Source organism: Gemmatimonadota bacterium, assembly GCA_022560615.1.
In the GTDB taxonomy this organism is placed as follows: Bacteria; Gemmatimonadota; Gemmatimonadetes; order Longimicrobiales; family Gaopeijiaceae; genus UBA1138.
On record JADFSR010000009.1, the window covers coordinates 1 to 57,671 of the forward strand.

A 57,671-nucleotide genomic window follows, 5' to 3' on the forward strand; every position below is an offset into this window, starting at 1 on the left:
CGGTCCACGCTGGTCCGTCGGGCGGGGAGGTCACGAGGCGGGGCGGCTGATCACGCAAGACCGGGTTGTCGCCCAGGCCCACTGCGGCGACCACCGAAGATGCTGCCGAGTATTCGTGACGGCGGAGGAGTTGCGCGTCGTGAATCGTCAGCGCCTCGAGAGACTCGCGCGTGCCGCGCGCGGGCCGGGCCCATGGGCTGGAAGCCGACGCCACGAGCTGCACCGACCTCCGCTCGGAGTCCAGCGCCGGGGATCCTCTCTGGAAAAGCAGCTGTCTGGACAGCGTAGACCGCTCCCGCTCGAACGCGGCCGAGTCGACTGTCGCTTCGAAGAGAGTCTGCTCGAAGGTCGCCCACGCGACCTGCCACGCGCTGGGCAGCACGGTCAGGATGAACAGCGTCGTCGACCTGCCGACATCGACCGTGACCTCAGCCTCCGCACCCAGCGTCGCGTTCGTCTGGGCGGCCAGAGTCTTGCCGAGCAGCCACGCGGTTCCTTCGAGGCCCGCCGCATCGTGCCGCGAACCGATCGGCAGACGGGTGCCAATGACGACGAGCGGGGCCCGGTTTCCGTCGTCGACGCTCACCGCGGCGTAGGCGGTGGATTGGCCTGGAAGGGGCGAAACGCAGGCGCCGATCAGCGCGGCGAGCAACGCTCCCGATGTGGCTGACGAGTGACGTGCCTTCATGGCAGAAGCTCCACCACGACGGGCGTCCCCAGGCCGTCGAGGTAGGCGGTGAGACTTGCGGCGGTCACGCGAGCCAACCTGGCGAGATACCGCGACGCGTCCGACGGGTCACCCGTGCCGTCGGCCATGCGGCCTACCTGCTCGACGAGACCTCCCGGCGTGCGAGCGCGAGTCCGGTACTCGCGGCCCACACGATCCACTGCGTCTTCGACCTCGCGCGCGTCGAGCGAAGCCGCAACGTCACCGAGCGCCGCCTGCACTGCCTCTCTGAGGGAAGCGGCGGCTCGCCGGCTCCGGGCCGCGCCCGCGACCACGAGCAAAGTCCTGTCGCGGAGCTGCCAGAGACGGACGCCGATCTCGACCCCTGGACCCACGTCTGCGAGGCTCTGCGAGATGAGGCGCGCGGCGACCGCCGCGTGCGGATCCGCCACCGCGTGATCGACTCGGGCCTCGCCGTACCAGCTTCGCAGGGGGGGCGGACCGGTGCTCGTCCCTCCCGGGTCCGGAGCGTCCAGCGGAGCCGCCACTTCGCCCGCTGGGAGACCGATCGCTTCGAGCATGGCAAGAAGCGCCGCGGGACTCGCGGACGTCATCGCCACGAGCGACATCGACGGAGCTCGATGGGTCCTCCGCCATACCGCCCGTAGCCGTGCTTCGTTGAGGAGACGAACCGAGCCACGCGATCCCCCCAAAGGCGTGAGCTCCGGCGCCGCGGCGCGGCGAAGGTCAGCGAGCAGGCGATCGCCCGGGGAGTCAGCCTGACGCTCCAGATCCACGATGAGCTCAGCCCGGATGGCCTCCAACACACCGCTTTCCGGGCGAGGCTCTGCGGTTGCGAGCCGGAGCAAGTACGTCAGGTAGTCGAGATCGACTTCGGCGCCTTCCACCGAATACGCCAGGCCCCACGGCGTCCGGCTGGCGGAGACGCGGGCGCCAATCTGACGCGCCGGTCCCAGCATGCGGTGCTCCGCCAGCGCGGCGAGCATCCGGCCGGCGCCCGCCTCCGCAGCACTCTCGATGAGCGGTACGGAGAGTCTGAGCGCGGCGACCCCGCCGGGGTCGGAGCGTAGCAGGACGACACGGGGACCGCCCGGCATCTGCACGATCGTGTCCGGGGCGAAGGCCGCGTCACTTGCCTGTGCGTGCGCGGCGAGCGGAGGGGCTAGAAGCAGAAGTAGGCCCGGGGCAACCCGCATGAACAGTCTTCTAGTGGCAACAGAAAGGGCGCCCGAGAGCGCCCTGGGAACTTTGGGACCTGTCGAGCGGCTCAGTATCGTACCGGTTCAGGCAGGATGAACTTCGCGGGGTTTTGCGCCACTCCGTTCACACGCACCTCGTAGTGCAAATGCGGAGAGGTCGCGAAACCGGTGCTCCCGACCTGCGCGATCACGTCGCCGCGCGTCACTTCTTGGCCCTGCTGTGCGATGAGCTTGGCAGCGTGGCCATAGAGCGTCGAGTATCCGAAGCCGTGGTCGATCTCGATGGTGAGCCCGTACCCGACGACCCAGCCGGAGCGGACCACTCGACCCTTGGCTGCCGCGAAAATCGACGTGCCCTTGATCGCCGAGATGTCGATGCCGGGGTGCGGAAGTGGGCGGTTGTGGATGGGATGCATGCGGGACGTCGAGAACGAGCTGCTCGTCCACCCGGCTGTGGGGAGGATCGATGGAGTCGACTCGAGCAGGTCGCGATGCGCGAGCACCGAATCCGTTGCTTCCGCGAGGCTCGCCGAGAGCAGCCGCGCCCGGCGCTCGAGCGTGTTGAGGTCGTACGAGACCGCGAACGCGGTCTTCGAGACGACCGGGTCTACGGACCAGAGCACGTAACTTTCGGGGGAACCGAGCCCCGGGCCGCCGACACCTGCCTGCAGGACTTCGGGATCGATCGATTCGAGTCCGGCGATGGCACGGAACCGGGCGTCGTTCGCCGCCACCTCATCGAGCGTGCCCTCGAGAAGATCGATCCGGCGTTGAAACTGCTCGAACTCGATGCGAAGAGCTTCGTTTTGGGCCTCGAGGCGGCTGGTCTGGACACGCGAATAGCCGTCGAGACCGACGGTCAGCGCAGACGCCACGAGCAGTAGGGCACCGGTGGCGACCCCTCCGATCGCGACGCGCAGGAAGCGAGGGGAGAACGAGTACTGCTTGACCGGACTGTCCTCGCCACGGACAACGAGGAAGGTCCACCGATCACCGGTCATTCAGCACCTTGGTAGCGATTCACAGGTTGGGGAGCCTAGCGGACGGGAAAGTAGGCGGCGTTCGCTCGTCGTCAAGCCGAGGCCAAAAGGTCAAGCAGGGTCCACGCGGGGGAAAAGGGGATTCCCCTTCGAGACGGTTTGCCCTGCCAAGGAGACGGCGCGCGCTTCATCCAGCGTCGGGACTGCGCCCAGCCCTAACCGTGCAGCCAGCTCGGCCATCTTCTGAGGGGCCACGGGCTCGAAGAGCGCACACAGAACCGCGAGCACCCGACACAGGCTCGCCAGCGTCTCGTCCAACTCCGAAGCCGCGACTGGGTCTTTGGCCTGCGACCACGGTTGACGATCTTCGACGTATCCGTTGGCTGTCCGCGCCAAGTCCATCGCCGCCGCTAGAGCCTCATGCACTTTGTACCGCTCCATCGCGTGCCGCGCGGTCGCGAACGTGGACTCGATCTGCTCGTCGAGCCCCGTCCCGCGCGCATCCGGGACGACCCCGTCGCGATACCTGCCAACCATGGAGATAACTCGACTCGCGAGGTTTCCGAGCACGTTCGCTAGCTCTTCGTATCGCGTCATGAAGCGCTCGGCCGTGTACGAGGCGTCGGAGCCGGTGGGCATCTCGCGGAGGAGATACCAGCGTACCGCGTCGGCACCGAAGTCGTCGCTCAACGCGAGCGGGTCGATCACATTCCCGATCGACTTCGACATCTTGGCGTCACCGACCAGCCACCAACCGTGAGCCAGGATCTGCCTCGGCAGCGGCAGGCCGACGCCCATCAGAAGCGTCGGCCAGTACACCGCGTGTGTGGTGATGATGTCCTTGCCGACCAGGTGCAAGTCGCAGGGCCACCACGAGCCGGACACGTCCTCGAAGCCCTGCTCGCCGACGGGCCGAGTCGGATCGATCGCACCGGAGGCGGTGAGGTAGTTGATCAGCGCGTCGACCCACACGTACGCCGTGTGGTCTTCGTCGAAAGGGAGGGTGATGCCCCAACTGACGCGCGACTTCGGTCTCGAGATCGAGAGGTCGCCGAGCGGCTTCTGGAGGAAGCCCAGAACCTCGTTCTTCCGCTCCTCCGGCACGATCCAGTCGGGGTTCTGCTCGATGTGTGCGATTAGCGCCTCTTGGTACTCGCTCATCCTGAAGAAATAGTTCGTCTCTTCCAGATGACTGACGGTCCGACCGCAGTCGGGGCACGTACTGTCCGGACCCAGGTCCTTTTCGGTCCAGAACCGCTCCTCGTGGATGCAGTACCATCCCGAGTACGGAGCCTGATAGATCTGGCCACGGTCCCAGAGGCGCTGCAGGAACGCGGTGACGATCGACTTGTGCTCGCCTTCGGTCGTCCGGATGAAACGGTCGTGAGAGATGCCGAGCGTCGTCCATGCGGCTGAGAAGCGTTCGGCCATGAGGTCGCACAGCTCCAATGGCTGCATCCCTCGGCGCTCGGCTTCGTCCTGGATCTTGGGGCCGTGTTCGTCCGTGCCCGTGAGGAACAAGACGTCAGTGCCGTTCTGCCGTTCGAAGCGCGCGAGCATATCTGAGAGGATCGTCGTGTAGGCATGCCCGATGTGAGGGTCGCCAGACGCATAGTAGATAGGCGTGGTGATGTACCTCCGCCGTGGCTCCGTCACGGTGAGTCCCGCTGTGGCTGGCTGACCTCGCCCTTCAATTCGTCCAGCGAGATCGTGCGCCGCTGACCCTCGTCGTTCTTGAGCGAGACTGTTTCGTTCCAGATATCTACGGCGGCTACTCGCTCGTGCCCCGTCGCGGTGCGGATTTTCTGTCCCTCCCTGGGGAACCGCCGTCTCGCCTCGACGTACGTACGGTGCTCGTACATCAGGCAGCACATGAGGCGTCCGCAGCAGCCACTGATCTGTGCGGGGTTCAGCGAGAGGCGCTGGTCCTTGGCGAGCTGGAGGGAGACCGGCTTGAGTTCGGGTAGCCAGGTCGAGCAGCACAGCTCCCGGCCGCAACGCCCAACGCCGCCGAGCAGCGCGGCCTCGTCGCGCACGCCGATCTGCTTGAGTTCGATGCGCGTGCGGAACGTGCGGGCTAGGTCGCGCACGAGCTGCCGGAAGTCGACTCGTTTCTCCGCGGTGAAGTAGATGATCAGCTTGTTGCGATCGAACTGCCACTCGGCCTCGGTGACCTTCATCTTGAGCTCGTGCTTCGCGACGAGGGTTCGTGCTTCCGAACGCACTCGATCCTCGTCCGTGCGAAGCGTTCGCGCCCGCGCGGCTTCGTCCCTGCGTGCGAAACGGAGCACTCGGCGTTCGGGGGCGGGGGTGGCGCAGCCGCCGCTCGACGATGAGCACTTCCTCTCGGCGATCACCCCGACCGCGGACACCTCACCCATGTCCTCACCACGATCGGCCTCGACGATCACATGCTGACCTGGACGCAGGTCGAGGCCTTGATACGCGTAGTAGTCCTTGCGCGTGCCCTTGAAGCTGATCTCAGCGAAGCCCGGCACCTGGTTCCTAGGCCTCGTGCCACGCGCCGATGGCCGCGTACTTGGCCCACCGGCTCTCGAGCAGAGCCTCGGGGGACAGCGCGCTCAGGTCGTTCAGGTGACGCTCCAGCGCGTCCCCGACCCGTTGCGCGGTGACGTCCCAGTCGGCCTGCGCCCCCCCCAGCGGCTCGTCAATGACCTCGTCGCAGATGCCGAACTCCACCGAGTCCTTGGACGTGAGCCGCAGCGCCGTCGCAGCCTTTTCGCGATGCTCGGCGGAACGCCATAGGATCGCCGCGCACCCCTCGGGGGAGATGACCGAGTACACCGAGTGTTCGAGCATCAAGATGCGGTCGGTGACCCCGAGCGCCAGAGCCCCGCCGGACCCACCTTCGCCGATCACGACGCTGATGAGCGGGGTCCGGAGACGGGCCATCCCGCGCAGATTGCTCGCGATCGCTTCGGCCTGCCCACGCTCTTCGGCGCCGATGCCGGGATACGCGCCAGGAGTGTCGATCAGGGTGATCACGGGCTTCCCGAACTTTTCCGCCTGCTTCATGAGCCGGAGCGCCTTCCGGTACCCTTCCGGGTGCGCCATTCCGAAGTTGCGGCGCAGGTTGTCCTTCATGTCCCGGCCTTTCTGGTGGCCGATGACCATCACGGACGTCCCACGCAGCCGGGCCCAACCGCCCACGATCGCTTCGTCGTCACGAAACGCACGGTCTCCGTGGAGCTCGAGCCAATCCGTGAAGATTCGTTCGATGTAGTCGAGCGTATACGGACGCTGGGGATGACGAGCGACCTGAACCTGTTCGATGGGTCGTAGGTTCTCGTAGGTCTGCCCCTTGAGCTCGTTGAGCTTGGCTCTCAGGAGTTCCACCTCGTCGGCGACGTCGATGCCCTTTCGGTCCGCCAGATCGAGCAGTTTGTCGATCTGCGCCTGAACCTCGACGATGTCGCGCTCGAACTCTAGGTGCATGGCAGGAACGCTTTCAGCAGGAGGACATGGTCGAATGCGTCCTCGGCGAAGAGCACGCGCAGTGGGGTGCCAGAATCTGGGGTCAACAACGCCTCCTCGGAGGTCTTCGGGCACGTTCACGGGGCGTGAACGGTAGGTACACCCCTCCCTTGAAGGCCGGAAAGATAGGACGACGGCGGGCGCGCCTCAATCCGCCGCTAGTGCCACTTCCAACTTGGGCTCAGGGATGAAGAACCAAACGATGAGCCCCATCCCGAGAACGAAGACAGCGCCGAGAAGCGTGTCAGAGACATACCCGACCCTGGCGAACAGAGGGCCTGAGACGGCGCCCCCGAGGGCGAAGCCGAGCTGGCCCAGAGCGACGGCGAGGCTCATGAGGGAACCCCGCCGCTCGTCACGTACCAGCCCAGTCAGCAGAGCGGAGAAGGGACTGACCCGCATAGCGACGAGCACCGGAAGCCCCACCGCTCGGCCATCACCATTCCCATCGGGATCCCGACGATCTGACCGAACGCCGCCCCGCTCATCACCCAGCCGGTCGCCCACCCACGCCTTTCGTATGGGAAGTAGTCCCCGATGTACGAAACCGCGGCTCCGCTGAGCACGCCGCCGGCCATTCCTGTGAAGACCCGCACCACGAGGAACGAGACATAGCTGTCGACGAGCCCATGCAAGCCGAGTGCGACTGTCATCGCGGCGCAGCCTATGAGCAGGATGCGGCGACGCCCGATCCTGTCCGAGACCGGACCGGAGAGGATCGCAAACATGCCGACCATCAGCGAGTACGCGGTTACCAGAGTGCCGAGAACCGCGTCCGCGATACCGAGGTCGTCGCCGATCTGTGGGAGGATCGGCGAAACGATCATCGTCTGGCTCGCTGATGAGAAGACGAGGAGCCAGAGCGTGAAGAGGATCACACGCGGGGAGCTGTTCTTCACCAACGAAACGTAACCGGCGTGGGAAGGCCCATCCGCTGGACGTACGTAGCGCCGGATCGCTACCGTGTGTGCGTCTTCTCCGTCCGTGGGAGTCTGGATGAACAAGAAGCAGGTCGGTGCGTGGGCGCTCTTCGACTTCGCGAACTCGGTCTATCCGGCGGTGATCACCACCACGGTCTTCTCGATCTATTACGCCGAAACTGTTGTCGGGAACGAGACGGGCCGGGGCAACTGGTGGTGGGGACTCTGTGTGGCGGTTTCGGCGTTGATCGTCGCGGTCACGTCGCCGCTGCTGGGGGCCATTGCCGATCGGGGGGGCGCCCGGAAAGAAGTTCATGCTCGCCTACACGGTGATCTGCCTGATCGGTGTGCTGCTGATGACCACGCTCCAACCGGGCATGGTCGTCGCCGGCTTCGTGATATTCGTGATCGCGAACGTCGGCTTCGAGAGCGCTCTGGTCTTCTACAATGCCTACCTGCCGGACATCGCCCCGCCGGAGAAGCAGGGCTGGGTCTCTGGACTGGGATTCGGCGTGGGGTATCTCGGATCTGCGCTCGGCCTGCTCATGGTGCTCCCCTTCGCGGAGACTCGGACCCAAGTGGTGTGGCTGCTCGTAGCGGCCTTCTTTCTGATCTTTTCGCTCCCGGCATTCTTCTATCTCCCGCGCGACCAAGGCGGGGGGATGAGCGTGCCACAGGCCGCCCGGTGGGGCATCACCAACTTTCGCGAGATCGTGCGCGAAGTGTGGCTGCTCAAGGATCTCCGCAACTTCCTGATCGCCTTCTTCTTCTATATCGACGGCGTGTTGACGATCATCGTGACCGCGGGGACCGTCGCTACGGAGACCTTCGGCTTCACCCCGAACGACACGCTTATTCTCTTTCTGGTCGTTCAGATTTCCGCCCTCGTGGGCGCGTTCGCTCTCGCCAAGCCCACGGACACCTATGGGCCCAAGAAGATCCTGAACGGTGTGCTCGTGCTGTGGATCGTCGCCAGCGTGTCTGCCTTCTTCATTCAGAACCCAACGCTGTTCTGGGGAATGGCGGTCATGGTTGGGCTGGGACTCGGCTCGGTGCAGTCCGCGAGCCGGACCTTCATGTCTTCGCTGATCCCGGACGGCAAGGAGGCCGAGATGTTCGGATTTTACGCGCTGTGCGGAAAGTCATCGTCTGTCATGGGCCCACTGCTCTTCGGGGGCGCTGCGCTCGTGTTCAGGGGCAATCAGCGTCCCGGCTTCCTGCTGATCGCTGTCCTATTCGTTATCGGCCTCGCTCTGCTCCAGCGCGTGAACGACCCGAAGGCGGCGGCATCCTGACGTGACCGTGTCGCGCCGCGCCGGCGTGACCGTCATCGCGGTGGCCGCGCTCGCGGCCGGAGTGCTCGCCCACCTGGGCGCCCGCCACACGTCTGCCACGTTCGACGAGATCATTCTCGTATCGGGCGGGCTGCGCGGAGTTACGGAGGGACGCTGGGACATGGTCACGGACCAGCCTCCGCTCATGATGTACGCATACGGCTTGGCCGCCTCCAGCGGGCATCCTGATCGACCCGCGGAGGACCGTGAGTGGCTCTTCGACGACCGCTGGGACTACGCCCGCGCGCTTTTCTTTCGTCTCGGCAACGACCCGACCGAGTTGCTCGCTCGGGCGCGCATCGTGGGGACGTTGATCGTGGCCGTGCTGGTGGCGGTCGCCGGAGCGTATGCCTGGTGGATCGCGGGGCCGTTGGCGGGCAGCGCCGCGGCGCTGTTCACCGCGCTCACTCCTGACGTGCTGGCGCACGGTGGCGTCGCCTACAATGATCTGCCGCTCGCGCTGGCCTATCTGTTGGCTGTATGGGCCCTAGACGTCGCGGTGAGGCTACCCACGCCCCTGCGGGCTGCGCTCGCCGGTTTGGCTGTGACGGCCGCGCTCGGAATCAAGCTCAGCGCGCTCGCGCTCGTGCCTGTGGCCGCTCTTGTGATCGTCGCCGGCGTGTGGCCTCACAGAAGCGACCGGGAATGGCTGAGAGGTCTGGGGGTCGCACTGTCGGTCGGCGCCTTCGCGCTGTATGCGAGCTTCGTCGTGCTGTACCGGGGCGACCCGACGCTCACGTTGTTCCGCTTCAATTTCTGGCGGACGGTCCTGCATGCGTCCGGGGGGCACGAGGCGCCCGCGTATCTACTCGGCGAGACGAGCGCGTCCGGATGGTGGTACTACTACCCGGTGGCGTTTTTCTTGAAGACGCCGGCCGCGTTCCAGGTGATTCTCGGCCTGGGCGCCGCGGGCTTGATCGCGGCCTGGTTGGCTCGCGGCCGCAAGCTCGAGTCGGTGTTGGATTGGCGTGGCAGGGGGGCGCTTCTCGGAGTCCTGGTCTTCGGGGTGTTCCTGCTCCAGTCGGACCTCAACGCTGGCTTCCGGTATGCGCTGCCGATGATGCCGCTGCTCGCGGTGCTGGCGGCGGTTGGGGTAGCTCGTGTCTGGCGTCGGTCCGGGCGGCCCCTCCGCGGCCTCCTTGTGGGACTCGTTGCTCTCCAGGCCTTCTCGGTGCTTTCCGTCTACCCACACTTCCTCGCCTACTCGAGTGTTTGGGCCGGCGGTCGCGACGCGGCATATCGAGCACTGGTCGACTCCAACCTCGACTGGGGTCAGGGCCTGCACGAGCTGAGGGACTTCATGGAGGACGAGGGAGTGTCGAGCGTTCGGCTCTCGTATTTCGGGAGCGCGGTCCCGGACGCCTACGGTATCGAGTACGTGGCGCTCCCGAGCTTTTTCCGCCTCGACCACGAGCGCACGCCGGCCGCCGAAGCGTCGCCTCGGTTCACGGTAATCTCCGCGACCAACCTCCAGGGGCTGTATCTGCAGGGGCGAGATCCCTTTGCGAGCTACCGGGCTCGAGAGCCGTTCCGCGTGATCGGACATTCCCTCTTCGTATACGACGAGGAAGGTGGATAGGAGGCTTCTGGCGGGCTTTTACAGCCCTGCTTCGTCGATCGCCAGCAGCGTGCGCAGCAACACGTTGGCGCCGTTCGTGACGTCGCCCGCGGCGGTGTGCTCTTCCGGAGCGTGGCTGATCCCCCCCACCGATGGAACGAAGATCATGCCGACCGGTGCGAGCAGCGCGATGCTCTGGGCGTCGTGACCCGCGCCCGACGGCATCCGCCGCGCGGACAGCCCGAGCTCGGAGGCCGCGCTCGCGACCCGTTCTTGGATGCGCTCATCGGTCGGCGCGGCTCGGCTCGTATAGAATCGGTCGAAAGAGAACGTCGTATGGGACTCAGCCGCGATACTCTCAGCTCGCGCTCGGATTGCCGCGAACAGCCCCGCGATCCCTTCCATCGACAGATCGCGGATCTCGAGAGTGAGCCGGACTCGTCCGGCGATCACGTTGGGGACGCCGGGCTCGGCGATGAGCCGGCCGACCGTGGCGACCTGACGACCCGGTGTCTCGCGGGCGGTGCGATGCACGACATCGACGAAGCGGGCCGCGGCGAGCATCGCGTCCGCGCGCCGATCCATCGGGGTGGTACCGGCGTGGTTCGTCACGCCGTTGACCGTCACGTTCCAGCGCATGATCCCGACGATGCCTTCTACTACGCCGATGTCGATGCCGTCTGCGTCCAGGACCGAGCCCTGCTCGATATGGAGTTCCAGGAAGGCGGCGAGGGAGCCCCTCGGCCGGCGCGCCTCGCTGAGCCGGTCCGGGTCGCCGCCGAGCCGCTTCAGGCCCTCTCCGATCGTGAGCCCCGAGACCGTCTCGATGTCGAGCTCGAATGGCTCGACCTCGCCGGCGAGCGCTCGGCTTCCGGTCTTGCCGCCTTCCTCGTTGCAGAAGATGGCGATCTCGAGCGGATGACGCGTGGCGTGGCCCGCGGCCGCGAGCGTGGTCGCGACCTCCACCGAGCCCATGGACCCGACCTGACCGTCGAAGTTGCCGCCTCCGGGCACGGAGTCGATGTGTGACCCGAACATCAGCGGGAGCAGATCGGCCTGGGTGCCCACCCTACGAGCGATCAGGTTGCCCGCCAGGTCGATCTCGGTGGTGAATCCTGTATCGGCGAACAGTCCAGCGACCCAGTCGAGCGCCTCGATGTTCGCGTCGCTGAAGGCGACCCGGTCGATGCCGCCCGCATCGTTGGCGCCGAACGTGGCGAGGGTGCGCATCCTACGCCCGAGTCGTGCGCTGTCTACGGTCAGTTCTTGTCGAAAGGGCCTCGTGGGAGAGCGTCCGGCACCGAACGGCAGATTCGGCCCATGCGTCCCATAGAGACCGGCCAGCCCCGCGAAGGAAAGCCGAGCGAAGTGGCGGCGGTTCATCGGCAGCTCATCAGCGTTTGCTCTGACAGGTCCTTCACAGGTGTGTCTCCACGCGATGTCGTTCCTTATCCAGGTGTCGCGAGCCCCCCAGGACCTGCTTGCGGGTGGGCGACCCACTGTACTCTTACCACGGGCTGCTGGTGATGCGCCAGCCGCGTCTGCAGGAGTGGCGCCCCCGCCGTGCCGGCAGCACTTTGTCCCCTTCTCACAACACTCGTCGGAGGAAGACTTTATGCGGCTAACTTGCCGGTCGTCGCGCGCCATGCCATTGGGTCATGGATGGCGTCGCGGCGGACTCGCCGCTCCACTGCTGGTCGCGTTGCTGTGCTCGTCCTGCTCGATCGAAGCGCGGAGGGACCGGGGGCAGGCAGCCGATGGCGTCGAAGCGACCCAGGCGCCTCGCAAGGAGATCATCCAAATCGAGGGCGTGGCGCGGCTCTCGGTGTTCTCATCCGCTGTTCGCAGTGGGGACTTCATCTTCCTGTCTGGAGTGATCGGAGCGCTGCCCGGTGTGGACCCGCCCACCCTCGCTGAAGGTGGAATCCAGCCCGAGGCGAGGATGGCGATGGCCAATCTCGGCGTGGTTCTTGAAGCGTCGGGAGCCGGTTGGGAGGACGTGGTCAAGTGCACCGTCTTCCTCGCCGACATGTCCGACTACGCGGCGTTCAACGAAGTCTATCTGGAGTACTTCCCAAGCGACCCACCTGCCCGCTCTGCTGTAGCGGTGGCCGGACTCGCGTTCGACGCGCGCGTCGAGGTGGAGTGCATAGCGGCCGCGCGATAGGCGGAACCCAGGAAACCTGTCTCAGCCATGCGCGTCTTGGTAGTGTTGAAAGGTGTGCGGCACGCACGGACTCACGTGTACAGGGTCGCGTTGGGGTGAGGATGTGGACGGGATGAGGATGTGGACGCGGTGACGACTTGAGGGTGCAGACCGACCGGGGGCGGATGTTCACACGCTGTCTCTTCTGCCATAGACCGTTTCCCGAGAACGGTCAGCTCGCGCACATGACGCGCGGGCGCAGGATTGCGTTCGATCCGGTCAAGGGGCGCTTGTGGGCGGTCTGCGAGGGCTGCCGCAGGTGGAACCTGTGCCCCATGGAGGAACGCGAAGCGGCGCTCTACGAGCTCGAGCGCATCGTGCGGGACCACGCCAAACCGCTCGCGCACACCGCCAATATCACCTTGCTGCACGCCGGTGGGCTCACGCTCATTCGGGTCGGTGAGGCTGGACTCGTCGAGCAGGCGTGGTGGCGATATGGGCGCGAGCTGAGGAAGCGGAAGTCTTCGTACGAGAGCAAACGCTCCAAGGTCACCGCCTACACGTTCGGTGCGATGGCGTACGTCGGCGAGATGATCGGGCTGACGGATTGGGATGTCTCGATCGACTGGGAGGACACGCCGGTTGCGGACGTCCTGCGGTGGCGCCGGTTCGGTTGGGCGGCGTGGTACGGGCGCGAGACGTGCCCCTACTGCCACAGCACGCTCCGGGCTCTTCGCTACGACCTGGGGTGGTGGGTGTACCCGCTGCGCGGTCCTGACGGCAGGCTCGGCGTAGGAGTCCCGTGTCAGCGCTGTGACCCGTGGACACCGGACAAGGTGTACGAGCTGCACGGTGACGTCGCCGAAAACGTCCTGCGCCGGCTCTTGGCGTACCAGAACATCGGCGGTGCTTCCGAGCGCAGGATCAGCGACGCGGCGGCAGCGATCGAACAGGCCGGCTCGGCCGGCGAGTTCTCGCTTGCCGTGACGAACAACCGCGAGTCTCTGTGGAAAATGGGCGCTACGGGCACGATCGGCCTGGAGATCGCTCTCAACGAGTCGGTCGAAAAGCGTATGCTCGACCTGGAGACGCGGGCGCTCGAGTTCCTGTGGAAGAAGGAAGAGGAGCTCGCGCGAATCATCGACCAGGAGCTGACGCCGCGTCGTCTGATCGAGTCTCACCTGCGGCACCTGCCCATCAAGCTTAGCAGCCCGTGGCAGAAGTACAGTGGGCCGCCACCCGCAAGCGGGTACCCGGGGGTCTCGCGAGTTCAAGAGTAGGAAGGACGACGAGTCGTAGCCGTAGCGGGCACCGCCGCCGAAGGCGGTGGTCCGAGGAGGAGAGACGACCTATTGGGCCGCGACCCCCCTGCGCTGTACTTCTGCCACGGGCTGCTGGCCCCCGAATCGCGGGCGCGGTGGCCGAGGTCGAGGGTCTGCGCCTCTGAGGTAGCGTCGCCACTCCCGGCCACCGATCTTGTCGGTTGCATCTTCAAATCACGGAGGGGCCGTGTCTGACGAAATTTCCCGCCGGGACTTCGTCTCGAACAGCTCGAAGCTCGCCATGGGTGCCATGATCGTTCCGCGTCGAGTGCTCGGCGGCGTGGGCCATCAAGCGCCGAGTGACACGCTCAACGTAGCGATCGTCGGCGCGGGCGGCGTGGGCGGCGAGAACGCACAGGAGCTCGGCTCCGAGAACATCGTGGCGGTATGTGATATCGATCACGATCTGGTCGCCGCCAAGGTCGAGGAGCGCACCAAGAACGGTGACGGCACCCCGCGGGAACAGGGTTTGCGCTGGAAGGAGCAGTATTCGAGCGCGGCGAAGTACACGGACTTCCGTGAGATGCTCGAGCAGCAGCGCGACATCGAGGCGGTCCTGATCGCGACGCCGGATCATACCCATGCGGTCATCGCGGCGGCGGCGATGCGAGCCGGCAAACACGTGTACGTGCAGAAGCCACTCACGTACACGGTACACGAGGCTCGCATCCTGCAGAAGTTGGCGGAGTCGACCGGTGTCGTGACGCAGATGGGGAACCAGGGGCACTCGAGCGACGATGCACGCCTCGTCAACGAGTGGGTCGCCGCGGGAGTGATCGGGAACGTGCGGGAGGTCCACGTGTGGACGAACCGCCCCATCTGGTCGCAGGGTCTCCTGCGCCCGGCGCCGTTCCCAGAGGACTTCAAGCGCGATGCGCCGGATCGCTCATGGTGGCCGGGCTCCGTGGACATGGCTCACGCGGCGGGGCTGTGGGCCGACTTCCCTGTCCCGAAGCACGTCGACTGGGATCTCTATCTCGGTCCGGTGGCGCGCGACGTTCAGTACCACCCGATCTATCACCCCTTCCACTGGAGGGGCTGGGTCGACTTCGGCGTCGGTGCATTGGGTGACATGGGCGCCCACCTCATCGATCATCCGTATTGGGCGCTGAACCTGGCTTATCCGACGTCGATCGAAGCGACATCCTCGCCGTGGGGTGGCCCGAGCGACGACCCGGTCTCGTACCCGATGGCGACCATCGTGCACTACGAGTTCCCGAGGCGCGGGCTCATGCCCCCTGTGAAGCTGCACTGGTACGACGGCGGCCTGATGCCCGAGCGACCCCCACAACTCCCCTCGGAAGTACGCCTCAATCGTGAGGGCGGGGTGATCTTCGTAGGCGAGCGGGGGCTGCTGATGCACGAGACCTATGGCCGAAACCCGAGGCTCTTCCCGGAAGGGCTCATCGAAGACGCCGCCAAGGTGCCTCAGAGCTACACCCGGATCGAGGACAGCCACGAGATGAACTGGGCGAATGCGTGCAAGGGAGTGGGTGAAGCCACCTGTCCCTTCTCATATGCAGCGCCGCTCACGGAAGTGATGCTTTTGGGGTTGGTCGCACTGCGGACCGGCCAGGGCTTCAAGATCGACTACGACGCCGAGCACATGAGGGTGACGAATTCGGAGCGCGCGAACGAGTATCTGGTGCGCGAATACCGCGAGGGGTGGGCGCTGTGATCCGACGACTCGTGGCGACCGCGATCGCCCTCGCGGTTCTGGCGTACCCCGGGACCGCTCAGGAGATGAACACGCTCAGTCACGCGGAGCGTGAGGCCGGCTGGCAGCTTCTCTTCGACGGGGAGTCACTGGACGGCTGGCGCGGATACAACCGCCCGGACATGCCGGGGGGCTGGGCCGTCGAGGAAGGGCTGCTCACGCGCATTGGCCCGGGCGGAGACATCATCACGGAGGCCCAGTTCGGCGACTTCGAGTTGTCGATCGATTGGAGGGTAGGGCCGGGCGGAAACAGCGGGATCTTCTACCGCGCCGCGGAGGGCGAGGAGTTGGTCTACCACAGCGCTCCTGAAATGCAGGTACTCGACGACGAGGGGCACCGCGACGGGCGTGACCCCATCACGAGCGCCGGCTCCAACTACGGACTTCACGCGGCTCCTCGAGGTGTCGTCAGGCCCGCTGGCAGATGGAACGAAGCCCGCATCCTGGTGCGCGGTGCACATGTCGAGCACTGGCTCAACGGCACGAAGGTCGTCGAGTACGAGCTTCGCAGCGACGAGTGGGCCGAAGTCGTGCGCAACAGCAAGTTCAGCGAGTGGCCCGCGTACGGTCAGGCCGATCGAGGCCACATCGGGCTGCAGGAGCACGGTGATCGAGTGTGGTTCCGCAACGTGAAGCTTCGGGAGTTGCGGTGAGCGACGCACCGCGGGTCGCGATCCTCGGAGTCGGCAATCTGGGGCGGGCGTTGGCGACCGGTTGGGTACGTGCTCGACTGTTCACGGCTGCCGAGATCACGCTCACCCGGCGCGACTCAACCAAGCTCGAAGAGCTGGCCCAGTCGGGTCATCCCGTCGGGTCTGACAATGCTTCTGCCGTTCGCGACTCGCACGTGATCGTGCTAGCGGTGCAGCCACAGCAACTGCGCGCGTTGCTCGAAGAGATCCGAGGGGCGCTGGACGCGGGACGGCATCGTCTGATCTCCGTGGTTTCCGGGGTCTCGATCAGCGAGCTCCGCGACACGCTCGGGGCGACGGTGCCCGTGGTGCGTGCGATGCCGAACACTGCGGTCTCCATAGGCGAGTCGATGACCTGCCTCTGCTCCGACGACAGCGACACCGCGGCGCTCGCGGAGGCGGCCGAGCTCTTCGAAGCTGTGGGTCGCACGCTCGTGATCGAAGAGGAGATGATGGTACCAGCCACTGCTCTGTGCGCGTGCGGTGTGGCGTTCTTCCTCCGATGCGTGCGTGCAGCCTCCCAGGGAGGCATCGAGATCGGCTTTCACCCGGAAGAGGCGCTGCTACTCGCGGCCCAGACCGCCAAAGGCGCCGCCGCGCTCGCCCTCAAGGGGGATTCACACCCCGAGGGCGAGATCGACCGGGTTACGACGCCGCGGGGCTGCACGATCGCGGGCCTGAACGAGATGGAGCATCGAGGTCTCAGCTCGGCGATGATCCGCGGCATTACTGTTTCGGCCAAGGCGGCGGAGGGGCTGTACCGTTCGAGCGACTGAGTAGCTGCTACGGTACACCCTCCCCGTGAGAGCAACAAAAAAGGCCCCCATCCGTACAACAGTACGTGCGGGCGCCGTGTTTCTCTCGCGACTCGGTCGAGGTTGGTGTACTTTTTCAGTCGCGTTTTGTCAGGGTCTTTGGGCGGTAGCGGCAGGAGTTGGTATGACGTATGTGAGAAGTGGGTCGGTGGGTTGGCTGACGACCGCCGCGTTCGTGGCGGCGCTTTGTGGATCGGGCGATCTCTCTGCTCAGACGACGGAGGGCGGTTCCCTCCTGCGCGGGACGGTGTTCGACAGTACGACGATGAGCCCCTTGCCTGGCGCGCGCGTCGTGGTCATGGGCACGTCGGCGATGGGGACGTCTGAAGCCGATGGCAGCTTCGAGTTGGATGACGTGCCAGCGGGAGAGCACTGGGTCTCCTTCTTTCATCCGAGGCTTCAGGCACTGGGGGTCAGCGCCCCGTCGCGGCAGGTCAGCTTCTCGGATAATCGAACAGTCCGTGTGGAATTGGCGGTACCCTCGGAGCGGACACTGCTCATGGGCTGGTGCCTGTCCGAGCAGAGCCGAGGCGACCGTGTCGCGATCGCGGGGATCGTTACGGATTCGCTCACAGGAGTGGCGATGCCGCGCGCCATCGTCACGGCAGAGCTCGTCGACCCCAGGTTCGGCGACCCACCGACCGTAGAGGTGCGGACCGACAACGCGGGCTACTACCGAATGTGCTCTGTGCCGGCTGGCCGTCCCGTGAAACTCCAGGCGAAATTCGGGATGAGCGTGGGCCGCAGCGTGCAGTTGACGGTTCCAAGGGGCGGCTCATCGCTGCAGGACTTGTTGCTGTTGATGTCGGAGGAAGGGACGCTGCAGGGAAAGGTCGTCGACTACCAGAGTGGGGCACCGCTGGTGGGCGCCTCGGTCCTGGTTCTGGGCACGGGTAGCCAGGTTCTTACGGACTCTGTGGGCATGTTCATCCTCGCAGATCTTCCTCCAGGTCGGCATCTGGTTGTGACCGAGTCGCTCGGGTACGACTCGCGCACGGACTCGGTGACCGTCTTCAGTGAGGAGATCGTCGGCATCGAGGTGCGCATGGCGACCGGGGCACTCGAGATCGAGGGGCTGGTGGTCACAGCGCGGAGTCGGTTCGGCGAAGAGACGCTCAACGTCGGCAAGCGGCTGGACATCATGACGCGCGCCGAGATCGAGCCGCTTCTGGTGCGCGTACGGACCGCGGGTGACCTGCTGCAAAACATGGCCGTGCCGGGTCTCAGGGTACGTGAGACAACGACCGAAGACCCGTTCACGGGGGTGCGCGTGGCGAGTATGTGCGTGGAAGTGAGCCGACGGTCGGCAGGAGGAGCGGGCTGCCGGCCGGCCGCGATCTTCCTGAACGGCGTCTACATGTCGCGGCCCGGCGAGTTCCTGATGACGCTCGATCCGAACATCATCCAAAGGATCGAGATCCTCAGCCCGATCGATGCCCAGTTCCAATTCGGGTCGCTCGCGGCTAACGGGGCAGTAGTCATCAGCACGCATTAGGGGAGGGGTCGGATTCCTAGCCCGACCGCCGTCCGCCTCCTGGTCCTTTCCGCTCTGTTCGGGGCGGTCTCATGGGAGACCGTCGCGGCGACGGGCGCGAAAGCGCTGTCCGCCCAGCAAGTGGAGGGCCGCCGGATCGCCGACGAGCTCGGATGCGGCGGCTGCCACGCGGGCATGCCGGATCCCATCGTCGCCAGGAGCCGGACGCCCGGGCTGGGCTCGAGCGGTGATCCCTTGGCAGCCGACTTCGTTTTCGCGTACCTCGCGGATCCAGTGCGGCGTCGCACCGACATCGGCAGGACGCGCATGCCGGACTTCTCGCTCCACGAGGGGGAGCGTGTGGCGTTGGCGCTGTACCTCGGGACCGAGGTCGCTTCTGGGGGTGACCTCGCGTCCGCGGTTGCACGCAATCCCCGAGCGGACGCGGAGGCCGGCGCGCGCGTGTTCAGTTCGTTGGGCTGCGCGGGCTGCCACGAGCATCCCGACGCCTCTCGGAGGGCGGTTGGCCCGGATCTGAGCGGTGAGGGTGCACGGGTCAGGCCTGAGTGGCTCGAGCGGTACCTGGCGGCCCCCGGGGCGGTGCGGGGTGACGGACATCCTGCGTCTCCCGGTGCGCGCATGCCCGACTTCGAGCTGGATGCCCAGGAGGTCGAGGCGCTCCGGACTCTCCTGCTGGCTCAGGGCACGCCGGGCTCTTGGACGCCGGCCGAGCTCACTCCGTTCCAAGTGATGCGGACGGAGCGCTTGCTGGAAGAGCGGCTCGCGTGCAAGGGCTGTCACAGGATCTCCGGAGACGGTGGACGGATCGGGCCGCCCTTGGACGGTATCGCCGACCGTCTCCAGCCGTCGTTCGTGCTCGAAGTCATCACCGACCCTGGGCGTGTCCTGCCCGGGGCGGGAATGCCTGGGCAGCACCTCGGGCAGCGTGACGCCCGGCGCGTGGCCTCGTATCTGCTCGAGCTGGGCGGCACGTCGCCTGCCGTGGAGTACTCGTCGCTGGTCGACGCCGGCCATCCCTCTGTCGCCGTAGCGCCGGATGCCGGTGCGGCGCTGTACGCCAAGCACTGCGCCTCGTGCCACGGTGCCCAGGGTCGGGGCGACGGCTTCAATGCGGCGAACCTTCCGGTTTCACCCACCGCTCATTCGAGTGCTGAGCTCATGAGACGCCGCCCGGACGATACCCTGTTCGATGGCATCTATGCGGGCGCCTACGTGCTGGACGGGAGTGCCCGCATGCCCGCTTTCGGGTCGCTGTTGACCCGTGACGAGATCCACGCGCTCGTCACGCACATCAGGTCGCTGTGCGGCTGTGAGGGTCCGGCATGGTCGCGCGCCGGCGGCAGGCGGTGATGAGGCGGCACGCCGCAATGAGACGATGGATCGCGTGCGCTTTGCTCGTGCTGGCGGCTTGTTCCGGTGAAGGGCGATCGGAAGGCGGCGTAGCGTCGCTGGCGACGTTTCCGCCCCCATCGCCCATGGCGCGGGGGGGCACGACTCTCGACGACTTCGTGGGAGCCGAGTCGTGCGCGGGTTGTCACCAGGAACAGTACAGCGCCTGGGCCTCTTCCACGCACGGCCGGGCCGGGGGTGAGCCGGCGCCGGGCGTGGTTCTCGCGCCGTTCGACGGGCGCTCCATCGTATTTGCGGATGCAGCGGTGGTACCACGGGTAACGGCGGGCAGCTACGAGTTCGTCGTTCGGCAGGACGGATTCGAGGAGGAGGTCTACACCGTCAGTGGGGTGATCGGTGGTGGGCACATGATCGGAGGCGGCACACAGGGCTTTCTCGCGAACCTCCCCGACGGTACCGAGCGGTTCCTTCCGTGGGATTGGTCGGCGGCCGAGGGCGTGTGGTTCTGCAACACGGGCAGCCGCCGCAACCGGGGGTGGGTCCCGATCGCGCCCGACATGACTCTGGCGGACTGCGGAGATTGGCCTCCGCTGAGGCCACTGGGCACGGTCGAACGATTCACGAACTGCCAGCAATGTCACGGCAGCCAGATCCTCACCACGCTCGATACCGAGCGTCGCTCGTATCGGACCGAGTATACGACGCTCCAGGTGAACTGCGAGTCGTGCCACGGGCCGGCGCGTCGCCATGTGGAGATGGCGGCGTCCGGCGGCTTCACTCCCGACGGAGACATCGGCCTCGGCAGCCTCGCCAATATGGGCAAGGACGAGTCGCTGGGCGTGTGCTTTCAGTGTCACGCGCTGAAGGACGTGCTGAGGGAAGGGTATCTGCCAGGCGAGCCCCTGGAGCAGTATTTCGCGCTCAAGTTTCCTGTGCTCGGGGATCGTCCGTACTTCGCCGACGGACGCGTGAGCAGCTTCGCGTACCAGGGCAACCACCTCGCGAGCGCGTGCTACTTGAGGGGTCCGATGGACTGCGTCAGCTGCCACGAACCCCATGGCCAGGGGTACTGGGATGTGGATCGCAGGCCTTTGGCGAGTCCCTTCGACGATCAGCAGTGCACGTCGTGTCATCCCAGCAAGCTCGAACCGATCGAGGCGCACACGTTCCATCCGGCCGACTCGAAGGGCAGTCGTTGCGTGTCGTGTCACATGCCGTATCTGCAGCACCCCGAAGTCGGCGACCAGATCGCGTTCGCGCGGTCCGATCATACGATCGCCGTGCCGCGACCGGTTTTCGACGCCGATCTCGGGTTGGAGGGCGCCTGCGCGCAGTGTCACCAGGAGCGTTCGTCTCTCGAACTCCAGGGTCAGGTCCGAGAGTGGTGGGGAGAGCTGAAGCCTCATCGTCCCACGATCCAGGGCCAGGTCGATGAGCTACGCGCGCGTAACGCGGCTGAGGCGGGTGAAATGTTGCTGCATCCCGACGAGGTCGATCCCCTCGTGCAGTTCCAGGCGCTGAGCACTCTTCTGGTGGGGTACCTCCGTCCCGACGACGATCGGACCCCCGAGCGCGTCGTCGACGACTTGATCACCCTCTCCACCAACCCCGACCTGGATCTACGCGCGCTGTCTCTGGCGTCGCTTCACTGGGTTCAGGGTGATGACCCGGTGATCCGGGCCGCACTGGTCGCGGCCTTGGCGAGCGCTGACAGCGACGAGGCACTGCGCGGCCGGTGGATGATGGCGCTCGGCTTCATCGGCGATCGGCACCGTGATCGAGGTGAGACCGATCGGGCGCTCGTGGCGTATCGGAAAGCGCTCGAGCTGCGCCCGAACGATCCTCGTGTTCTGCGGGCTCGCGCTCAGCTGCACAGCACGTCGCTCGACTTCGAGAGCGCGATCCGGGACTTGCAGCGGAGTCTGACGCAGAAACCCGAGCAGCCGCTGGCGTGGGTCAATCTCGGGATCGCGCGGGCCTCCCTCGGGGACGTGCCGGGCGCGCGCGAGGCGTATCAGGAGGCGATCGGGCTCAATGCGAATGAGGCACTCGCGCACTTCAACCTGGGCAACACGTACCGGCAGGTCGACGACCTCGAGCGCGCCGTCGAGTCGTACCTGCTGGCCGTGGCGGCGGACCCTGGGCTCGGCGTGGCTCACTTCGAGATCGGCCGTGCCTATATTCTGCTCGGCCGGCCGGCTGACGCGTTACCCTTCGCACGGCGCGCGGTGGAGTTCCGTCCCCAGCACGGCGCCTCGCGCGCGATGCTCCAGGATCTGGAACAGGCCGTCGGCCGCTAGGGAAGCTGTGTCTTCCAGCGTTGCCCTGTGTGCTCCGGACCCCTATGTTGACGCCATGCGCTGGTGTGGAAGGGTGGATGTGTAGATGTGTAGATGTGTAGGTGAAAGCCGGTCCCTCGGCTGAGGGATCCGGTAATTTTGCCTTTGGGTTGCCCGTGATGGGCTTTCCACGTCGGGGTTGCGGTGCAGGTGCATATGACTCTGCACCCTTGCGGAGCGTAGTCGGTTCCGAGCAGTACATAAGCAGTACATAAAAGGGTGGTTCGCAACAGTCCAACATCAGCTGGGAGTACGAACATGACATCTGCAACGTCTGTACGTCTCACGTCCGGCATGTTTAGGGGGGGGCTCGTGCTTGCCCTCGCTCTCATGCTCGGATGGGCGCCGACCTCTGCAGCGGCCCAAACGACGGGCACGCTCGTGGGTACGGTGCGGGATGCTGCCTCGCGGCGTCCGCTAGAGGCGGTCCAGGTCTACATCGACGGTACCGGTATCGGTGCGCTGACGAACGCCGCGGGTCGCTTCCTCCTTCTCAACGTGCCGGCAGGCGAGCACACGCTCCTGGCCGAAATGGTTGGCTATCGTTCTGGCGCCCTGACGGTGACGGTCAGTTCCGGCGAGTCGGCCGTTGCCGACTTCGGGCTCGACCAGACCGCGATCGCGCTGGACCAGATCGTGGTCACGGGTGCCGGCATCGCAACCGAGAGGCGTAAGCTCGGTAACACGATCGCCACGGTGGACGCGTCGCAGCTCCGGAACAACCCGATCAGCACGTTCAGCGACATGCTCGCGGCTCGTGAGCCCGGTGTCGTCCTTCTTCCCACGTCCGGTTCGACGGGTGAGGGTGGGAGGATTCGGATTCGTGGGTCCTCGAGTCTCTCGCAGCTCAACGAGCCGATCATCTACCTCGACGGAATTCGTATCGATCGTTCGGCGGTGATGTTGAGCGGTACCGGTAACCCCAGCCGCCTCGATGACATCCCGCCGGAGTCGATCGATCGCATCGAGATCCTCAAGGGTGCGGCGGCGGCGACGCTGTACGGCACCGAGGCGTCCAACGGCGTTATCCAGATCTTCACGAAGCGCGGTCGCGCGGGTGCCCCTCGCTTCAGCATGACGGCGGACTGGTCGGCTCTCAATGTGCCGACTGACCGGATGCTTCCCCATGCGGACTTCATCGGCAGGGATTGCGAGGCAGTCGACTGCAGCGCCGCGACCGATGCCGCGACCCTCGCGGAGATCGCGGGCCGTATGCAGCAGCGCTTCGGCGTGAGCCCTGCGCCCTATGAGGTCTTCGAGTACGACCTCATTCCCACGCTGCTGACGACCGGATTCGCTCAGAACTACTCGGGTTCGGTTTCGGGTGGCGTCGAGTCGTTCCAGTACTTCGTTTCGGGTCGTGTGTCGAGCGAGGACGGTTCGTATGATGCGGCGCAGAACTACCCGGTGGTTCCGGGCCTCGAGCCGGAGAAGGACACCAACCGTCGTATCGGCATCACGTCGAACTTCACGATCATTCCGAGCACCAAGATCCGCATCGGCGTGAACACGCTGTTCTCCGACATGGAGCAGCACACGCCCGACAACGGCAACAACATTTACGGCGTGTTCAGCTCCGCGCTGATGGCGCAACTGCGCAGGGCCACGCCCCAGGCCGAGGTCGGAGTCACCGGATCGAACTACTACGGTGCGCCCGCGTTCGCGACGACGCGTGAGATGATGTATCAGGTCAACAAGGCGAACTCCTCACACTTCGCGGGCAGCACGAATATCGCCTACACGCCGATCGACGGTTTCCGCCTCGACGGTATTTTCGGTCTCGACTTCACCTCCGACGACCGGGTCTTCTTCCGGCCGTACGCCTGGCACGTGGACGGCTTCGGCGGCAACTCCATCGACGGAGACCGCACCGTCCGGGAGGACCGGAGTCGCGAGATCACTACGGACCTCAAGGGTTCCTACATCAGCAACTTCGGCGACAACATCGAGAACACCTTCCTGTTCGGTGGCCAGGGCTTCCTGCGCCAGCGGCAGAGCGCGGGTGGTGGTGGCTCCGTCTTCCCGGGCCCGGGCCTGGAGACGATCGGTGCGCTCGCCAACCAGAGCACGGGTGAGACCTGGACGCGGGTCACTCAGATCGGCGGGTACCTGCAGGACCAGGTCGGTATCAACGACTGGATCTTCACGACGGTGGGTGGCCGCTGGGACGCGAACTCCGCGTTCGGTGAGTCCTTCACGACCGCCTTCTATCCGAAGGCTTCCATTTCGATCGTGCCGAGCCAGGGGCTGGACTGGACGAGCGAGACGTTCTCCACGCTCCGTATCCGGGCCGCCATCGGGCGGTCCGGCCTCCAGCCGGATGCGTTCGCAAAGTTCACGACGTATCGTCCGGGGCCTTCCGTGGAGGGTCCGGGTGTGCGGCCGGACAACCTGGGCAACAAAGACCTCAAGCCCGAGGTCTCCACCGAGTGGGAAATCGGGGCGGAGGTGGGCTTGTTCGACGACCGCTGGTCGGTGGACGTCACGTACTGGGATCGCACGGTCAAGGATGCGTTGGTCTCCCGTCAGTTCTCCGTGACGGGCGGATTCACCGCTCAGCAGCTCGTCAACATCGGTGAGCTCGTCGGACAGGGTCTCGAGGTCAGCGTGCGTGGTGCCCTTGTGCAGCGGGAAGGCCTCTCGCTCAACGTGTTCGCCAATACGGCGTGGATGAGCGAAGAAATCACCAGCTTGGGTGGCGCTCCGCCGCTCAAGACGGGTGGCTCGTACCCGCGTTATAGGAACTTCCTGCTCGAGGGCTATGCGCCGGGTGCCTTCTTCGGCACGAAGCTGGCCGACGTCGCGATTCCGTTGAACCTCGACGGTTCGTGCACGGAGCCGTCGCAGCAGCAGGCGCTGGACTATTTCGCGGTTCCGCGTAGCCCGAGCAGCTTCAAGCCGCTCGCGGTCGCGAACTCGGACTTCGGCACGCCCACCGGCGGCTTGGCGTCGCACAACTGTGGCACGGGCCTGCTCGACAGTCACCTCGGCAAGCCGACCCCGGACTACGCCGGATCGGCCGGCTTCAACCTGGCCTTCGCCGACAACTTCGAGATCGGTGCGCTCTTCGAGTACAGGTTCGGTGTCCAGGTCCAGGACCTGTCCGGCATGTTCCGCCGCTCGAATGCGGTCATCGGCCGTAACACGCCGCGCGCGGCCGAGCTGTATGCGATCATGGCGAATCCGGCTTCCAGTGCGCAGGGGCGGCTCGACGCGGCCGTCGCGTGGGCCCGGGAGATCGAGGGCCTCGCACCGATGAGCGGGCTGAACGGCATTTTCGATGCCAATGTGATCCGGCTCCGTGAGCTCTCACTCACGTACCGGATACCGTCGAACATCGTCGAGGGTTGGGGCCTGTCCACCGCTACGATCAACCTCGGAGCGCGCAACCTGAAGCTGTGGATGCCGGGCAGTATATATCCAGGCATGGACCCCGAGACGAACGTCAGCGGGCGTTGCAACGGAGGGCTCGACTGCAACTTCCTGAACTCGACCGAGGGGTGGGCGATTCCGCTCCCGCGGCGGTTGACTTTTTCTACCCGCTTCACTTTCTAAGGGAGACTCGATCATGAAGAATCGAATCAAAGCTCCCGCGATGGCGGTGGCGGCAATGGTTGCGCTGTCGGGGTGCAATCTGCTGGACGTAGACAACCCGAACAGCTTGGTGGAGGCGTCGATCAAGCTGGAGGCGGCCGCCAATGGCGTCGTCAATGGTTCGCTCAATCGAATCAGCAACGGGATTTCCGATGTCTGGGAGGGCTACCTCGTCACCTCCGATGAGCTGTATTGGATCGGTTCCCGCGACGCTTGGGGTCAGCTCGATCAGGGCTTCGTCGGGAACCCGGAGAACGAGTTCCTCGACTCCGCCTTCCCGAGCCTCGGGCAAGCTGTGTGGATGGCGCAGAATGCGGTTGAAATCCTGACCGAGCACGCTGCCAATGGCGCCGGGTTCGAAAAGGATCTCGCGCGTGCGCACTTGTTCAACGGCATGATCCTGATGGTGACCGGTGAGGTCCAGGAGGACATGACGTTCTCCAACAAGATGGAGGACGGCGCGCCGGTAGGTCCGGCGGCCATGGCCGGGGTTCTCGATCGTGCGCTCTCGAACCTGGACGCGGCGGTCAGCGGCTTCCAGGCGCTCGGTGAGGACGACCTCGTGGTCAAGGCGAGAGCGGTTCGTGCACGTGCGAGCATGTCGCGTACGATCTGGAACGTGCTGAACCCCACCGCGACCGTTGGTGGGGCGATGAAGTTCGCGAGCTCTCTGGCCGACGCGAACTTCGTGATCGGCGCCACGGGAGCAGGTTGGCAGTACGATCTGACCTTTTCTGCTGCCACGGTTACTTGCAACATGTGCGGTAACATCAACGAGCGGAAGGAGAACCAGATCGATCTCTCGCTGGTCACGGTGGATGCGTCGAACGACATCGATGGCATCGCCATGAACGATCCGGTGTCGGGCGTGGCGGACCTCGCGCTCATCAATCGTCTGAACCAGTGGAAGAGCGGCAACTACCTCAGTTCCGGGAATCAGTACGCTCCACTGACGGTGACGTCCGAGCGCCTGATGCGGTTGATCGTGGCCGAGGACGCGTTGGCGAACGGCGACGTGGCGGCTTTCGAGGCCCAGATCGATGCCATCCGCGCGTTGGATGGTGAGGTGGAGTTCGACAGCGGCGGCGCGGTCAGCGATATGGATATGCTGATGCACACGCGCCGGGTGAACTTGGTCCTCATGGGCTTGCGTCTCGCCGATATGTACCGGTGGGGCATCACGGATCCGAAGTGGCAGTCGGGCTCGGACGCGATCTTGACGCCGGGCGAGATGCTGCCGATCACGATCATCGAGATCCGCGCGAACTGCAACCTCAACGGGCAGGGCTGTGGCGGTTGATGGAATCGCTGGCTGAGCAGTAACAGCAGTACGGTAAGAAGAAGGCGGGCGCATCCGTACCTAGTGCGGGTGCGCCTCGTCTTTTTTCCTCTTCCGCCTTATCAATCGCGAATCATGAAAACAGTCAGGAGAGTGGCCGCCGTGGCGGCGGTCCTCGCATCGGTGACCGCCTGCGAAATTTTCGGGGACCAGGCACCCGAGAATATCTCGTTTCGCATGAGCGGCAGCGACGGCCAGGTCGTAACCGTGATCTACTCCCAGGAGTTCGTCGCGGGGGTCGACGAGTTCAACGTCACGCAGGTTGAGGTCTTTGTTTCCGATACCGTGATGCACGTGTTGCCGATCGACACGATCATCAACATCTCGTTGGAGCGTCGCTTCTTCGTGCTGGTTGCGACCGCGCCCACGGACACGGTCGTGGTCGACGTGCGCATCGATGTCGACGGGCGTGGCCTAGTGAATACTTCTGGGGGCATCTTTCCGGACGTGCCTTGGCGGTACGTGTACCAGTACAATCAATTGTTTACGGATGTCATCGAGGTGATCCTTTGACGGGGCGTCTCCCGAACTTCGAGTCGATGCTTCTGGTCGCGGCGGTTCTGGTTCTGGGCGGCTGCCACAGCTATCGGGTGGTCGACACGCCTCCGCTCGGTTCGACTGTGCGCGTGCGGGTTCCTGTGACTTCGCCTTTGGATGGCCGAAACACCGCGCCCGCGTCGGTGTCGATGGAGGGTGAGGTGCTGCAGGTCGGGGACACGTTGGTATTGGCCACGCGCACACGACGGGAGTTTGGAGCGTTCCGGGAGGTGATCCTGTACGATACGCTGCGGCTCGGGCGGGATCAGATGTCCAGTATCGAGCTGAAGGAGTTTTCGAGCGGGAGGAGTGTAGGGTTGGGTCTTGCGCTCACGGCGGGCGCTGCCGGGCTCGCGCTCGCGACGTTCAAGAGCGGAGGAGGGGCGGGGTTTCCGAACGGCAGCGGTCCTCCACCGGCGATCGTGGTGAGTGGCTCGGTTCTGTCCGCTGTGTGGGCCCTCATCCGGAAGACGGGGGGGTGACGCTTCCGAACTAGCGGGGGGGAGTGCTTCGATGGCAAATGTGATCATCCCGCCGGGTTGGCGGATACCGGAGCGAGAAGCGACGCCCGAAGCCGTGTACTTCAACCGTCGGGACTTCCTCAAGCGCGCAGGCCTCGGTGTGGCGGCAGCGAGTATCTCCGGATGCTTGGACGCGCCCGAGCCGTTGACCCTCGAAGACGTGCTCGGGGAGGACGTGTTCGACTGTAACGCGAACCCGCCCGCGCATCCGTTCCACACCATCTGCCCCCACCCCAACGCGGACCTCTACCCGCCAACCAGCGGGGGAGGACCGCCGGTACCCTTCGGCAATTTGACCACGAGGGAGCTGGCCGCGACCTGGAGCAACTTCTACGAGTTCATCGGCAACCCCGCCAAAGTGAACTCGATTTGGGGCTTTACCGGCCCCTTCCAGGTCTGGCCATGGACCGTCGAGGTGGTGGGCGAAGCGGAGGTCACCGGCACCTTCGACATCGCTCCGTTCGAGCGGGAGTTTGGGCTCGAAAGGCGGACCTACCGCCATCGGTGCGTCGAGCGATGGTCCATGGTCGTGCCCTGGGTAGGCTACCCGCTCCGCAAGCTCATAAAGAAGTTCCGACCGCTGTCCTCGGCGAACTACGTGCGCTTCGTTTCCTTCGATCGACCGGAGGAGGCCATCGGTCAATTCACTCAGCCTTGGTACCCGTGGCCGTTCTACGAGGGCCTGAGGATGGACGAGGCGCTCCACGACCTGGCGTTCGTAGCGACGGGGATCTACGGAGAGCCTCTACCCAAGCAGCATGGGGCGCCCTGGCGGATGGTGCTCCCCTGGAAGTATGGCTTCAAGAGCGCGAAGTCCATCGTGCGCATCGAGTTCCTGCGTGAGCAGCCCCCCACGTTCTGGCCCGACGTGTGGCCGGAGGAGTACGGATTCTACTCCAACGTGAACCCCAATGTGAGGCACCCGCGTTGGCGGCAGGATCAGGAGCAGCCGCTCGGCGAGCTGGAGTACATACCGACCCGGCTCTTCAACGGCTACGCCGAATACGTGGGCGACCTCTACGATCCGGAGTTGCTGACCTACATCAGCTAGGGGGCGCGGTTCACGCTCCCCAGGCCTAAGTTGTCCGAGACCCTGAGGGAAGCTCGGATACGAGGCCGCATGCGGAGAAAAGCCCAGCAGGAATACGACGTCATCATCGTGGGCTCGGGAGCCGCGGGCGGCATGTGCGCATACGTGCTGGCGTGCTCCGGGGTGAAGGTGCTCATGCTCGAGGCGGGGCGTGACTACGACCCCGTCACCGAGACCCCCATGTTCCAACTACCCAAGGACGCCCCCCTGCGGGGCGCGGGCACGTCCGAGAAGCCGTTCGGTTTCTACGACGCGACCGTCGACGGGGGCTGGGAGGTGCCAGGCGAGCCGTACTCGAGCGCCGAGGGCACGAACTTCCGCTGGTGGCGCGCGCGCATGCTCGGTGGACGGACGAACCACTGGGGTCGTATCTCGCTGCGCATGGGCGAGTACGACTTCGCGCCCTACTCGCGCGACGGGCTTGGCTTCGACTGGCCCATGTCGTATGAGGACGTGGTGCCGTACTACGACAAGACCGAGGCGCTCATCGGGGTCTACGGGTCCAACGAAGGTCTGGAGAACACCCCTACTTCGTCGCCCGGCGTGCTTCTACCACCTCCGGCGCCGCGCGCCACGGAACTGCTCGCGCAGCACCACTGCCGCGACCTGAACATTCCCGTCATCCCAGCGCACCTCGCGATTCTTTCGCGACGGCAGGACGCGGCGCGTATCTCCCGGGAACTGTGGCCCAACAACGCCATGGCGCGGCGCGTCACCGAGGAGTCGATGCGCTCGCGTGCCGCATGCTTCTTCGCGACACCCTGCGGCCGCGGCTGTTCGATCAAGGCGAACTTCCAGTCGCCCACGGTGCTCATCCCGCCGGCGCTCGCGACGGGCAACCTGGACGTCGTCACCGAGGCGATGGTGCGAGAGGTTACGGTGAACGCCCAGGGCCGCGCGACCGGCGTACACTATATCGACAGGACCACGCGGCTCGACGAGCACGTGAGCGCACGCGTCGTCATCGTCGCTGCCAGCGCGCTCGAATCTGCGCGTATTCTACTGAATTCGAAGAGCGGCCTGTTTCCCGACGGGATCGGAAACGGAAGCGGCGTTGTCGGCAAGTACATCATGGATACCGTAGGCGCCAGTGTCGGGGGTCAGATTCCTGCGCTCGAGAACACGCCAGCGCACAACGCCGACGGCGCGTCCGCGATGCACCTCTACATGCCGTGGTGGCTCTATCAGGAGCAGGCGCGTGGGCGCCTCGACTTTGCGCGGGGCTACCACATCGAGTTCGGTGGCGGGCGCCGGATGCCCGGATTCGGCTTCATGGGCGGGCTGGCGCCGTTCACCGAAGGCTCGTACGGCGCGCGGTTCAAGGAAGACTGCCGCCGCTACTACGGATCGTTCATGTACTTCGACGGGCGCGGCGAGATGATTCCCAACGCCGACTGCTACTGCGAGATCGATCCGGAGGGCGTCGACCAGTGGGGGATCCCGACGCTCAAGTTCCACTGGAAATGGTCCGAGCACGAGCTGAACCAGGCCCGCCATATGCAACACACGTTCGCGGGCATCATCGACGCGATGGGCGGAACCGTGACGGGCACCGTGCACGACGACGGCGCGCGTGCGATCGCGGCACCGGGCCAGATCATCCATGAGGTCGGTGGCGTGATGATGGGCGCCGACCCGCAGCGATCGGTGCTGAACCAATACTGCCAATCGTGGGAGGTGGAGAACCTGTTCGTTCCGGACGGCGGCTGTTTCGTCTCGAACGCCGACAAGAATCCGACGCTCTCGATCATGGCAATCGCGTGGCGGGCCTCTGACTATATCGTCGAGCAACTCGCGTCGAGGAGCCTGGGATGAGCGACAAGAAGCACGTGATCGAGCTCCCGGTCGTGGGTGTGCGGCGAATGGATCGTCGGCATGCCCTCAAGGTCATGGCGATCGCGGCGGCGACGCCGGGGCTGGTTGCGTGCGAGCCGAGTGCCTCGGGAGCCGACGTCGCGCCGATACCCGCGCCGACGAGCAACCCGAGGGCGAAGGGGACCGCCGCGGACCCGGACCTGGTCGCACCGGTGGTGCCTTGGCGGCGGAGCCTTACGGTGGACGAGCTCGCGTCGCTCGCCGTGCTCTGCGACGTGATCATCCCGGCCGACGAACGCTCGCCGTCCGCGAGCCAGGTCGGGGCTCCAGACTTCATCGACGAATGGGTGAGCGCGCCGTACCCCGGAAACGAGCGAGACGCGGTGCTGATCCGCGGTGGCCTCGTGTGGTTGGACCGCGAGTCGGCAAAACGTTTCGGCGAAGAGCTGCGTTTCCGCGACCTGACGACCGAGCAACGACACGCGATCTGCGACGACATCTGCTTCGTGCCGAACGCGGGCGAGCAGTACGAACTGGGCGCGCGCTTCTTCGATCGCGTGCGCTATCTCACATCGACCGCGTTCTGGACGACCACTGAAGGCATGACCGACCTCGAGTACGTGGGCAACGTTCCGCTGACGCAGTGGGACCCGCCACCCGCAGAGGTCCTGCGGCATCTGGGGTTAGGGGTAGGCGCAAATGACTGACTCGAAGGTCAACCCGTCGCGCCTCTTCCTCGGCAGTTGCATCGCCCTCGTAGCCACCTCGGTCGCGTTCGCGACCGTGGGTGCCATCATGCTCTCGCTCAAGCGCGAGTTCGTGCTCACGAACGAGGAGGTGGGATGGATCGGCGGGGCCGCGCTTTGGGGCTTTGCGGTGTCGCAGCTCGTGTTCGCTCCCCTCGCGGACTCGATCGGCATGCGCGCGCTCCTACGCATGTCATTCCTGGGACACCTGGTCGGGTCGCTCACGATCATCTTCGCGACTGGGTTCTCCACGCTGTTCGGCGGCGCGCTCATCATCGCCATGGCGAACGGTCTGGTCGAAGCGGCGTGCAATCCGCTGGTGGCGGCGCTATTCCCCGACAACAAGATCGTGAAGCTGAACCAATTCCACGTATGGTTCCCGGGAGGGGTGGTGCTGGGTGGTCTTGCGGCGTTCGCGCTCGACGCGGTCGGAGTGGGCGCTTGGCAGATCAAGATCGGGCTGGTCCTGGTACCGACGTTCATTTACGGCTGGATGCTGTTGCGCGAGCCGTTCCCGGCCACGGAGGGTGTTCAGGCCGGGGTCAGCATGGGCGAGATGTTCAAGGCGGCGCTCGCCACGCCGTTCATGTGGGTGATGCTCATCGCGATGGCCATGACCGCCTCCGTGGAGCTCGGCCCCAATCGCTGGGTCCCGGCGGTGCTCGAATCCGGTGGCATGGCGGGGATCCTGGTGCTCGTCTGGATCAATGGGCTGATGGCGGTGATGCGCTACCGCGCCGGTGACATCGTGCACCGACTTTCCCCGACGGGCGTGCTGCTCGCTTCCGCCGTGCTCTCGGGAGCGGGACTGCTCGCATTGAGCTACGTGTCGAGCGGCCTGGCCGTCTTCGGCGCAGCGACTGTCTTCGCGCTCGGCGTGTGCTACTTCTGGCCCACGATGCTCGGGGTGGTCTCCGAGCGGGTGCCGAAGAGCGGAGCGCTCGGACTAGGACTCATGGGCACGGTCGGCATGGCGACCGTCGGACTGGTGGCCGCGCCCCAGATGGGCAGGATCGCCGACCGATACGCGCATGATGAGATCCCTGTGGCTGAGGCCGTCATGGTCTTCGAGCGAACCTCCATCGTGCTGGGCAACAACAGTAACCCAGACGCGCAGGCGGCTGTCGTGGCAGCACAGGAAGTGACGATGTCCTACGAGACGATGGGCGTCATGCCTTCGCCGGCCACGGCGAACGCGCTGCGCGCGATCATCGCATCGGACGCCGACGAAACGCTGGTCGGCCAGGCCCAGGCGATTCTCGGGCCGGCGGACAACTACGGTGGCAGGATCTCGTTCCGGTATGTGGTTCCGCTCTGTGGAGCACTCCTGCTCATCTTCAGTGCGTTGTATGCGCATGACCGGACGGCAGGCGGATACAAGGTCGAGAGCTTGGAGGCGTTGACTTGATGAGGGGCGAGGGAGGTGCCTTCGCGTGACGATCCGTTACGGGATGGTCGGTGGGGGCCCAGGCGCCTTCATCGGAGCGGTGCACCGCATGGCGGCCGCGCTCGATGGTGAGTATCGGCTCTTGGCCGGCTCCTTCTCGTCGGCCTTCGACAAGTCGCGCCAGTCTGGCGACGAGCTGGGGGTGGCCCCGGACCGGGTCTACGAGACGTACTCCGAGATGGCTGTGGCCGAGGGCGCCCTGCCGAAAGAAAGCCGGATCCAGGCGGTGTCGATCGTCACGCCCAACCACCTACACTTTCCCGTGGCGCGGGCCTTCCTCGAGCAGGACATCCACGTCATTTGCGACAAACCGCTGACGACCACACTAGAGGACGCCGAGCAACTCTGCCGGTTAGCTGCGGAGCGCGATCTCGTCTTCGCGGTCACCCACAACTACACCGGGTATCCGATGGTAAAGGAGGCCCGGGAGCGGGTGAGGGCAGGGGCGCTCGGTCAGATCCGAAAGGTGGTGGTCGAGTATTCCCAAGGATGGCTCGCTACCCTGCTCGAGGCCGAAGGACAGAAACAGGCCGAGTGGCGGATCGACCCGGAGCGAGGCGGGGTGTCGGCGGTCTTGGGTGACATCGGCTCGCACGCCCACAACCTCGTCCGGTACGTGACCGGTCTCGAGGTGCAGCGGCTCTTCGCCGATCTCGGTACCGTGGTCGAGGGCCGCGAGCTCGACGACGACGCGACCGTACTGCTCGAGCTCGACGGCGACGTGCGGGGGCTGCTCTTCGCGTCCCAAATTTGTACGGGGGAGCGCAACCACCTCCGCCTGCGCATCTACGGGGCGGAGGGCGGACTCGACTGGTCACAGGAGGATCCGAACCGGCTGCGACTCGTAGCGCCGAACGGTTCCGAGCACATCCTCTTCCCCGGCACCGACGAGCTGTCCGAGCGGGCGCGCGCGCACACTCGGTTGCCGGGCGGTCATCCGGAAGGCTTCATCGAGGCATTCGCGAACGTGTACCGCAACGTGGCACGTACTCTGAGCGACGACGCGGAAGGACCGTTCGACAGAGACTTTCCCACGGTGCAGGACGGAGCCCACGGAGTGCATTTCATCCACAAGGCCGTTGACAGCGATCAGCGGGGTGCGTGGGTCGACGCGGCGTATTCGCCGCCTGCGGCCGGAGGAGCGACATGAGCAGACCCGTCACGTTGTTCACCGGCCAGTGGGCCGATCTTCCGCTTACCGAGCTCGCCGAGAAGGCAGCAGGCTGGGGGTACGATGGCCTCGAGCTCGCGTGCTGGGGTGACCACTTCGACGTCGTGCGCGCGGCCGAAGACCCGAGCTATTGCGTGGCTCGGAGGGAGATGCTGCAGTCCCACGGACTCGACGTGTGGGCGATCAGCAACCACCTCGTAGGGCAGGCTGTCTGTGACGTCATCGATGCGCGCCACCAGTCGATTCTGCCCGGGCACGTGTGGGGTGATGGCGATCCGGCGGGGGTCCGGCAGCGTGCTGCTGACGAGATGAAGCTGACGGCGCGGGCCGCGTCCAACCTCGGCGTAGAGGTCGTAAACGGCTTCACCGGCAGCTCGATTTGGCATCTGCTGTACTCCTTCCCGCCGGTATCCGAAGCAATGATCGACGCGGGATTTCAGGACTTCGCCGACCGGTGGAATCCGATTCTCGACGTCTTCGACCAAGAAGGAGTCCGCTTCGCTCTCGAAGTGCACCCGACCGAGATCGCGTACGACATCGTAACCGCCGAGCGTGCACTGCAGGCGTTGGGCCGCCGCGAGGCGTTCGGCTTCAACTACGACCCGAGCCACCTCGCGTACCAGGGCGTCGACGTGGTCGACTTCATCCTCCGTTTCGCGGAGCGGATCCACCACGTGCACATGAAGGACGTGTGGTGGTCCGACACGCCGACGGCCGCGGGCGTCTTCGGTGGACACTTGCCGTTCGGGCACCCCGACCGGTTCTGGGACTTCCGCTCGCTCGGTCGCGGGCACGTGCCGTTCGAAGAGGTGATGCGCGCGCTGAACCGGATCGGATACCGGGGTCCGCTCTCGGTGGAGTGGGAGGACACGGGCATGGATCGGGAGCACGGTGCGGAGGAGGCGTGCGATTTTGTGCACTCGATCGACTTCCCGACATCCTCCTCTGACTTCGACGCGGCGTTCTCGGAGGGCTGACTCGTTCGGACACTGATTCCATCGCCGCTGAGTAGCGTGCCGAGCGCCGCGCTTCTTGCGGGCGCGCTCGCAGTGAGCGTGTACGCCAACTCGTTGGTGAACGGATTCGCGTACGACGACGCACGCGTCATCCTCGACAACACGGAGTTGCACTCGCTCGAAACGCTGCCCGGCGCGGTCTTCAAGCCGTACTGGCACGGCAAGGACGGGGAGCTCGAGCTGGGTCTGTGGCGCCCGACCACCACTCTGCTCCTGGGCCTCGAGTACGCGGTGGCCGGGGAGAACCCCGCGCTCTATCACGCCGTGAACGTCGTTGGGCACGGTCTGGTTACGCTGCTCGTGGTGCTGGTGCTTGCCCATCTGGTAGCGGTGCCGATCGCTTTTACCGCAGGGCTGCTGTTTGCGGTGCACCCGGTGCACGTTGAGGCGGTGTCGAACGTGGTCGGGGGCGCGGAGGTGATGGCTACGGCTTTCTTCCTGCTCGCCTTGCTGGTCCATCTGCGCGGGCCGTCGTCGTGGTCGCGTGTGCTCGCGGTCGCGGCGCTCTACGGTCTGGCGTTCGGGGCGAAAGAAGGTGCCGTGACGCTGCCCGGCGTGATCTTCCTCGTGGACGCGGCGCGTCGTCGCCTGGACTTCACCGACCTACCCGAGTACGTGCGCGAGCACTGGCGAACTTATGCGGCTCTGGCGGTGGTCGCGGCGGTCATGCTCACGGCCCGCGCGCAGGTTCTCGGGTCTGTCGCGAACCCAGAAGTCGCGCCCGGCGCCCGCTTGCTGCTCGAGATCCCGCGAGTCTGGACGCTCGCGGAGGTGTGGACGCACTACGTGCGGTTGATGGTCTTCCCGCTCGACCTCGCCTCGGACTACACTCCTTCCGTGATCCCGATATCGACGGGGTTTCATGCGCTGAACACGATCGGGCTGTTGCTCGTGTTGCTCATCCTCGCAGGTGCGCTCTTCAGTTGGCGGCAACCGGAGATGTCTTCGCGTTCCGCCTCGGCTCGGATTTTCGGCTTCGGGGTGGTCTGGTTCGCGATCACGGTGTCGCCGGTCTCCCACGTCTTCTTCGTCGCGGGCGTTCTGCTGGGCGAACGCACGCTCTACCTGCCGTCCGTTGGCGCGGTGGTGATCCTCGCATGGCTCCTCGTGTCCCTCACGCGCCGCAGGCGGGAGGTCGGGCTGGCCGCCCTTACGCTCGTCGTTGCTCTGATGGGATGGCGCTCCTGGACGCGCACGCCGACATGGCTCGACGACGGCACGGTGTTCGAGACGCTGATCTCCGACTACCCGCACTCGGGCCGCTCCCAGTGGCGCATGGGCGACATCTACATGGCCCAAGGCCGTCAGAGCGAGGCGCTGCGCGCGTACCGCGAGGCGATCCCGAATCTGGGGGCGCACTACGGCCTCACGACGGAGATCGGGCGCAAGCTGCTTGCGGCGGGGAATCTTCGGGGAGCGGAGGGACTGCTTCGGCAGGCGTGGAGGGAGGCGCCCGACTTCGCGAGTGCGCCCGCCCTATTGGGTGTGGTCTACTCGCAAATGGGCGACGCGGAGCGGACCGAGCAGGCGCTCATCGCGGCGCTCGAGCTGCAGCCCGGTAACGGCGTGAGCCACCACCTGATGTCGTGGGCGCTGAGTCAGCAGGGGCGTTGGGCCGAAGCAGCCGACGCGCGACGCCGCGTGATCGAGCTCGGCGAAGATGTGTGGCAGCAGTGGACGTGGCTCGCGGATCTCAGGGCTCGCGCGGGTGACCCGGATGCAGCGCACGCGGCTCTGCAGTCGGCACGAGCGCGCGCCCGCACCGACGAGGAAAGGGCCCAGATCGACTCGCTCACCGTCCAGCTGACGACCCTCGACTCGATTGGGACGGGACACTAGTCCAGCTTTGCGAGGACCTGTTGCAGCGAGTCGCGGAGGGAATTGTGCTCCAGAATGACATTCCGGCACGACGTGTCCGCCGCGCGTAGCTGGCGCTCACGAGCTCCCCAGCCGTCGACCGAGTCGTTGTACGCGGTGAAGGTCTCCAGATATGCCGGGTACTGCTCCAGTGCTACGCCACGGGCGTCGAGGGCTTCGAAGCTGTCGATCCGGGAGCGCATCGAGTCCAGCCGGGCATCGAACGCGTGCAGCTCGCTTGCGCCGCTGGCGAGCGAGCGCTGACAGCGGTCGGCGGTGACCCGGGCTAGATAGAGGTCGTCGCGCAGGCGTGCGATCTCGTCCGAGATGCGCTGCTGTGCGAGGATGCTTTGTCCACCGAAGTAGACGATGGTGATGGTGCCGAGTGCCAGCCCGACACCGAGAGCGACCTTCACGGTCCGGTTCACCGTCGCGGCTCCCTAGAACGGCTCGTCACTGCCCCGCCACCGTGAAGCTGAACATCATGCCCGCGTGCAGATGCTCAGCGATATGGCAGTGGAGCATCCACTCCCCCGGGTTGGACATCTCGACCAGGATGTCCATGGTCGAGCCGACGGGCACAATCGCCGTGTCCTTCCAGACCAGGTTCTGGCTTTCCACCCCGTCCATCGAGAGCACGAGAAAGCGCTGTCCGTGGATGTGGATGGGGTGGTGCATCGGGTGGAACGAGTCGGGAGTGTTGAAGATCCGGATCTTCACGACGTCGCCCACGGCGAAGCGCCAATCGATGTCTCCGTTCTCCGCGCCGGTGTCGCGATCCCGCAGTACCCAGGTCACCTGCTCGCCCGTGGAGAGCCAATTCACCATCGGCATGCCGTCGTTCCACTCGATGGGCGGATAGAAGAGGGTGTCCGCTTCCATGGCGAGCACGATCGACTGGGGTAGGTCGCGGACACGAAGCGTCGTCTCCAGCTCGTGGTCGGGCTCCCTGCCGAAGAACGGCCGGAAACGGTCGATGTCCGCGATCACGTCGCTGTGTTCCCGTAGCGTTTCGAAGGCTTCGGAGATCACGGGGTCCGCAGCCGCCTCCGACACCGTCACCATCGAAAGCGTGTCGACGTGCGGGTAGAACTCGCCCCTGAAGTGGTTGATCGCCTGGATCGTGTTGGAGATCGCAACCTCGCCAGGATCGTCGAAACGTACATCGACCACGTACCGTTCCGCGGGAGCGATGACCACCGAGTTGATCCACATCTCTCGTTCGTACCTGCCCATGTCCGATGCGACGATCTTCAGGGGGTTCCCACCGAAGGTGACGTTGAACGTCCGTGAGTTGGCGACGTTCGTGAGGAAGAAACGGATCACCTCGCCTCGCTGAACGGTCAGGCGGTGATCGGTCTGTCCGTTCACCATCATGACGTTGCCGAAGCGCCCCATGAGAGCATGCGTCGGCGCGCTCTCACCCCAGGGGATCGCACCCTGCTCGTCCATGAGAATGTCATCCAGGACGAAGACCTCTTCCCGGTGGGCCGGGCCGTAGTAATCAGGATCGGGTGAGGTGACGAGCAGATTGCCGAACAGTCCGAGATCCTGCTGCACGTCCTCGCGCGTGTGCGGGTGGTACCAGAACATTCCCGAGTCCGGGAGCTTCACTTGATAGGTGAAGCTCTCACCGCGCTGTATCGCGGCCTGTGTGACTCCAGGCACACCGTCGAAGCGGTTGTCGATCCGGATCCCGTGCCAGTGGATCGTAGTGGGCATCTGGATCTCGTTCGTCACGCGGACGACGAGCGTGGCCCCCTTGGGGGCCTTGATGAGGGGGCCGGGATATTGGCCGTTGTAGCCGAACATCACCAACTCGTGACCCGCGAGAGTGCGGCGCACCATCGACACCGAGATTTCGAGCGTGTCCCCGTCGGACATCGTTACGACTTGGGAGGGCTGGGCCTCCGGGAGCGTGGAAGCGTCCACGCCGATGCCCGGAAGGAACGGCCCGACGACCGGCACCGCGCCTTCCAGACCGGGCAACACCGGCATGTTCGTATCCATCGGGACCATTCTCCAGGTACCATCCATCGCGCTTCTGTCCACGTCGTGCTGGGCGGTGAGCGGGCCGGGAAGAGTCGCGATCCACACAGATGCCAGCCAAGTTGCTGCGGTCCGTCTCATCGGGATCGGCTTCTCCGGTGTCCTAGCAGGTTGGTGAACGGCAATCGGTGAACGGTTCGCGGTCTTCCACGAGCAGCCCGGAAGGTCTTCGGAGGGTTGCGGGCGGGCAAGACGTTTCTGAAAGGTCATGATATGACGGACGCGACGGAAAACGGGGCTACCGAACGGACGACGACGCCGTTCCTGCCGGTCCTTCTCCTGTTATTCGTTGGCAGCGGCTGCGCCGCCCTCATCTACGAGATCGTCTGGTTCCAGATGCTGCAGCTCGTCATCGGGTCGACCGGTGTATCGCTGGGCGTGCTGCTGGGCTCGTTCATGGGCGGCATGTGTCTGGGCAGTCTTGCGTTGCCCAAGTACGTGCCGATGCATCGGCACCCCCTGCGCGTGTACGCTACGCTCGAGCTCGCGATCGGCGCACTGGGGCTTCTTCTTTTGGCGCTGATCCCGCTCGTCGGGGGCGCCTACGTGAGCGTCGCACCGAGTGGCCTGGGGAGCGTTCTGTTCCGCGCGGCGTTGGCCGGTCTTCTGCTGATCCCTCCCACGGTGCTCATGGGCGCGACGCTACCGGCGATCTCGCGCTACGTGACGACGACCCCGGTGGGCGTGTCCTGGATGGGCTTCTTCTACGGCGGCAACATCGCGGGTGCGGTGCTCGGGTGCTTGCTCGCGGGATTTTATCTGCTGCGCGAGTTCGACATCGTCGTAGCCACGTTTGTTGCACTCTTCCTCAACGTGGCTGTCGCTGCGCTCGCGGCCGGGCTGTCTCGATACGCCACGCACGAGGCGAGCGAACGCCCGTCGGATGAGACCGTTCCGGTCTTCGCGGTCAGCCACCGCGCCGTGCTGCTGGCGATCGCTCTCTCGGGGCTCACGGCGTTGGGAGCGGAGGTGGTGTGGACTCGGCTCATGGGGCTCATGCTCGGGGCAACCACGTATACGTTCTCGATCATCCTCGCGGTATTCCTGGCCGCGCTCGGTGTAGGAAGCATCGCGGGCTCCTACGTGTCTCGCACGTCTCCGAATCCGCGGATCGCGTTCGCGGTGTGCCAGGTCGGCGCGCTGCTCGGGATCGCCTGGACGGCGTGGGCGATGGCCGCCCAACTACCGTATTGGCCGATCAACCCGTCCATCGCCCAAGGCCCCGTGCCAGTCTTCCAGCTCGACCTGGCACGGGCGGTATGGGCGCTGACTCCGGCGCCGCTCTTCTGGGGTGCCAGTTTCCCGCTGGCGGTCGCGTCGGTCGCCGATGAGGGACAGGACCCGGGCGAGCTGATGGGGGGCGTCTATGCATCGAATACAGTTGGTGCGATCGTGGGGGCCCTGGGCTTCGGCGTGATCCTCATCCCTTTGCTGGGGACGCAGAACGCTCAGCGGCTGCTGATTGTGCTGGCCGCTGTGGCGGCGCTGGTCCTGGTCGCCCCGCGATTCCTCGGCTCCGACCGGGGGCGGGCGGGTCCGGTAGTGATGGTGCAGCTCGTAGTCGCTGTGGTCGCCGTTCTCGCGTTGCTGGTGCCACCGATTCCGCCGGTCCTGGTAGCGTACGGACGCTACGCGCCCACGTACGAACAGCCGAACACGCTCTATCTCGGGGAGGGTCGGAATTCGTCGATTTCGGTGACCGAGCTCGACAACGGCGTTCGCAATCTCCACGTGGGAGGCAAGGTCGTGGCCTCGACCGAGCCGCAGGACATGCGGTTGCAGGGCATGCTCGGTCACCTCACCGCACTGCTACACGACGACCCCAAGACGGTCCTCGTCGTCGGCTTCGGAGCGGGGGTGACCGCCGGCACGTTCGTCACCTATCCGGGCATCGCGCGAATCGTGATCGCCGAAATCGAGCCGCTCATCACCGAGGAGGCGTCGAGTTACTTCACCGAGGTCAACAACGACGTCCTCTCGGATCCCCGGGTCGAGGTGGTGCACGACGACGCACGTCACTTCCTTCTCACGACGGACGAAACCTTCGACCTCATCACCTCGGACCCGATCCACCCGTGGATGAAGGGCGCGGCGGCGCTTTATAGCGCCGAATACTTCGATCTGGCTCGGGCGCACCTGAATCCCGGTGGTGTGATTACCCAGTGGGTCCCGTTGTACGAGACCAATGCGGCGGCCGTGAAGAGCGAGATGGCGACCTTCTTCGAGGCCTTTCCGGATGGCACCGTATGGGGCAACACGTACAACGGTGAAGGCTATGACGTCGTGCTCGCTGCGAAGAATGGCGGGATCTCCGTCGATGTCGACCAGTTCGTGGACCGACTACAGGCCCCCGAAAACGAGGGGGTCGCCATGTCGCTCGCCCAGGCCGGCTTCCCGCGTGCGCTCGACTTGCTCACGACGTACACGGCAGGTGCCAGCGACCTGGCTCCCTGGCTCGAGGATGCGATCGTGAACCGGGACCGGAACCTGCGTTTGATGTACCTGGCAGGGCTAGGACTGAACCAGTACATCGCCGGGGATATCTACGCCGAGCTGCTCGAGTTCAGACGCTTCCCGGACGAGTTGTTCACGGGTTCAGTCGGACGGTTGGATGCGCTGAAGCAGATCATGCGCTACTGAGGCGCGCTCGGGCCGGGCGGGCCGTTCCGGCTAGTTTCCGTAGCCGTACGCCGCGCAGTTCTCCTGCGCGAGCGCGCCATGCCCGACCATCGTGTGCATCATCCCACTGCGTGACATGCCGCGGAAGACGACGGGGCCGGCCCACATCTCCTGGTTCGGGTCGTCGCTGGACTCGAGCGTGACGAGCACGATGAACTTGTTCCAACTCACGGAGCCGGAGGCCCGGAGGCTGTCGTCGAGTGCGCCGATGCGCTCGACGTGATCGAGCTCCCGCGTCGTGACCCACGCGACCAGGCGGCCTTGGCGCGGCGCTCTCATGCGCTCGAGCGACACGCTCACGTCGTACGCGTAGCTGCCGTCGGTGGTGAGCGCGACCGAGAACGGGGACGCCGACGGGAGCGACACTTCAGCGGTGGCCCTGGCGACGCCCGTGCCTGGGATGTTCCTGGTCGTGAGCAATTCGAGTGCGTAGTATGCCGGCCCCTCGTCGGGCGTGCACAACCCCGGCCCGCCGTCCCAGATGGTCACGGATGTCGGTGATGCGATCGCGAAGATCGCCAGTATGGTGGGGAGCACGATCGAGCTCCGAGGTGTGGCACGATGGAAGCGGGACACGCTACATGTCGAGCCTAGCCGGCGGCCGGTGCGCCGACAAGGCTATCGGGCTCCTACTGGCTGATCGGGCGCTTCACCACGGGCCTATCCCAGTCCTGAGCGGACGAGATGTTGGGGAAGCCCCAATCCTCGCCGTTCCACCCCTGGAACCCGTCCATCCTCATGGTCCAGAGGCCTGTCGACATGTCACTGATCAGGATCAGGCCGTCCGCGTTGCGCACGTCGACTCCGAAGGCACCGTTGAACTGCGAGTACCGGTCGGTGTTCGCCGGGCCGATGTACGTGTCGTAGTAACCCACCGTGACCGGATTGAGGGGATCCTGCAGGTTGAAGATCTGCAGCCCATCGAGGTAGCTCGACACGAAGACGTACGGCCAGCGCACCTCGTGGTTGTGCACCAGATGCCGCCAGTCGGCGGTGAACGCCGATATCGGATTGCGGATGTTGATCTGTTCTCCGTCGAGCGCCGGCTGCAGGTCGAAGATTCGTAGCGGCGCGTACTGGTATTCGGTCTCTGCGATCACGTATCGGCCGTCGGGGCTGGGCGTGAAGGTGTGGCCGCGGCTGATCCCGGAGATCCCGGTCAGCGTGATGCGTAGCTCGTTGTTCTCGATATCCGACACGTCGTAGATGTAGTAGCCTCCCGTGCCGCCCCCGTAGAAGCGGTCCTCGCCACTGTCGGGGTGGTAGCCGACGTAGAAGTCGTGATAGCTGCGGCTGTCGCCACTTCCTACCGCACTCTCCGGGATCGGCACCATGCCGACGCGCGCGTTCTCGAGATCTCCCTCCACGATCATGCCGAGATCGTAGATCAGCGCGCCGGGGGCACGGGCCGTCGTGAAGAGGTAGACGCGGTCGTTCGAGTGCTTGTAGATGAAGATGTTGTGGAAACCGCCGGGCATCTCCGGCTCGCGAATGCGAGCCACTTCGTGGACCGTCGACGGATCCGGTAGGCCGGTCACGTCGAGGATCACCGCACCGAGGTCGTTGTTCGGACCGCCTTGCCCAAACTGCAGCGACTGAACCAGGTAATAGCGGTCGTTCCATTTGAAGTGCTTGACGTCCATGCCGCCGTTGCCTTGGTGGAGGTCTTGATTCTCGATTCTCCACTCGTAGAGAAGCTGCGGGTTCTCCGGGTCCTCGATGCTGATGATGTCGGTGCCCTTGCCGCCCTGCCCGCCATAGGCGAAGCGCGCGACATAGGCGTACGGCCGATGCATCTCTTGCTCGACGTCCATGTCCGCCACGGAGAGGCGGGGGCCGAGCGGGAGGTGTCCGAGCACCTCCACGTTGTCGCTGCCGCGCTTGAGCGGCGACCACGGGACAGCTTGGGCGGCGAGCGGCGCGCCGACGGCGAGCGACAGTACTACAAGCGAAAGGCGCTTCAACGACATAGTGACCTCAGGTGGCAGTGGTGGTCTGGACGGTGAAAGGTGACGACCTACGACCGGTGATGGCAACCGGGCAGATGCCCTACCGTCGCTGCTGCCACCACTCGTCTTTGAGGATCGAGACGGTGTGCTCGAACATCTGGTCACCGACGGTCATGACGACCCGATACTCACCGACCGGTGCCTCGCTGAACTCGAAGCGGATACGGTCTTCGGCGGAGATTCCGGTGTTGCCGCGACCACGACGGCGACCACCGAAGCCACCGCCACGGCCGCCGCGACCACCGCGACCGCCGCGACCGCTGTCTGAGCGCGCGCTCTCTTGTTCTTCCGCGGTGCGTTCGAGGCGCTTCTGCATGTTCCAAGCGACGCGGTGCAGGCCGGCTGCGCCGTCTCCCTCGAGCTCGTAGATCGGGAACCGCCCCTGATACACCGTGAAGGTGATGTCCTCGTCGACATCGTCCGACAGGTAGTAGTAGAGCGAGATATCCAGCGGCTCGCTCTCGCCCTCGAAGTTCGATGAACTGTAGTTGGTGAAGTCGGGTGCGATCCAACGGACCTTCGACTCCGGTTGGAAGAAGTGCACGTCCATCGCGAGCAGATCCTCGGTCATCTCCGCTAGCGGTGCGATGTCGGCGATGTAGATGCCGCGCCCGTGGGTGCCGACCACGAGGTCGTTCTCGCGAGCGTGGATCTTGATGTCGTGCACTGGAGTGGTGGGCATGTCACCCTTCATGCTCGCCCAACTCTCGCCGCCGTCGATCGAAGCGAAGACCTGAAACTCGGTGCCCACGAAGAGCAGGTCGGGGTTTGCGTGGTGTTCACGCACGACGTTGATGGGGCCGTCGGGCAAGTTGTTCGAGATGTCGGACCACGACTCACCGAAGTCGGTCGTCTTGTAGATGAAGGCGCGAAAGTCGTCGTTCCGGTATCCGCTGAATGTGACGTAGGCGGTGCCGAGGTCGTGATGCGAGGCCTCTACGCGACTCACCCAGTAGTGCGGGTTGTTCGGGATGTTGTTGGTGACGTCGGTCCACGTCTCGCCGTCGTTCTGGGTCACATGGACGTTGCCGTCATCGGTGCCGGCCCAGAGCAGGCCCGCCTTGATCGGCGACTCGTCGAGAGACGAGATGGTGCCGTACTGGATGTTGCCGTCCCCGCCCTTGCCGGTCGTGAGCGTGGCGGGGTCGTTCTTGCTGAGGTCCTCGCTGATGACCTCCCAGCTCTCACCGCGGAACTCGGACTTCATGACCTTGTTGCCCGCGTGATAGATCACGTCGCAGTCGTGCTGACTTACGACAATAGGAGCGTTCCAGTTGTAGCGCATGTCCCCATCCTCATACCGGATGCCCTTGCGCTCACCAGTCCACAGGTCCAGGCGCGAGAGCGGCCCGAACTGCGACTCGTTGTACAGGTACCGGTTCGTACAACGGTCGAACTCGTTGTACATGCCGTCACCGCCCCCGACGCGGTCCCACATCTCGAAGCGGATGGGTCCACCGGCCGGGTTGGTGTTGTACGTCATGTGCGAGCCGTTGTCCTGCAGGCCGCCGGCGACGCGGTAGGGGTAGGAGTCGTCGAGGCCGATGGCGTAGAACTGAGCGAGCGACTGGAAGTCCGGGTGGTACCAGTTCTCTCCCCCGTCGTACGTGATGCCGAGGCCGTGGTCGTACCCGAGGATCATGTGGTGCGAGTCGTCCGGATTGATCCAAAGGGCGTGGTCGTCGCCGCCGAAGCCCAGCGGCCGGCGTTCCCACGTCTCTCCACCGTTCGACGTGCCCCAGGACGAAGCGGACAGGACGTGTACCACGTCGGAATCGTTCGGGTCGATGATGATTTGGCCGTAGTAATATGCCGGCCCACCCCCGATCGATTCGCCCTCCGGGCTCGCGCGTTCCCAAGTGATGCCACCATCGTCCGAGCGGTAGACCTCACCGCCGATCATGCCGCGGGACGACTGGTGATCGAGCAGCTCCTGCCGGCGATCCTCGTCCGACATGTCGGCCTTGTTGGCGTTCTCGATGGTGACGTACAGGATGTTCGGATCCGCGTCGTACACGTCGACGCCGATGCGGCCGAGCATGCCCTCGGGCAGGCCCTGCCCGATCTGGATCCAGTTCTCCCCGCCGTCGGTGGTCTTGTAGAGGCGGCTGCCCGGCCCGCCGAGATCGAAGGTGTACGGCAGGCGCACCTTGTCGTAGCTCGCGGCGTACAGGATGTCGGAGTTCGTCGGGTCCATGACCAAGTCCACGACGCCGATGCGACGGCCCTCGACCTGGGGCCCGAGAACGCGCCGCCAGCTATCACCGCCGTTCGTGGTCTTGTACAGACCGCGCTCGTCGTTCTCCGAGTAGAGGTGCCCGAGTGCCGCGACGTAGGCAATGTCGGAGTTCGTCGGATGTATGACGATGCGACCGATGTGCTGCGACTCGGGGAGGCCGACGTTCCTCCACGTCTCACCGGCGTCCGTGGACTTGTAGACGCCGTCGCCCCAGTAGCTGCTGCGTGAGTTGTTCGCTTCTCCGGAGCCCAGGTAGAGCACGTTCGGGTCGGACGGAGCGACCGCGATCGCGCCGATCGAAAACACGTCTTCCTGGTCGAAGAGCACGTCGAAGGAGATGCCGCGGTTCGCGGTCTTCCATAGGTGTCCCGAGGCCGTGGCGATGTAGAACGTGTGCGGCTGTTGGTGCGGCACCGCGATGTCGACGAAACGGCCGCTCTGCCGCGTCGGGCCGATCTCGCGGTACTCGACGGCAGATAGCACGTGCTCGAGGGTTTGAGCGACGAGGTCGGCGGGCGTCGCTGGCGACAGCCCGATCAGGAGGGCCCCGAGGGACAGAACGCGACGGTAGACCTTCATGTGGGACTCCGTGATGTCCCACCCCCCGGTGACGTGACCGGCTCATCGCCCGCGTCGGCTCGACCGGCATCGAGATCATTCCAGTTCAAGATCGCGTTGAATCCCAGGAAGAAGGTTCCTTGGGTCTGCCAGCGCCAGAACGGCCGGATCGAGAACATCACCACGTGGCCGTCGCCGACCGGGGCGTCGATCACCTGCGCCGTGCCGGCCAGCGCTTCTCCGCCCCGGAGCGTGCCTGAGAGCAGAATCTGATCCGCGTCCCGTGGAAAGCGCATGATCACTCGTGGTGCGTTGCCGCTGCTGCCGCCACCAAATCCGCCACGACCGAAAGCGAATCCTCCGCGACCACCACGACCACCACGACCGCCGCCGCTGCCCCGCAGCCCTGCCGTCTCGTCGGGGTTGTCGTAGTCGGATAGCGTCGGCCGCCTCGCCATCGGCGTGGTGTTCTGCCAGTCACCGCCGCCACGGCCGAAGCCTCGGCCCCCTCGGCCGCCGCCCGTGGAAAGCACGAGGTCGTTCTTGAAGTACACCGGCAGTTGGTCACCTTCGTAGCCATAGGCGATCGGGCTCGTCTTGTCTGCGATGATGCCTCGGTGGATTGAACCAGGAGCTGTCAGTCCACTGGGGCTCTCGACGTTCACACCGGTCGTCACGCCGTACTCCGGCATGATCGACGAGGTCGAGCCCTCGACGAGCAGCAGACCCCCCTCGCGCACGAAGTTGGCGAGCTCGACCAGACCTTCCAACCCCATGCCGCCCCGGATGTCGTCGCTCTCGTCGATGCCGCCCAGGTTGGGTGTCTGCTCGCTCTTCCGGTACGGAAGCGGGAGATCGCCCGTCATGGCGAAGCCATTCACGTGGGACTGTGCGTTGCCGCCGACGTGTGGGTAGATGATGACATCGTACCGTGCACGTAGGTTGCCCTCCGCGACGAGCTTGTCGGCGAAGTAGTCGTACGGCACGCCGTAGTGGTCGAGTGCGCCGCGTACCCAGCCCTCGTCCTGCGTGCGACGCCAAGCGTGTAGGAAAGCGATACGCGGAACATCCAGTTCGTGCGTCGCGACGTCCGGCATGTCGCTCGTACCGTGGCCTTGGAGGCCCAGCTCCGCGAGGCTCGCCTCGAGCACGGCGCGGTTCGCGTCAGGGATGATGAACGTGCCCGCGCTGAAGGTGCGGCCGTCCATCTCGAACTCCTCTTCGGCCGCGAGCATGCGTACATCGGTGTGCCGATAGCGGAACGCCATGAGGTTGTTGTCCGTCGTGTGGTCCACCACCACCGTGCTGCCGCCACCCGAGATCCCGCCCGGAGCGCGCGCCGCTGAGGTGAGCAGCGTCATGTCCTTTTCCAGGACCTCTGGGTCCTCGATCTCGACGATCTCGACGTTGCGCATGAGCTGGAAGGTCCAGCCCGTATCGTCGTACGGGCGTGGGTTGTCGAGCGAGAACTGCTGCAAGGAGAGGTACATGTCGGCCAGCGTACGGAACGGCTGGTCCGCACGGATCAAGTAGTCACCGGCTTGGACCTCGACACCGCCCGCTTCGAACGAGTCGTCCGCGCGGTGGATCTCGAGGCCCTGCCGCATGAGCTCGTTCACGGCGTCCACCGCATCGGAGGCCCTGCGCTGGCCGGATGGGATGACCCAGGCGTTGATCGGTCCGTCGACGCCCTTTCTTATAGAGCGCTTGTTCTTCAGCCAGTAGTTGTCGAGGAACATCTCGCGGTGATCCGCAGTGTATTTGAGTGAGAACAGAACGGCTGATTGCTGGATGTTGGTGTTGTTCCTGGGGCCCCACTCGATGGTCGGAAGTGGGGGGTTCGGCCGGAACCACTCGCGACTCGTCGTGGTGCTGCCTACGGTGAGCGTACGATTCTGCGGCCCATAGCTCGCGACTTCATAGAAGCGCCCGATCGCGTTGTGGCTATGCGCGATGGAGAACATGTAGTTCGGCGTCCAGCCGTCGTAGAAGCTGTACGTCCAAACGCCGGGCACGTCGCGCTTGGTCATCTCGAGCACGTCGTTTTCGGCAAGAATCCACCACTCCGTGATCGTGATCGCGTCGAGGGCCTCGTTGTAGGGCCCGGTGCCGGTCGACGTGTAGAGGTAATTCTGCGCCTCGTGCAGGTCGTGCATGATGGTCGGCGCCCACTCGAGCTGGACCGCGGTCACGTTCTTCGTGAGCGCGAGCATCTGGCCCATCGCGTCGCGGTTGTTGTCGTGCGCGACGTACTTGCCCCAGTACATGAGCGGGAGTCGGGCCTCGCCTTCCGGTCGATCCTTGTTGAAGTAGTACGTATCGACCTGCTTCTCGCGGCCGTCCACCTCGATGACCGGAGTGATGAAGGTGACGATGTTGTCGCGGATCCCTTGGATGAACTCCGTGTCCTCGACGACCAGGCGGTACGCGAGCTCCTGCAGCATCTCGGGTCCGCCGTTTTCCGTGGAGTGCATGCCGGACGTCAGCCAATAGATGGGTTTGGCGACGTCCTTGATGAGTTGCTGGGCTCGCTCCTCCGAAGTTGCGCGCGGGTCCGTGAGTTCCTGCAGGTATCCCTTGTACAGGTCCAGGTTCGCGATCGTCTCTTCATCGGCGATCGCCATGAGGATCATTTCCCGACCCTCCTCGGTCTGTCCGATCGACCATACGGTCGCGCGAGGCGACGCGTCCGCGATCGCGCGTAGGTAGCGATGGATGTCGCCGGCGTATGTGAGCTCGTCTGGAGTCCCGACGATCCTACCGTGGAAGTCGAGCGGTGTGGGGACCGTCTCCGAGGCCGGCAGGTGGTCGACCAGCTCGGTGAGAATGCGGTCGTCTTGTGTGTGCTCGAGAATGAGTCGCGTGTACTCCTCATCGATGGCCTGATCGCCGCTTGACTGTGCGACCGCGACGGTCGGAGTCAGGACCAACAGACCGAGCATTGTCCAACCCAGACGACGGATCGTGCGCGACATGGAACCCCCTGTGCCTCATTGAGATGCGTGGCCGACGGGTGCCGGCGTACTTGGTGTGTATCGGTGCACTATAAAGGACCCGCAAGGGAGGGGGGGTGCTGCCGTGTAAGCGTAGGCGCTCGGCACTCCCGGTTGACTGCGATCGAGGTCGCCCAGAGTCTGACGGCATGTCTCACAGTGTCCGCAAGCACCTGCGCGTCGAGGTCGACGCGTACGATGCCGCGATTCGGAGCTTCATTCCCGGATACGAGGCCATGTTGGACGCTGCCGCCAGCGCGGTAGCGTCGATCCGGCCGGGCCTGGTACTGGACCTCGGGGCCGGCACGGGTGCGCTTTCCCAGACTTTGCTGAGACAGGAAGGCGTGGGACAGGTCGAGTTGCTCGACGTGGACGCCGAGATGCTCGATCGGGCGAGGGAGCGGCTGCAGCCGTTCGGGTGGCGTGCCCGTTTTCGTGAGCGGTCCTTCCTGGACCCGCTCCCTTCGTGCGATGCCGTGGCGGCCTCGTTGTCGCTGCACCACATCGCCACGCTCGACGAGAAGCGTGCGCTCTACGAGCGGATCTTCGGGGCGCTGTGGTGTGGAGGAGTCCTGGTGAACGCGGACGCCACGATGCCGGTGGAGCCCGAGGCGCGGGACGCGACGTACCGAGCGTGGGCGGACCACATGGTCGCTTCAGGCATCGAGGAGGCCGACGCGTGGCGCCACTTCGATGCGTGGGCCGAGGAGGACACGTACCTCCCGCTGGAAGACGAGCTCGCGGCCATGGCGGCGGCGGGCTTCGAGGCGGAGTGCACGTGGCGGCACCGGCACATGGCGGTGGTGGTGGGGCGGCGCCCGGCGTAGGAGCCCGAGGGTGGGAGTGTGCGCCCGAGACGAGCGGCCCACCGGGCACTACCTCGGCAGGTGCTCTTTGGGGAACTTCGCCACAACCGTGTAGATGGGGTCGACGATGTTGGCGACGGTGCTCTCGCCGAGCTGCCCGACGAGCATGTACGCGTCCCACTTTCCGAAGCCGTAGTCGTCCACGAGCCACTCGATCAGCTCGACGTGCGCGAGACGGAAGGCGTCGATGAGCGGCCGTGCGCTTCCGGCGACCATGATGTGCGTGTCGTCCTCGAAGCGCGGCCACGCGATCGTCTGGTTCTTGATGAGATCGATGCGCAGTGTGACGTCCATCGACGTCTCGAGGCCGGTGCCGTTCACCTCGCCTTCGCCTTGCCTCGCGTGCCCGTCCCCGAAGTAGAAATAGGCGCCGTCGTTGAAGATCGGCAGATAGACCGTCGTGCCCTCGCGCACCTCTGGTGCGTCCATGTTGCCGCCGAAGTTGCCGGGCCAAAGGCCGGTGAACACCTCGCCGTTCGCCGGTGCCACGGAGAGTCGGCCGAGCATCGGCCTCAGCTCGATAGTGATCTGGCTCATCTCCGAGTCGGGGAGATCGACCGTGCCGGTCATCGCGTCGGTGTCGATCCTCCACTCGTACCGGCGTGCGTCGATCGGGTCGTTGAGCAAACGCAGCCGACTGTCGGTGGCGAGGCCGCCGAAGTCGGTGTAGAGCTGTGCGGCCGCCAGGTCGTGGTTCGGGCGTACCCTCAGCACCTCGATCACCAGGACGTCGTTGGTGGTAGCGCCCTCGATGTAGAACGGGCCGACCTCACCGGGGAAGGCGCCGCCGCCCGGATCGTAATAGGCGCCGTGGTTGGTCCGTGAGATGAGCACGGTGCCCGGCCGAATCGTCGCGACCGGTTCGCGTACGGCTACCGTCGCATACCCGACGGTCGGCTCGAAGCGGAGCGTGTCTTGGGCCGCCACTGGAACCGCGAAGTACGCGGCGGCAAGCAAGAACTTGGCGCGGATACGCACGGTGAAGTCCTCCGAGGTTGAGCGAATCGTCGAGTCGCCCAATGTGAGGACTGGAGGTGAGCGAGGCGAGACTCACGGCCTTCAGACGTGTCCAAGCTTGAGGAAGAACGTCCGGCATCCTGGCGTACGCGATCGACGGTGGACGCGGTCTGGCCTCTCTCCTGATAACGTTGATGCTGTTCGCGAGTAGTCTCGCCTATCCGATATCCGCGGTCATGCTGGGAGCGTTCGTACCTGCATGGGGACACGTTCGAGCAGGGGGAGGACACCATGGACCACAGCCAGTACGGTCCGCTCAACGAGTTCATCCGAGGGCTCACGGCCACCGACGCGGATTTCATCCTCGAGAACCCCCCGCCGGCTTCGCTGGTCTACGACGAGCATGCACGCTCGGTCGTGGAGCTTCCACTTCGCTGAGCCACCGCAATAGCTCCGACGGCGTCGAGATCGTCGTCGTCGTCCGCATCGTACTCGTCGTCGATCACGTTGCCACCGGAGCACTGCACGCTCCCACGCGCGAGTAACCGGCACATGAACGTATGCGACACTTCCTTGAGGATCACGCCGTCGGACAGACCCGGCCCGACCGTGACGATCTGGATCTCTTTGTAGTTGCTCGACGACGACGTGATCGTCCAAGTCACCTGGTAGGCGTCGTAGGTGACGGAGCCGTTCGACACATCCCCGAAGTTGGTTGTCCTGATCTCCTCGAGCGCAGATCGCAGTGCGGCGCTCTGATCGATGGCGGTATCGGAGATGCTGGTCTGCGTGTTGAGTTGCCCCGACAAGAGACCAAGGGCCAGAATCCCCACGGTCAAGATGACGAGGGCGACGAGGATCTCGACCATCGTGAATCCCTGTCGCTTGGTGCTTCTCAGGGTCTGTATCATCGAACTCCTAATTGATCTGACCCATCGGAAGGATCGTGACGCTTCTGGTCGAGCCTCCCTGAATCAACCCGACGGTAACCGCTGGTTGTGAAAGAGTTACAATCCGAATCGGCACCCATAAGTCTACGGACCCTGCGGAGACGGTCACACCGAACTCCGTCAGAAAGGATGCCGATCGTCAGCATGTTCAACCCAGCGATCCAGATCAAAACAGTCGCAGTCAGCAGCGGTTAGGGATCTCCAAGGATCTTCATGATCAGCAGGTAGACGCCTAGCAGGCATCCAACTAGCACAAAAAGCATGCCCAACCCACCGAACAGGTGGAGAGGTCGCTGACAACGGCTGATCAGGTACTTCACGATGAGGATGTCCAGGACGACCGTGAAGGTCCGAAAACTCCCGTAGTTACTGGATTCGGCGCCCGATCCGGGTTCGAGATCGGGACCTCTGCGATCTTCGCTTCCACACCACTCAGGAGCGCCGGAACGAACCTGTGAAGCTCCCCGTAGAGGTGCACATCGCCGAGCACTTTTTGCCGATGCGCGCGGAAAGTAGTCTCAAAGTCGTGGATCTGAATTCCCGACACCTTGCATATGATCCAGTTCGCGATCTTCGAGGTTAAATCTGCGGCTCCAGAAGTTGTCTCTGCGCTCGTGCCGCCATCCGGTCACGACGTCGAACCCCTCGTCGATCTTGTCCAGGAACTGCGGGATCTCCTCCGGAACGTGCTGAAGGTCTCCGTCCATCGAAATGATCACGTCGCCACGCGAGTGATCAAATCCGACCGAGAGTTCCGCAGCTTGACCGCGCGGATTCATCCTGAGGCAAAGGGCGCGCGTTCTGGAGTCGCGTACGCACAGCTCGACGAGGGCGTCGAAGGTGCCGTCCCGGCTACCGTCGTTCACGAAAATAATTCCGTAGGTGCGGCCGGTACTCTCGAGGTGACGGTCCAGGGAAGCACGCGCCTAACCGCGGAGTGTCGTGGGACGTTCAACCCCTCGGTGATCCCCCTAGAAGCCCTTCCAGCGGTTCCTCACGCGCGCCATTCTCGTCACACACCGCGAAGGTCGACTCGCTGGCCCCGTACATCGCCACGCCCGCGTAGTCTCCCGCCTTGTTCAGGATGAAGAAGCGCACATCGAAGTTCGGGAGGCCGCGCTCGTTCAACAGACGAGACTCGATGGTGTTGTCCTTGATGCGCGCAAGCGCGCCCATGCCGGCGTCTTTCGGAGCCATGCCTTGACGCATGAACTCCACGATCAAGAAGGAAGCGCAAGTGAAGAGGTTGGCCTCCCCGCGGCCGGTCGAGCCCGCCGCGCCCACGTCGTTGTCGACATACTGGCCCGCGCCCAGAATGGGCGAATCCCCCGCACGACCCGGGATCTTCCACGAAAGGCCGCTCGTGGTCGTCACACCGCAGATGTCGCCTTCCTGAGAGATCGCCTCCAAGCTCGTCGTACCCCAGAATGAGTCGGGGTCGATGAGGCCGTCGTCGACCATGGACAGACTGGCCGCCCACGACGCGTCGTGGAAGCGCTGCAGCCGCGCCTCACTTTCAGGGTCGCGCCCGAAGCCACCGCGGCTCGCCTCCCGGATGCGCTCGTCGGGGTCGAGCCAGTGACTCGGGTCGACGCGGCGGCGCCATTCGAGCCACATGGCGCGGGAGTGCTCGGTGTTGAGGTCGTCCTCGATGTCGAAGCCGAGCGCGCGCGCGAACTCGCGAGCGCCCTCACCCACGATCAAGTGGTGGTCCGTCAGCTCTGCGACGGCCTTCGCGACCAGCGAGGGAGTGCGCACGCCTTCGATGCCGGCCACCCCTCCCGCCCACTTCCGCGGGCCGTGCATGAGGCAGGAGTCGAGCTGCACGACCCCGTCGGCGTTGGGGAGCCCGCCGTACCCGATTCCCGCCTCCTCCGGATCTAGCTCGGGGATGTTCACGCCCGCGACGATCGCGTCGAGCACGTCCTCACCCTCGGTGATTCCTCGAAACGCGCGCTCAATGGCGCTCTCGGGCCCCCCGTTCTTGTAGCGGATGCTGCTCACGTCAGCGACCAATAGCGGACCGGCGCGGCGCGTGTGCACGGCTGGTGCGCGGGCGGGGAGCTCGGAAGTGAGCGCTACGGGGGTAGCAGCAGCGGCGACACCGGCGGCGGTGGTCCTTACGAAGTTACGTCTATCCATGGCTCGATTCGGCTCTTCTGGGTTCGAAGGAAGAAGGGACACGATAGTGCGGGACGCATCGGCTAGCCACGGATTGTCCGCTCATCTGCTCAGCGCCGGCGCCGTCTCTGGTGGCCGTCTGCGTTGCGTCGCTTGCTCGTACGCGTACGCGATGCGGATGAGCGTTGGCTCCGACCACGCGTCGCCGTAGATCTGCAATCCGGCCGGGAGGCGGTCGTCCCAGACGAAGCCCATCGGTACGGTGAGTGCCGGAAACCCGGTCGGTGGCGACAGGATCGGGGAGTTGTTGCCGTGCGGAGTCGTCAGATCCCCGATGAGACGCGGTGGGTTGTTCCAGGTCGGGTAGATGAGCGCGACCACGTCGTGCGCGGCCATCGCGGAGCGCACCGCTTCCCGCAATCGCTGTTCGTTTTCACGCCCCCGAATGCACTGCTCGTTGGTTTCGGGGGTGCCCTCGAAGCCTAGAAAGCGGCGCACGGCGGGCATCACGGTCCGGTAGACGCGCCCACTCTCCTCGATCTCCGCGAGCGTGTGCACCGGTGGGTCCGGGATGCCGGCCAGATAGTTGTCGATGTCGTACCGGAAGCGCGAGCAACCGAGGCCGCGGCGCAGGCGTCTCAGGTCCGGTATTTCGAAGTCCCGCACGATCGTCGCACCGAGGGACTGCAGAGCCCGGATCGCCTCGGAGAAGCGCTCGAGGATCTCGGGATCCGCGGTCTCGGTGTACGCGATCTGGCCAGCCACGCCGATGCGGACGCCGTCCAGGTCGGTCCGCAGGAAGTCCAGGTACGATTCAGGGCGGCGTGCGTCCGCTTCGGCGGTTACTGGATCGTTCGCATCGGTTCCAGCTATTACGTCGAAGATGCGCACGGCGTCTTCGACGGTGCGGGTCATTGGGCCGCCGATGTCGCGATGCGCGAACAGTGGCATGATACCGTCGCGGCTGGTGAGACCCTGCGTGGAACGGATACCGACGAGTGCGTTGTGGCTCGACGGGCCACGGATGGAGTTGCCGGTGTCGGAACCGAGCCCGACGAGGCCCAGGTTGGCGGTGACCGCCGCGGCAGTGCCGCCACTCGAACCCGCGGTAACCCGGTTGAGCTGATAAGGGTTGAAGGTCCAACCGGGCAGCATCGAGCCGACCGTTTCCATTGCGGTGAACGCGAACTCGGCGAGGTTGGACTTCGCGAGCACGATCGCTCCGGCCTGCCGGATCACTCGCACCTGATAGGCATCGTCCGCGGCCATCGCTCCTTCCAGCGACGCGGATCCGCCGGTCGTCGGCATGTCGTGGGTGTCGAAGTTGTCCTTCACGATGAAAGGGATACCGTGCAGCGCCCCGGTCAGTTCGCCGGTCCGCCGAAGCGCGTCGTCCAGCTCGTCGGCTCGAGCGAGCGCCCGCGGGTTTACGAGGATGATCGCGTTGAACGCAGGCCCTTTCTTGTCGAAGGCCTCGATGCGTTCGCGGTAGGCTTCGACGAGCTGCCGCGAAGTGAGTGTGCCAGCCAGCATCGCCTCGTGCGCTGCGGCGATGGTGAGCTCAATGAGCTCGACGCTACCGACCATTTGGGCTGACGCTCGCGGAGGGTTGAGGAGCGCGCACGTGGTTAGGCCGAGGCCGAGCCTGGCCAGGAGTCGGAAGCGCCGGCTCCCGCTGGATCGTGTGTCGGGACTCATGCGTGACTCTTCGCCTCGGCGAGTTCCCGCGCCCGGCACCAGATCGCGTCGAACATAGGCTCGGTGAGTTTGCCTGTGAACGTGTTTTGCTGACTCGGATGATAAGAGGCGAGCACGGTGACCACCCCGAGCTCGACCTCCGTGCCGTGCCCGAAGCGCGGACGAGGGCGCGGGACCGGAGCGCCCCGATCCGCCAGGATCCGCAGCGTCTGGGCGTACGCGAAGCCGCCGAGCGCCACCACCACGCGGAGGCGCTTCATCATATCGAGCTCTCCATCGAGCCATGGCCTGCAGGCGTCGCGTTCACTCGCGTTGGGCTTGTTGGCTGGCGGGGCACAGCGCACCGCGGCGGTGACGAAGACGTCGCTCAGCTCGAGACCGTCGGAGCGGTCGATCGATTCCGGCTGGTTCGCGAAGCCCGCGCGATGGAGCGCTCGGTAGAGCCAATCCCCCGAGCGATCGCCGGTGAACATCCGGCCGGTGCGGTTGGCGCCGTGGGCAGCGGGGGCGAGGCCCACGACGAGCACACGCGCGTCCGCATCGCCGAATGCGGGCACGGGACGACCCCAGTACTCGTGATTGCGGAACGAAGCTCGCTTCTCTCGTGCGACTTGCTCCCGCCATGCGACGAGCCGCGGGCATTTCCTACAGTCGGTCACCCGCGCCTGCAGCGCAGCCATGTCACCCCTGGTCATCGGCCGAAGATATCTCCAGCCGGCTGAGGACGCGAAAGGCTAGGGCTGCAACGCGTTTGCGGCCTCGATTGCTCCCTCGAGCGTGGCGGTCAGCTCTCCCGGGGGCACGTTGTCGCTCACCGGGGCGTCGGTGACGTCGTCCGGGGCGTTGATCCGCCACGCCATTGCGGTGACGACGAAGTAATCACCCGTAGGCGACTCGATGCGGAGGCCACGTTCGAGTCCTTCCGTGAACCAGGAGAGCTGCCGCGACCCTTCGTCCTTCGCTAGGTCCATCCCGTTCGCCAACGCGAAGACCGTCAGCTTGGGGTCGATCACCTCGAACGGACCTCGGTCCGGCTGCACCTGCGCACTCTCGGTCATGCGGCAAAACCTCCATACCCGAATTACCTCGGCCCAAGGACCGAGCCACTCATCTGAAGACTGGCGAGGCAGTCTCCCAGACGCGACCGAGTCCGGTCAGGTTTCTCCGCCGCATACAGCATGCCGGCCCCTGGCCGACGCGCCCCAACTCTAGTCCTCACCGCGCGTGACCGGTCGGGTCGCCATGACGCGAGCACGGTATGTGCCGTGGAATACCGTATGTGCCGTGGTATATAGTCCGAGGATCCCCCGGCGCGCCCGAATCCGGTGATAGCCCGGTCTCCTCGGCGGTGGGCCACGTCGGCCTATGA

At 65.2% G+C, this 57,671-nt stretch carries 45 protein-coding genes and 1 pseudogene (1 of these 46 running past the window's edge); 24 read left to right on the forward strand and 22 right to left on the reverse strand.

Annotated features, from left to right (window positions below; all coding sequences use genetic code 11):
* The 7 genes and pseudogenes from IIB36_07460 to IIB36_07490 all read right to left on the reverse strand — a co-directional run.
* Positions 1-688 (reverse strand): insulinase family protein (locus IIB36_07460; GenBank protein ID MCH7531594.1); only part of this gene is annotated, 688 nt, incomplete at its 3' end.
* Complete coding sequence (locus IIB36_07465) at positions 685-1,884, reverse strand: hypothetical protein (GenBank protein ID MCH7531595.1); 1,200 nt, start codon at positions 1,882-1,884, stop codon at positions 685-687. The genes IIB36_07465 and IIB36_07460, both read right to left, overlap by 4 nt.
* Positions 1,885-1,955: 71 nt before the next feature.
* Positions 1,956-2,888 (reverse strand): M23 family metallopeptidase, encoded by a 933-nt coding sequence (locus tag IIB36_07470; protein ID MCH7531596.1) that lies wholly within the window; start codon positions 2,886-2,888, stop codon positions 1,956-1,958.
* 90 nt (positions 2,889-2,978) lie between these two features.
* Complete coding sequence (metG, locus tag IIB36_07475; GenBank protein ID MCH7531597.1) at positions 2,979-4,523, reverse strand: methionine--tRNA ligase; 1,545 nt, start codon at positions 4,521-4,523, stop codon at positions 2,979-2,981.
* Positions 4,520-5,365 carry a stage 0 sporulation protein gene (locus IIB36_07480; GenBank protein ID MCH7531598.1) on the reverse strand — a complete coding sequence of 282 codons (846 nt, stop codon included), beginning with the start codon at positions 5,363-5,365 and terminating at the stop codon, positions 4,520-4,522. The genes metG and IIB36_07480 overlap by 4 nt, the downstream gene beginning before the upstream one ends.
* A 7-nt stretch (positions 5,366-5,372) precedes the next feature.
* Positions 5,373-6,323, reverse strand: a complete 951-nt coding sequence (locus IIB36_07485; GenBank protein MCH7531599.1) for an acetyl-CoA carboxylase carboxyltransferase subunit alpha — start codon at positions 6,321-6,323, stop codon at positions 5,373-5,375.
* Between the two features lie 186 nt (positions 6,324-6,509).
* Positions 6,510-7,264, reverse strand: a pseudogene (locus tag IIB36_07490) (MFS transporter).
* Between the two features lie 332 nt (positions 7,265-7,596).
* Between IIB36_07490 and IIB36_07495 the strand changes: the two are divergent.
* Complete coding sequence (locus IIB36_07495; protein ID MCH7531600.1) at positions 7,597-8,577, forward strand: MFS transporter; 981 nt, start codon at positions 7,597-7,599, stop codon at positions 8,575-8,577.
* Between the two features lie 7 nt (positions 8,578-8,584).
* Positions 8,585-10,195 (forward strand): hypothetical protein, encoded by a 1,611-nt coding sequence (locus IIB36_07500; protein ID MCH7531601.1) that lies wholly within the window; start codon positions 8,585-8,587, stop codon positions 10,193-10,195.
* Positions 10,196-10,213: 18 nt separating this feature from the next.
* Here IIB36_07500 and IIB36_07505 read toward each other — a convergent pair whose 3' ends face one another.
* Positions 10,214-11,557 carry a Zn-dependent hydrolase gene (locus tag IIB36_07505; GenBank protein MCH7531602.1) on the reverse strand — a complete coding sequence of 448 codons (1,344 nt, stop codon included), beginning with the start codon at positions 11,555-11,557 and terminating at the stop codon, positions 10,214-10,216.
* Positions 11,558-11,819: 262 nt separating this feature from the next.
* On the opposite strand from IIB36_07505, the gene IIB36_07510 reads away from it, so the two are divergent.
* The 19 genes from IIB36_07510 (at position 11,820) to IIB36_07600 (ending at position 37,165) form a co-directional block, all read left to right on the forward strand.
* On the forward strand, positions 11,820-12,341 hold the full coding sequence (locus IIB36_07510; GenBank protein ID MCH7531603.1) for a RidA family protein: 522 nt from the start codon (positions 11,820-11,822) through the stop codon (positions 12,339-12,341).
* A 137-nt stretch (positions 12,342-12,478) separates the two neighbouring features.
* A complete protein-coding gene (locus tag IIB36_07515; GenBank protein ID MCH7531604.1) occupies positions 12,479-13,600 on the forward strand; it encodes a hypothetical protein in 1,122 nt (373 codons plus the stop codon).
* A 283-nt stretch (positions 13,601-13,883) separates the two neighbouring features.
* Complete coding sequence (locus IIB36_07520) at positions 13,884-15,320, forward strand: Gfo/Idh/MocA family oxidoreductase (GenBank protein MCH7531605.1); 1,437 nt, start codon at positions 13,884-13,886, stop codon at positions 15,318-15,320.
* 65 nt (positions 15,321-15,385) lie between these two features.
* Entirely contained in the window at positions 15,386-16,012 is a 627-nt protein-coding gene (locus IIB36_07525) for a DUF1080 domain-containing protein (GenBank protein ID MCH7531606.1), read from the forward strand.
* Positions 16,009-16,827, forward strand: a complete 819-nt coding sequence (proC, locus tag IIB36_07530; protein MCH7531607.1) for a pyrroline-5-carboxylate reductase — start codon at positions 16,009-16,011, stop codon at positions 16,825-16,827. The genes IIB36_07525 and proC overlap by 4 nt, the downstream gene beginning before the upstream one ends.
* 163 nt (positions 16,828-16,990) lie before the next feature.
* Positions 16,991-18,361 (forward strand): carboxypeptidase regulatory-like domain-containing protein, encoded by a 1,371-nt coding sequence (locus IIB36_07535; GenBank protein MCH7531608.1) that lies wholly within the window; start codon positions 16,991-16,993, stop codon positions 18,359-18,361.
* A 174-nt stretch (positions 18,362-18,535) separates the two neighbouring features.
* Positions 18,536-19,711, forward strand: a complete 1,176-nt coding sequence (locus IIB36_07540; protein MCH7531609.1) for a c-type cytochrome — start codon at positions 18,536-18,538, stop codon at positions 19,709-19,711.
* Between the two features lie 17 nt (positions 19,712-19,728).
* Positions 19,729-22,011, forward strand: coding sequence for a tetratricopeptide repeat protein (locus IIB36_07545; protein MCH7531610.1), 2,283 nt, complete (start codon positions 19,729-19,731; stop codon positions 22,009-22,011).
* Between the two features lie 297 nt (positions 22,012-22,308).
* Positions 22,309-25,605, forward strand: coding sequence for a SusC/RagA family TonB-linked outer membrane protein (locus IIB36_07550; GenBank protein ID MCH7531611.1), 3,297 nt, complete (start codon positions 22,309-22,311; stop codon positions 25,603-25,605).
* A gap of 13 nt (positions 25,606-25,618) precedes the next feature.
* Positions 25,619-26,944, forward strand: a complete 1,326-nt coding sequence (locus IIB36_07555; protein MCH7531612.1) for a hypothetical protein — start codon at positions 25,619-25,621, stop codon at positions 26,942-26,944.
* A 114-nt stretch (positions 26,945-27,058) separates the two neighbouring features.
* Positions 27,059-27,496, forward strand: a complete 438-nt coding sequence (locus IIB36_07560) for a hypothetical protein (GenBank protein ID MCH7531613.1) — start codon at positions 27,059-27,061, stop codon at positions 27,494-27,496.
* The gene (locus IIB36_07565) at positions 27,493-28,002 is read left to right on the forward strand and encodes a hypothetical protein (protein ID MCH7531614.1); all 510 of its coding nucleotides are present in this window, start codon (positions 27,493-27,495) and stop codon (positions 28,000-28,002) included. Before IIB36_07560 ends, IIB36_07565 begins: the two co-directional genes overlap by 4 nt.
* A gap of 31 nt (positions 28,003-28,033) precedes the next feature.
* Positions 28,034-29,092: a protein-methionine-sulfoxide reductase catalytic subunit MsrP gene (msrP, locus tag IIB36_07570; protein MCH7531615.1), complete on the forward strand. Its 1,059-nt coding sequence runs from the start codon at positions 28,034-28,036 to the stop codon at positions 29,090-29,092.
* 69 nt (positions 29,093-29,161) lie between these two features.
* Positions 29,162-30,946, forward strand: coding sequence for a GMC family oxidoreductase (locus IIB36_07575; GenBank protein ID MCH7531616.1), 1,785 nt, complete (start codon positions 29,162-29,164; stop codon positions 30,944-30,946).
* The gene (locus IIB36_07580) at positions 30,943-31,653 is read left to right on the forward strand and encodes a gluconate 2-dehydrogenase subunit 3 family protein (GenBank protein ID MCH7531617.1); all 711 of its coding nucleotides are present in this window, start codon (positions 30,943-30,945) and stop codon (positions 31,651-31,653) included. The genes IIB36_07575 and IIB36_07580 overlap by 4 nt, the downstream gene beginning before the upstream one ends.
* Entirely contained in the window at positions 31,646-33,100 is a 1,455-nt protein-coding gene (locus IIB36_07585) for an MFS transporter (protein MCH7531618.1), read from the forward strand. Before IIB36_07580 ends, IIB36_07585 begins: the two co-directional genes overlap by 8 nt.
* 43 nt (positions 33,101-33,143) lie before the next feature.
* Positions 33,144-34,289 (forward strand): Gfo/Idh/MocA family oxidoreductase, encoded by a 1,146-nt coding sequence (locus tag IIB36_07590; protein ID MCH7531619.1) that lies wholly within the window; start codon positions 33,144-33,146, stop codon positions 34,287-34,289.
* Positions 34,286-35,287 (forward strand): sugar phosphate isomerase/epimerase, encoded by a 1,002-nt coding sequence (locus IIB36_07595; GenBank protein ID MCH7531620.1) that lies wholly within the window; start codon positions 34,286-34,288, stop codon positions 35,285-35,287. Before IIB36_07590 ends, IIB36_07595 begins: the two co-directional genes overlap by 4 nt.
* A gap of 36 nt (positions 35,288-35,323) precedes the next feature.
* The gene (locus IIB36_07600; GenBank protein ID MCH7531621.1) at positions 35,324-37,165 is read left to right on the forward strand and encodes a tetratricopeptide repeat protein; all 1,842 of its coding nucleotides are present in this window, start codon (positions 35,324-35,326) and stop codon (positions 37,163-37,165) included.
* Here the strand turns inward: IIB36_07600 and IIB36_07605 are convergent.
* Together IIB36_07605 and IIB36_07610 are read right to left on the reverse strand one after the other, a co-directional pair.
* Entirely contained in the window at positions 37,162-37,611 is a 450-nt protein-coding gene (locus IIB36_07605; protein ID MCH7531622.1) for a hypothetical protein, read from the reverse strand. The genes IIB36_07600 and IIB36_07605 overlap by 4 nt on opposite strands.
* Positions 37,612-37,636: 25 nt before the next feature.
* A complete protein-coding gene (locus IIB36_07610; GenBank protein ID MCH7531623.1) occupies positions 37,637-39,313 on the reverse strand; it encodes a multicopper oxidase family protein in 1,677 nt (558 codons plus the stop codon).
* A gap of 132 nt (positions 39,314-39,445) precedes the next feature.
* On the opposite strand from IIB36_07610, the gene IIB36_07615 reads away from it, so the two are divergent.
* On the forward strand, positions 39,446-41,872 hold the full coding sequence (locus IIB36_07615; protein ID MCH7531624.1) for a fused MFS/spermidine synthase: 2,427 nt from the start codon (positions 39,446-39,448) through the stop codon (positions 41,870-41,872).
* Positions 41,873-41,902: 30 nt separating this feature from the next.
* On the opposite strand, the gene IIB36_07620 is transcribed toward IIB36_07615, so the two are convergent.
* The 4 genes from IIB36_07620 to IIB36_07635 form a co-directional block, all read right to left on the reverse strand.
* The gene (locus IIB36_07620; GenBank protein ID MCH7531625.1) at positions 41,903-42,448 is read right to left on the reverse strand and encodes a hypothetical protein; all 546 of its coding nucleotides are present in this window, start codon (positions 42,446-42,448) and stop codon (positions 41,903-41,905) included.
* Positions 42,449-42,540: 92 nt separating this feature from the next.
* Positions 42,541-43,881 carry a hypothetical protein gene (locus tag IIB36_07625; protein ID MCH7531626.1) on the reverse strand — a complete coding sequence of 447 codons (1,341 nt, stop codon included), beginning with the start codon at positions 43,879-43,881 and terminating at the stop codon, positions 42,541-42,543.
* Between the two features lie 79 nt (positions 43,882-43,960).
* Positions 43,961-46,738, reverse strand: a complete 2,778-nt coding sequence (locus IIB36_07630) for a hypothetical protein (GenBank protein ID MCH7531627.1) — start codon at positions 46,736-46,738, stop codon at positions 43,961-43,963.
* Positions 46,735-49,692, reverse strand: coding sequence for a hypothetical protein (locus IIB36_07635; GenBank protein ID MCH7531628.1), 2,958 nt, complete (start codon positions 49,690-49,692; stop codon positions 46,735-46,737). The genes IIB36_07630 and IIB36_07635 overlap by 4 nt, the downstream gene beginning before the upstream one ends.
* A gap of 167 nt (positions 49,693-49,859) precedes the next feature.
* Here IIB36_07635 and IIB36_07640 point away from each other — a divergent pair, with 167 nt between their 5' ends.
* Positions 49,860-50,537, forward strand: coding sequence for a class I SAM-dependent methyltransferase (locus IIB36_07640; protein ID MCH7531629.1), 678 nt, complete (start codon positions 49,860-49,862; stop codon positions 50,535-50,537).
* Positions 50,538-50,585: 48 nt separating this feature from the next.
* Here IIB36_07640 and IIB36_07645 read toward each other — a convergent pair whose 3' ends face one another.
* A complete protein-coding gene (locus IIB36_07645; GenBank protein MCH7531630.1) occupies positions 50,586-51,554 on the reverse strand; it encodes an acetamidase/formamidase family protein in 969 nt (322 codons plus the stop codon).
* 270 nt (positions 51,555-51,824) lie between these two features.
* Here IIB36_07645 and IIB36_07650 point away from each other — a divergent pair, with 270 nt between their 5' ends.
* On the forward strand, positions 51,825-51,971 hold the full coding sequence (locus IIB36_07650; GenBank protein ID MCH7531631.1) for a hypothetical protein: 147 nt from the start codon (positions 51,825-51,827) through the stop codon (positions 51,969-51,971).
* Here the strand turns inward: IIB36_07650 and IIB36_07655 are convergent.
* The 7 genes from IIB36_07655 to IIB36_07685 all read right to left on the reverse strand — a co-directional run.
* Positions 51,926-52,444, reverse strand: a complete 519-nt coding sequence (locus tag IIB36_07655) for a prepilin-type N-terminal cleavage/methylation domain-containing protein (GenBank protein ID MCH7531632.1) — start codon at positions 52,442-52,444, stop codon at positions 51,926-51,928. The two genes, IIB36_07650 and IIB36_07655, sit on opposite strands and share 46 nt — an antisense overlap.
* Positions 52,445-53,001: 557 nt before the next feature.
* Positions 53,002-53,397 (reverse strand): glycosyltransferase, encoded by a 396-nt coding sequence (locus IIB36_07660; protein MCH7531633.1) that lies wholly within the window; start codon positions 53,395-53,397, stop codon positions 53,002-53,004.
* Positions 53,398-53,434: 37 nt separating this feature from the next.
* Entirely contained in the window at positions 53,435-54,625 is a 1,191-nt protein-coding gene (locus IIB36_07665) for an isoaspartyl peptidase/L-asparaginase (protein ID MCH7531634.1), read from the reverse strand.
* Between the two features lie 81 nt (positions 54,626-54,706).
* Entirely contained in the window at positions 54,707-56,302 is a 1,596-nt protein-coding gene (locus IIB36_07670; GenBank protein MCH7531635.1) for an amidase, read from the reverse strand.
* Positions 56,299-56,997 carry a uracil-DNA glycosylase gene (locus IIB36_07675; protein ID MCH7531636.1) on the reverse strand — a complete coding sequence of 233 codons (699 nt, stop codon included), beginning with the start codon at positions 56,995-56,997 and terminating at the stop codon, positions 56,299-56,301. The genes IIB36_07670 and IIB36_07675 overlap by 4 nt, the downstream gene beginning before the upstream one ends.
* 39 nt (positions 56,998-57,036) lie before the next feature.
* Complete coding sequence (locus tag IIB36_07680) at positions 57,037-57,360, reverse strand: hypothetical protein (protein MCH7531637.1); 324 nt, start codon at positions 57,358-57,360, stop codon at positions 57,037-57,039.
* Positions 57,361-57,665: 305 nt separating this feature from the next.
* Positions 57,666-57,671, reverse strand: the final stretch of a protein-coding gene (locus IIB36_07685) for a hypothetical protein (protein MCH7531638.1). 897 nt of this gene lie beyond the right edge of the window; the window shows 6 of its 903 coding nt (coding positions 898-903); the start codon falls outside the window, past its right edge; it ends in the stop codon at positions 57,666-57,668.

Bases quoted from the DNA above. Each gene is read 5' to 3' on its own strand.
- IIB36_07595 (MCH7531620.1), top strand. From the start codon at position 34,286: ATGAGCAGACCCGTCACGTTGTTCACCGGCCAGTGGGCCGATCTTCCG.
- IIB36_07635 (MCH7531628.1), bottom strand. From the start codon at position 49,692: ATGTCGCGCACGATCCGTCGTCTGGGTTGGACAATGCTCGGTCTGTTG.
- IIB36_07640 (MCH7531629.1), top strand. From the start codon at position 49,860: ATGTCTCACAGTGTCCGCAAGCACCTGCGCGTCGAGGTCGACGCGTAC.
- IIB36_07610 (MCH7531623.1), bottom strand. From the start codon at position 39,313: ATGAGACGGACCGCAGCAACTTGGCTGGCATCTGTGTGGATCGCGACT.
- IIB36_07680 (MCH7531637.1), bottom strand. From the start codon at position 57,360: ATGACCGAGAGTGCGCAGGTGCAGCCGGACCGAGGTCCGTTCGAGGTG.
- IIB36_07590 (MCH7531619.1), top strand. From the start codon at position 33,144: ATGGTCGGTGGGGGCCCAGGCGCCTTCATCGGAGCGGTGCACCGCATG.
- IIB36_07495 (MCH7531600.1), top strand. From the start codon at position 7,597: ATGCTCGCCTACACGGTGATCTGCCTGATCGGTGTGCTGCTGATGACC.
- IIB36_07670 (MCH7531635.1), bottom strand. From the start codon at position 56,302: ATGAGTCCCGACACACGATCCAGCGGGAGCCGGCGCTTCCGACTCCTG.
- IIB36_07655 (MCH7531632.1), bottom strand. From the start codon at position 52,444: ATGATACAGACCCTGAGAAGCACCAAGCGACAGGGATTCACGATGGTC.
- IIB36_07580 (MCH7531617.1), top strand. From the start codon at position 30,943: ATGAGCGACAAGAAGCACGTGATCGAGCTCCCGGTCGTGGGTGTGCGG.
- IIB36_07575 (MCH7531616.1), top strand. From the start codon at position 29,162: ATGCGGAGAAAAGCCCAGCAGGAATACGACGTCATCATCGTGGGCTCG.
- IIB36_07560 (MCH7531613.1), top strand. From the start codon at position 27,059: ATGAAAACAGTCAGGAGAGTGGCCGCCGTGGCGGCGGTCCTCGCATCG.
- IIB36_07535 (MCH7531608.1), top strand. From the start codon at position 16,991: ATGACGTATGTGAGAAGTGGGTCGGTGGGTTGGCTGACGACCGCCGCG.
- IIB36_07585 (MCH7531618.1), top strand. From the start codon at position 31,646: ATGACTGACTCGAAGGTCAACCCGTCGCGCCTCTTCCTCGGCAGTTGC.
- IIB36_07625 (MCH7531626.1), bottom strand. From the start codon at position 43,881: ATGTCGTTGAAGCGCCTTTCGCTTGTAGTACTGTCGCTCGCCGTCGGC.
- IIB36_07550 (MCH7531611.1), top strand. From the start codon at position 22,309: ATGACATCTGCAACGTCTGTACGTCTCACGTCCGGCATGTTTAGGGGG.
- IIB36_07485 (MCH7531599.1), bottom strand. From the start codon at position 6,323: ATGCACCTAGAGTTCGAGCGCGACATCGTCGAGGTTCAGGCGCAGATC.
- IIB36_07665 (MCH7531634.1), bottom strand. From the start codon at position 54,625: ATGGATAGACGTAACTTCGTAAGGACCACCGCCGCCGGTGTCGCCGCT.
- IIB36_07630 (MCH7531627.1), bottom strand. From the start codon at position 46,738: ATGAAGGTCTACCGTCGCGTTCTGTCCCTCGGGGCCCTCCTGATCGGG.
- IIB36_07465 (MCH7531595.1), bottom strand. From the start codon at position 1,884: ATGCGGGTTGCCCCGGGCCTACTTCTGCTTCTAGCCCCTCCGCTCGCC.
- IIB36_07615 (MCH7531624.1), top strand. From the start codon at position 39,446: ATGACGGACGCGACGGAAAACGGGGCTACCGAACGGACGACGACGCCG.
- IIB36_07470 (MCH7531596.1), bottom strand. From the start codon at position 2,888: ATGACCGGTGATCGGTGGACCTTCCTCGTTGTCCGTGGCGAGGACAGT.
- IIB36_07525 (MCH7531606.1), top strand. From the start codon at position 15,386: ATGAACACGCTCAGTCACGCGGAGCGTGAGGCCGGCTGGCAGCTTCTC.
- IIB36_07675 (MCH7531636.1), bottom strand. From the start codon at position 56,997: ATGACCAGGGGTGACATGGCTGCGCTGCAGGCGCGGGTGACCGACTGT.
- msrP (MCH7531615.1), top strand. From the start codon at position 28,034: ATGGCAAATGTGATCATCCCGCCGGGTTGGCGGATACCGGAGCGAGAA.
- IIB36_07510 (MCH7531603.1), top strand. From the start codon at position 11,820: ATGCCATTGGGTCATGGATGGCGTCGCGGCGGACTCGCCGCTCCACTG.
- IIB36_07540 (MCH7531609.1), top strand. From the start codon at position 18,536: ATGCCGGATCCCATCGTCGCCAGGAGCCGGACGCCCGGGCTGGGCTCG.
- IIB36_07650 (MCH7531631.1), top strand. From the start codon at position 51,825: ATGGACCACAGCCAGTACGGTCCGCTCAACGAGTTCATCCGAGGGCTC.
- IIB36_07520 (MCH7531605.1), top strand. From the start codon at position 13,884: ATGGGTGCCATGATCGTTCCGCGTCGAGTGCTCGGCGGCGTGGGCCAT.
- IIB36_07505 (MCH7531602.1), bottom strand. From the start codon at position 11,557: ATGAACCGCCGCCACTTCGCTCGGCTTTCCTTCGCGGGGCTGGCCGGT.
- IIB36_07545 (MCH7531610.1), top strand. From the start codon at position 19,729: ATGAGACGATGGATCGCGTGCGCTTTGCTCGTGCTGGCGGCTTGTTCC.
- IIB36_07555 (MCH7531612.1), top strand. From the start codon at position 25,619: ATGAAGAATCGAATCAAAGCTCCCGCGATGGCGGTGGCGGCAATGGTT.